Below are 55,844 nucleotides of genomic sequence, written 5' to 3'. Positions count from 1 at the left end.
CGGCGCTTACCGTCTCCGCCGAACAGGTAACCGATGAAATCGCCGATTCGGCGGAGAACACTGCGATCCTGGCCGGAGTCGGAGGTCTTGCCCTGGCTCTGCCAGCGGTACTGGCCGCGTTGGGCCTCATCGCTCTCACACTTGCGGCGGTCGACGAGCCGGTGGGTGCCGTCAGCCTGACGTGAGCTCGTGTCCACGCACTGAGCGGTCGACCTGTTGTCGCCACTGGCTACGGGCTTCTTCCAAAAGGTGATTCCCACCAGGGCGATCAGGACAACGATCACGACTGTGACGAGTATCGCGGGGATCCGGCGGCAGCCTTGTGGCTCCTCACGCGGTGGCTCCTCACGCGGTGGCTCCTCTGCGGGGTCGGAAAGCCTTCTGGGCACATACGACTCGTGCTCCGACGCGGTCATGTCTCTTCCTGTCACGCGGACGCGGAATCGAGGACCATACGGCCCACGACAGGCCTACCGGCCCCTGTGACATCCAGCCTGGCGACGGCTGCTTGCAATTCGCTTGGACATCGGTGCAGAAGCTGGGCGGACGCTCGACAACCGGTCGTCGACGGTGGACCATGAGCCGTACTCCTCGGGCAGGTCCCGCCACGGGCTGCCGGTGCGAGACCGCCCGTCACCCCGTCGAACCGCCGCCGCGGATGACGTAGGCGCGCAGCTCCGCGGTCAGGCCCGGCCGAACCGCCGCCGCGGATGACGTAGGTGCGCAGCTCCGCGGTCAGGCCCGGCCGAAGGCTCAGGAACAAAAGTCCGCGACGGTGTCGGTGAGGATCTCGGCCACTCGGTGCAGGGAGGCGATGTCGGCCCACTCAGTGGCCGCGTGGGCACCCCCGCCGTCGACGCCAAAGAGCAGACAGGGAATGCCGGCCCGATCCAGCAGCGCGCAGTCGGTCCAGAACGGCTCGGCTCGCACCACCGGCGAATGGCCGAGGACCCTTGTCGCGTGGCGCGTGAGGGTGCATACGACCGCGGCCTGCGGGTCGGCCTCGAAGGGCCGGCGATACAGACCTCGGGACAGCCGGTAGCGGAAGTCCGGAACCACGGCGGCCAGGCGGTCGAGGACCGCGGTCAGCTCCCGTTCCACGGTGTCGGCGTTCTCACCGGGTACGGTGCGACGCTCCAGCGTGACGCGGCAGCGCGCCGGGTAGGTGGACGGCTCCTCCCCACCCTGGATAACGGAGGCGTGTACCGTCCCCGTCCCCAGAAGCGGGTGCGCCGGCCCCTGGGCGAGGCGCTGCCCCAACTCCTCCAGCGCGACGAGGAAGTGACCGGCCTTGACGATGGCGTCGATGCCCAGCTCGGGACGGGACCCGTGAGCCGCCCGCCCCTCGATCTCCACGTCGAACCAGGCGAAGCCCTTGTGCGCGAGGGTCACCTCGAGATGACTCGGCTCGGTGACGATCGCCGCGTCGGCGCTGAAGGACTTGAGTACCTCTTCGGTGCCCAGGCTGCCGTGTTCCTCGTCGGCGACGCAGGCGAGGATGACATCTCCCCGGAGGTGCCCCTGTGCCGTGGCGCGCGCGGCGGCGATCATCATGGCCGCGATACCGCTCTTCATGTCGAAGGCACCGCGGCCGAACATCTTTCCGTCACGGATCCGCGGTTCGAGCGGGTCGCCCTCGTAGCCGGCCAGGCCGACGGTATCGAGATGGCCATTGAGCATCAGTGACCGTCCGCCGCCGGTGCCACGAGCGATCGCGACCAGCGAGGGGCGACCGGCGCGCTTCTCCAGGCGGTGCACCTCGAAGCCACGGGTGGCCAACCATTCACCGCAGAAATCGGCGATGACCGTCTCGCCCACACCGCCGGGCACCAGCTCGGGGTTGACGGAGTCGATGGCGATGAGCCTGGCGAGGAGGGCACCCGGGTCTGATGTGTCGGGAACCGCGGAACTCGCGGGAGTTTCAGAGAGCATGCGGACCTTCCGAAAGCACTGTCGCCTCCCTGGCACGGGAATGGGCGAAACGGCGCGGCCTTGGCCATGCGCCAGATGGTGACGCTGAGTTCAGACATCCGGAGAGGCATGCGGATTGGCCGCGCTCCCCTCGGTGCACAGCAACACCACCGTCGAGGCAAGGCCAAGACCCAGTGTGGTACGGCGCTCGCCGGCGCCGTCACCGGTGAGCACGGCGCGGACGCCGGCGAGCGAGGCCGCACCGCAGGGACCACAGGAAACACCGAGAGCGGCGAGGTCACCGGCCGCGCGGGCGCTGTCGGCATCGGCGATGGCCACGGCGGCATCCAGCCCACCGCGCAGGTAAGGCCAGGCGATACTGGAGGGTGTGCCGCAGTTCAGGCCGACCATGATGGTCTCACCGGTGGTAACGCTGACCGGTTCGCCACGCACGAGGCTCTCGATGACACAGGGGGCGGCCGTAGGTTCCACCGACAACAGCGCCGGAGCCGGCCCGGCCGGACGGCTGCGGTAGTGGGTGACGACGGCCTGGGCCAGCGAGCCCACGCCCACCGGGATGGCGACGAGATCGGGCATCCCAGCTCCAGCGGCCATCAACTGCTCGTCGATTTCGGCACAGAGGGTGGAATAGCCCTCGACGATCCAACCGGGGATCTGCTCATAGCCCGGCCAGGCGGTGTCCTGAACCAGAACCGTATCCAGCGCGACGGCCGCCTCGGCCGCCCGGCGCACCGCCTCGTCGTACGAGCCCTCGACCTGAACCACCTCGGCCTGCTCGGCGGCGATGTCCGCCACAGCCCTCGGATGAACACCCCACGGAATGAAGACGCGGGCGCGCCGGCCGAGCAGACGTGCCATATGAGCCACAGCGCGGCCGTGGTTGCCGTCGGTGGCGGTCACCAACGTGACCGGATCCACCCGCTCGGCGAGGGCGCGGTGCACCGCCCAGGATGCGCCCAGCACCTTGAAAGCGGGCAGGCCCAGACGAGACGACTCGTCCTTGACGAAGACCCGCCCAACCCCCAACTCGACGGCAAGCCAGGGAAGTTCGATCAGTGAAGTAGGGGCGTACCCGGGCAGGGAGGAATGGAACCCCCGCACCTCAGCGGGGGCGGGCGCACAGGTCCAGAACCTGGCGGCGGGCCGCGCGAACCACGGCAGCGTACGGACGGAAGCAGCGATCTCAGACATCACAGTCAGCGTGCGACATACACCTCTAATCGGTCCAGCGAATGTTTCCAACTTATATTCATCAGAAAAACCAACTAATCAAAACTCTCCGCGACGACGAAGAGAACGGTCCGCCGATGTTCGACCTGCACCGACTACGCCTGCTGCGCGAACTCAAACACCGCGGCACCCTCGCGGCCGTCGCCGACGCCCTCTCCTACAGCCCTTCCTCCGTCTCCCAGCAGCTCTCCCAACTGGAGGCAGAGGTCGGCGTCCGACTGCTGGAGCCGATCGGGCGACGCGTGCGGCTGACCGAGCAGGCGGAGATCCTCGTCGCCCATACCGAAGCGGTGTTGAAGCGTCTGGAGCGCGCCGAGGCGGACATCGCCGCCTCCCTGACCGATCTGACCGGGACCCTGCGCATCGCCTCGTTCCAGACCGCCACCCTTGCCCTGATACCCAGGGCACTGAGCATCCTGCGCGATCTCCACCCCGGCCTTCGGCCGCACGTCACACAGATGCCGCCGGAAACGGCCCTGCTCGCACTTCAGGCCCGCGACTTCGACCTGGTCATCGCCGAGGAGTACCCGGGCAACCCCAACCCCCGGCCCGCCGAACTGGAACAAGAAGACCTGCTCGACGACTCCCTCCACCTCGCGCTGCCCGAACCAGCCGATGACGCGGACGGCGCCACGGCGTCGCTGCGCTCACTCGCCGACCGTCCCTGGGCCATGGAACCCGAGGGTACGGCCGCCCGCCACTGGGCCATGACCCTGTGCCGGAACGCCGGTTTCGAACCCGACGTACGGTTCGAGACCACCGACCTCCTGATCCACCTTCGCCTCGTCGAACAAGGCCACGCCGTCGCCCTGCTCCCTGACCTCGTATGGATCGGACAGTCCCCGACCGTCGCACTGCGGCAGCTCCCCCGCGGCCAGCGGACACGCCGCATCTTCACCGCGGTACGCCGAGGCCGCAGCCGACACCCCGCCATCAGGGCATGCCGCCACGCGCTCCGGCAGGCGGTCACAGAGGCGACGGCCCCGATCGATACCTGAAAGGGACGGTACGCAATCGCGACTCTTGTTTGTGGGGCGGGTCTTCAATGAGGTGGCCGTCCTCGCGGGTGCCCGCCGCGACCAGCCATATCCAGATCTCGGTGTCGGCCTCTGCCGCACGCCAGGCCGCCGCACTCCTCCACCGAGGCGTAGAGGTCGGAGGCGTTTCGAGGCTTCGCCGACGGCGCTGTCCAGCCTCCCCTCCGATGCTCCCATCGACGTCGCTTCACCTCAGAATTGCGCTGGGGAGCGCAGCTCACCCCCTGAACCCGCGGATTAAAAGTGGAGGGCTTCCTATGTAACGTTTGGTGTCATGGCCTGCAGCTTCGCGTCTTACCAGGTATGGCAGGCCGAGATCGTTCCGCGCATGTTCCGGATCTTCATGAGCCAAGGGTGTCAGCGGTAGGGGTAGATATGGTCGGTGGATCCGATCAGAGCCGGACTGGCGAAACGGGCGGAAGACAGGTGGACGCCCGTGGCGCGTTCGGCAAGGGCCAGAGCGCTGGAGACGGAATCGTCGGGAAAGCCGAGCTGGTCGCCGTCGATGTCCATGCCGAGGTCCTCGACATCCGCCTGGAGTCGGTCGGGGTCGGCCCCCTCCCGAAGAGAATAGGCGTACAGGCTGAACGTGGTGATCCGCCGGCCGTCGACGCAGTAGGTGAAGCCGTCGTTCTTGATGTTCATGAACACCGAGGCCGCGGCTGTGCCTGCGGACAGTAGATAGGCCTTGTCGTAGATGGTTATCGCCCAGCCGTATTCAATCAGGACGGTTCCGCCGTTGGCCGCGTAGGCCGCGATGCCCTGTCCCGACTCGCTCAGAGGGCCCGGGGTGACGTGGACCCGCCGCAGAGCTTCCCGAGGAGACAGGTCCCGCACGAAGCCGACGCAGAGCCAGGTCTCGTCGGCGTCGTCGGTGAACTCCTCGCAGAGCCATTCATAGGTCACTGCCGTGGCGCCGCCCATTCATCTGCCTTCCATGGAAGTCGTATCGCGATGATCATGGCAGAGGGAGCCGACAACTCCACTCGTTGTCCATGCGCTGCCGGCTTGGGAACCGACTACTGATCTTGCAGTGCTGAGCTGCGAAAACCAGGGTGCAGGTCAGAGCGGACCGGTTGGCCGTGAGTCCTGTGAGTGATCCCGTGCTCGCCGCCACGATGCTGGGCAACGGGCGGCAGGTCAGCGCGCACGACACGGTGCCCTTCACCCTCTGGAGCGCCGCCCGCGAACGCCGGGACTTCGAAACGGCCATGTGGACCACCGCGGCAGCAGGTGGTGACATCGACACCACCTGTGCCATCGTCGGCGGCATTGTCGCGGCCTCAGGGAGCGCCCGTCCGCCTTCGGAGTGGAGAAGGCGATGCGAGCCGCTACCGGACTGGGCAGGCGCCCCGCCCCTTGACCGTGAACCGGACGCCCCAGACGGTTCTCAGACGTGGGCTGAACACTGGAGGAGTGATGATCGATTCTGATCCCGGGGGAGGACACTGGGAAGGATCAGCCGCAAACACCCGGTGTCAGCCGTAGACGGCCGGGCATGAAAAGCCCTCACATTGACAAGAACACCTCAAGATCCATCCCGCGTATATCCCGCGAACACCGGCCGAGAGCCGCTCACGGTGACCTACGGCTACACATCCCGGAAACGATCAACGGCGCCTCACCAGGATTGAATGCCTGGTCAAACGCCGTTTCCGGTGCTCAGCGGAGAGCGTGGGATTCGAACCCACGAGACCGGTCACCCGGCCTAGCGGTTTTCAAGACCGCCGCCATCGTCCACTAGGCGAGCTCTCCTGGTGACACGTCCCAAGAACGTGTCAGATTGCACACTAGTCTCTCATTGGCCCGGACGTGCCCGAGACCCGGCAGGCGCTGCACAACAAAGCGGAACATCAGCCTGCCGGGGGGTGGGTCAGGGTTGGGGACCGGCGAAACCGTCGCCGACCGAGGCGGCCAGGCGAAGGTAGGACTCGCGGGTGGCGGGCTGGAGCCTGTCCAGCTCGATCTCCGCGCCCTCCTCCAGGTGCGTGTCGTAGGGGACCCGGATGACGGCGCGGCAGCGGGCCGCGAAGTGGGCTTCCAGGCGGTCGATGTCGACGGTCGACTTCGACCTCGGCCGGACGCTGCACAGCACCACGGTGGCGGAGCGGACCAGCTCCTCGTAGTGGTGGGCCTCCAGCCAGTCGAGGGTCGCCGAGGCTGCGCGGGCGCCGTCCACGGAGGGGGAGCTGACCAGGACGAGCTGGTCGGCCAGCCCGAGCACGCCGGACATGGCCGAGTGGAGCAGGCCGGTGCCGCAGTCGGTGATGCAGATCGAGTAGAAGTTCTCCAGGACCTGCGAGACCGACTGGTAGTCGGACGCGCTGAATGCCTCGGACACCGACGGGTCACGGTCCGAGGCGAGGATCTCCAGGCGCGACGGGGCTTGGGAGGTGAAGGCCCTGATGTCGACGTACCTCTTGATCTGCTGGCGCTCGTTGAGCAGGTCTCGGACCGTCGCGGAGGTTTCGAGCTCGACCTTGTCCGACAGGGTTCCCCGGTCGGGGTTGGCGTCGACCGCGATGACCCGGTCTCCGCGTACCTGGGCGAGGGTGGCGCCGAGGCCGACCGTGGTGGTGGTCTTGCCGACACCGCCCTTGAGGCTGAGCACGGCGACGCGGTGGTGGCCGGTGGCCACCGGGGTACGCGCACGGCCGACCAGTTCACGGCGGCGACGTACCTCAGGGGACTCGCCCGGCTTGATCAGCCCCGCCGACGCCTTGTAGACCAGCTTCCGCCAGCCCCCTGCGGGCGCGTTGCGACGCCCACGGAGCAGCGACTCCGGGTCCAGGCTGTCGGCCGACTGCCGAGGGGCCGTGCCCGGGGGTTGCTGCCTGGCCGTCGTGCCGAAGGCGGCTGCCGAAGCCGTCTGGCGGCGGCGTGCCTGGTACGGCTCCCGCACCGGTTCGGCCGTGTCCCTGCCGGGCGCGAAGGGGTTCTCCCGCTCCATGCGCTCCTGGGCCGAGGCTGCCTCCCGCCCGGGGGCGGCAGGCGCGTCCTTGCCGGGCGTGAAGGGGTCCGTACGTTCCTGGGGTGAGCCGCTCTCCCGGCCGGGTGCGAAGAAGTCCTCCCGTTCCGTGTGCTCCCGGCCGGAGGAGGGGTCCGAGAAGGCCGAGAAAGTGGAAGGGGAGGACGCCGCGGAGCCGAAGGAACGTTCCGGTGACACGGCCGGCTCCGGCCTGTCGGTGCCGAAGGACTCGGGGGCCCGGAACGGCTCGACGTGCTCGGGATCGGGCGCGTGGGAGGACGGGGGAACGGGCGCCTGCCTGGGGGACTCCTTCGCCGCCGGTGTCACCGCGGATTCGCCACCGGTGGGGAACCGGTCGGTTTCCACCGAACCGAACGTGAAGCGGTCGCCGCCGTCCGCGGTGGCGGACGTGGACAGGTCACCGCCGACCTCGGCCGCAGGCCGGTCGGACCCGCTGCTCTCCACGGAGAAGTCTCCGCTTCCGAAGGAGAAGGCCGTACCTCCTGCGCGATCCTGGTCGCCACCGCCGAAGGAGAACCGGCCGGGGTCGGTGCCACCAAACTCGTTACTCCCGAAGGAGAACCGCTGGGTCTCCGAGGACGTCGAGGTGGCCGGCTCCGGGTCTGCGGACTCGGTAGGGGCAGGGGAAGGGGCGGGATCGGAGGACTCCGCCTGGCGCTGGGGTTGCTCGAACAGGCCGCGGGACGGCTCGTGCGCGGGCGCCGCGAACGGGGTGCGGATGTGCGGCTCGGTGAAGTCTCCCAGACCGCCGTCGTCGGACTCCTGGCGTGGCAGAGGCTTGAGCTGCGCGAGAAAGCCGTCGTTGTCCTGCTTACCGGATGCCGGGGCGGGCACGGTGAAGGAGCTCACCGTGTCGGATGCCTCCATCCACTCGGCCGCGTCGGCGTCCTCGGCCGGCGGTTCGGTCGCCGACGAAGTCACCGACGGAGTCACCGACGAGTTCGTGGCCGGGTGAGCCGAGTCGACGGCCGCGCGAAACAGCGGCGAGGACGCCGTGTCGGGCTCGGCCGGGACCAGACTCCAGGGATCCTTCGGGTACGGCGAGATGACGGTGTCGTCCACCGTGGTGGCCTTCACCGCCAGGGCCGGCGCCTCCTCCTGCTCCTTGATGGCGTCAAGCCATGCGAGCTGTTCCTCGAGAGATTCCTCACGATCGTGTCTTGCCACCGTGTTCCCCCTCGGGATGGGCATAAAAGGGCAGCAAACACATAGCAGGTTAACGCCCTGTGTTCTTGTCAACGCGAGCAACCACCAAGTTGGCTCGGCGGATACCTTTGCTCACATGCGCGCCATCGTGATCGATAAACCAGGTGGACCGGAAGTTCTGACGTGGCGGGAGGTTCCCGACCCGTTACCAGAGCGCGGCGAAATCATCATCGACGTGGTGGCCTCCGCGGTCAACAGGGCCGACGCGCTACAGCGGCAGGGTTTCTACAATCCGCCCGCCGGCGCCTCCCCGTACCCAGGGCTGGAGTGTTCCGGCGTGGTCAGTGAGGTGGGACCGGACGTCGAGGGATTCGCGCCGGGTGACCGGGTGTGCGCGCTGCTCAGTGGCGGCGGGTACGCGGAGAAGGTCGCCGTGCCCTGGCAGCAGGTCATGCGGGTGCCCGACGGCGTCGACCTCGTCGAGGCGGCCGGCCTGCCCGAGGTGGCCTGCACCGTCTGGTCCAACGTCTTCATGACCGCGCGTCTGCGGAAGGGCGAGACCCTCCTCGTGCACGGCGGCGCCAGCGGGATCGGCACGATGGCCGTCCAGCTGGCGAAGGCGTTCGGCTCGCGCGTGGTCGTCACCGCCGGGTCACCCGAGAAGATCACCCGCTGTCTGGAGCTGGGCGCCGACGAGGGGATCGACTACCGGCGGGAGGAATTCTCCGAGAAGGTCAGGGCCGATGTGATCCTCGACATCATCGGCGGCAGATACCTCCCGGGGAATATCAAGGTTCTCAAGACGGGCGGGCGGCTGGTCGTGATCGGCCTGCAGGGCGGCGCGAAGGGCGAGCTGGATCTGGGAGCCCTGCTGGCGAAGCGGGCCTCGGTGCACGGCACCACCCTGCGTGCCCGGCCCGTCGACGAGAAGGGCGTCATCGTGCGCGGAGTCGTGGACAACGTCTGGCCCCTGATCGATGCTGGGGCGATCCGGCCCGTGGTGCACGCCCAGGTGCCGATGAGCGACGCGGCCGAGGCCCACCGGATCCTGGACTCCGGGGAACACACCGGGAAAATCCTGCTAGTAGGTTGAGGCTATGAACACTGAGGAGAGCACTCCGCACATCGTGGTCGTGGGTCCCCAGGGCTCTCAGGAAGATGAGAACTCCGAGGGTCGGTCGATAGCCGACCTGGTCGAGCAGCCCGCCAAGGTGATGCGCATCGGCAGCATGATCCGTCAGCTCTTGGAGGAGGTCCGGGCGGCTCCGCTGGACGAGGCCAGCCGTAAACGGCTCAAGGAGATCCACCAGAGTTCCATCAAGGAGCTCGAGGACGGTCTGGCGCCGGAGTTGGTCGAAGAGCTGGAACGGCTGTCACTGCCGTTCACCGAGAACGTCAACGGCACCCCGCCGAGCGACGCGGAGCTCCGGATCGCCCATGCGCAGCTGGTCGGCTGGCTTGAAGGGCTGTTCCACGGCATACAGACCACGCTCTTCGCCCAGCAGATGGCGGCCCGCGCCCAGTTGGAGAACATGCGCAGGGCCCTGCCCGGTGGAGTCTCCCTCCAACAGCAGCAGGAGGGCCACCCGGGCGGCAACCCCGGCCCCTACCTGTAGGGGATCGCGGAAGCTTTCGAACGCCGTGTCAGGGGCCCGGGTGGACATCCCCGGGCCCGCGGAGCCCCGTCACGATCCGTAGAGCCTCTCAAGGACTCCGGCGACCCCGTCGTCGTTGTTGGCCGCGGTCACGTGATCGACCGCGGCCAGCACCTCCGGGTGGGCGTTGGCGACGGCGTACGAGGTGCCGGCCCACCGGAGCATCGGAAGATCGTTGGGCATGTCACCGAAGGCGATCACTTCGTGCGGCTCGATGTCGCGCGTCATGGCGAGATGGGCCAGCGCGGAGGCCTTCGTGACGCCGTGCGCGCTCATCTCGATCAGTGCCCGGCCGCTGGAGTGGGTGGGAGTGACCAGGTCACCGACCAGCCCGCGGACCGCCGCGTGGAGAATGTCGGGATCCATCGCGGGGTGAAGTGCCAGGAGTTTGGCGCAGGGCCGCGAGGTGAGCGTGGCCGTTCCCACGCGGAGTCCGCCGACCGCCCTGTTGTCCCACCCTCCGAGACGAAAGTCCGATTCGTGGGCGAATCCGCCTTCGTATTCCACTGAGAAGGCAAGGTCGGGAACCTTTTCCCTGAGTCGTCTCACCACCTCTTCAAGCACGTCCGGATGGATGAGATGGGATTTGACGATCTGCTCGGTGTGCAGGTCGTAGACGAGGGCTCCGTTGGCGCATATGGCCAGCCCACGATGGCGCACGGCGCCCGCGACAGTGTGCATCCAGCGGGGTGGCCTGCCGGTCACGAAGACCAGCGCGGCTCCGGCGTTCTCCACAAGCGCAAAAGCGGCGGCTGTACGGGGGGAGACGGTGCCGTCCGAGCGCAGAGCAGTGCCGTCGAGGTCGGTGGCGACCAGCCTGGGGCTTCGCATAACAAGTCCCAGTCTGCACTGTGATGGCCGAGGTGTCGGCCCCCAGGATCCTGTCCTAGGAATCTTCCTGATGGCGGGAACACGCATGCGCCGGATAGTGTTAGATGTGATGGCGTTGTATTAGCTGAATCCCGTTGTGAAAACCAGTTTGACTGAGCCACCCCGGGGCCCGCTGTACGACACATGGGGTTCATGAGGTGTGAATCCCAAAGTTTCAAATCCTGAGGGAGAGCTTTAATGGCTCAGGGAACCGTCAAGTGGTTCAATGCTGAAAAGGGCTTCGGCTTCATCGCACCGGATGGCGGTGCACCGGACGTGTTCGTGCACTTCTCCGAAATCCAGGGCAACGGCTACCGTAGCCTCGAAGACGGCCAGCGGGTCGAGTTCGAGATCACCCAGGGCCAGAAAGGCCCGCAGGCCTCGCAGGTCCGCGCCGTCTGACGCATAGACCTCTTGGTTGAACCTGTTTGACCGGAAGGCGGGGTTCGCTCTTCGCGAACCCCGCCTTCCGCATTTCCAGGGCACCTCGGAACGCCCGGCCGATCGACCATTCGGCCTTCCGTGTGGCCGTCCGTGTGGCCTTCCGTTGGTCCCGTCGCCCTCGCCTGCTGACACCGTTCCACCGGCAGACACCGCCCTCACCGGCGGACTCCCCCGGCGGTCCCGCCTCAGACTCGGCGGTGTGGCGGCCCAGATCCGCCTGCCCGCCGCTGAGAGCGATCGTGAGGGCCTGGGCCGGGGCGTGGCGTTCCCGGATTCCGGCGTTCATTCCCTGCCCTCCTGCGGAACTGTGGAGGTGTGCGGCGTCACCACCTTCGTGTTGCTTCACGGGACGGTGGAACCAACCGGAACACCGTGTCGGAGCCAGAGCGTCCTGGTCGGCTGGGCGGGCACGAGGGAAGTGGTGGAACGTCCGGCGTGAACGCGACAGGGCCCCGCCTGGCGGCGGGGCCCTGTCGCGAACGGGCCTACTTGACGGGTTCGAGCACGTCGAGGCCGACGTACGGGCGCAGAGCCTTGGGGAGCACGACGGAACCGTCGGCCTGCTGGTGGTTCTCCAGGATCGCGACGATCCAGCGGGTGGTGGCCAGCGTGCCGTTCAGGGTGGCCACGTGCTGGGGCTTGCCACCGGATTCACGGAAACGCACCCCGAGGCGGCGGGCCTGGAAGTCGGTGCAGTTGGAGGTCGAGGTGAGTTCGCGGTAGCGACCCTGACTCGGCACCCACGCCTCGCAGTCGAACTTCCGGGCGGCCGAGGTGCCCAGGTCTCCGGCCGCGGTGTCGATCACCCGATAGGGCAGCTCGACCTTGGCCAGCATCTCCTTCTCCCAGTCGAGCAGGCGCAGGTGCTCGGCGTGCGCATCCTCTGGCCGGACATAGGAGAACATCTCCACCTTGTCGAACTGGTGAACCCGGATGATGCCTCGGGTGTCCTTGCCGTACGAGCCGGCCTCGCGGCGAAAACACGAGGACCATCCCGCGTAGCGGTACGGGAGCGCGGAGCCGTCGAGGATCTCGCCGCCGTGGTAGGCCGCCATCGGCACCTCGCTCGTGCCGACCAGGAACAGGTCGTCGTCAGGCAGGTGGTAGATCTCGCCGGCGTGGGCGCCGAGGAAGCCGGTGCCCTTCATCGACTCCGGCTTGACCAGCACGGGCGTGATCATCGGGACGAAGCCCGCCTCGATCGCCTGCTGCATGGCCATGTTGAGCAGCCCGAGCTGGAGCCGCGCACCGACGCCCCTCAGGAAGAAGAACCGCGAGCCCGACACCTTCGCGCCGCGCTCCATGTCGATGGCGCCGAGCAGCTCGCCGAGCTCCAGGTGGTCCTTGGGCTTGAAGTCGAAGGACGGCTTCCCACCGATCTCCTCCAGGACGACGTAGTCGTCCTCGCCGCCCTCGGGAGCCCCCTCCTCCACCAGGTTGGGCACCGTGTAGATCAGCTCATCGAGCTCGGCGGCGAGCTTCTCCGCCTCGGCCTCGGCCGACTTGACCTGTGAGGAGAGGTCCTTCGCCCGCTCCAGCAGGGTCGCCTTCTCCTCTCCCGAGGCGCGGGAGACCGACTTGCCGACGGTCTTCTGCTCGGCACGGAGCGTCTCGAAGCGGCTCAGCGCACCACGCCGGCGCTCATCGAGGTCGAGCAGCGTTTCGACGACAGAGTCGTCCTCACCGCGGGCACGCTGCGACGCCCGTAGCCGGTCGGGATCCTCACGAAGGGTACGCAGGTCAATCACAGTCACAGGCTACCGATGTACGGCTCGCGCCCGCGCCCGGATTAACCCGCCCGGCCCGATAACGGTCGGTGATCAGCCCTGGCCGGTACGGATCCTGCCGAGCCAGGCGGCGGCCTCGGCGAAGTCGTCGTCGTTTGTACCGGGCTTGATCTGCGGGACGAGAGCGTCGGCGCGCGGGTAACTGCCCAGGAAGCGCACCTTGGCGGAGATCCGGTGGAGACCGGAGATCGCCTCGCCGACCCGGGCGTCGGCGACGTGGCCCTCGAAGTCGAAGTGGAAGAAGTAACGGCCGATGCCGTCGCCGGTGGGCCGCGACTCGATGCGGGACAGGTTGACGCCGCGGACGGAGAACTCGGTCAGCATCTCCAGCAGCGCGCCCGGATGGTCGTCGGCCAGGAAAACGACCAGCGAGGTGCGATCGGCACCGGTCGGCTCGGGCAGCGGTCCTGGACGTGACACCCGGACGAACCGGGTCACGGTGTCGGTGCGGTCACCGATCCCGGTCGCGAGCGGGACGAGGCCGTAGTGCTCACCGGCGATGCGCGCGGCGATGGCGGCGTCGTACGGCGAGCCGGGGGTCGCGACCTCCTGCGCCGCCGCCGCTGTCGACGGGGCGGCGACCACCACGGCGTCGGGCAGCTCACGGGCCGTGAAGTTGCGGCACTGGGTGATGGCCGCCGGGTGGGTGAAGACCCTCTTGATGTGCCCCATCTCGGTGCCTGGGCGCACCAGGAGCGAGAACTCGACGGGGAGCAGCAGCTCCGCGGTGATGAGCAGCGGCTCGCCTTGGGCGAGCTCGTCAAGTGTCGTGGTGATGGCGCCTTCGAGCGAGTTCTCCAGCGGGACGACTGCCCCCTCCGCCTCGCCACGCCGGACCGATTCGAGGGCCGCGGTGATGTTCGGGCTCGGCAGACGCTCGGCCTCCGGCGCCAGGATGCGCAGGGCTTCCTCGGTGAAGGTTCCCTCCGGTCCCAGGTAAGCGAGTTTCGGCATGACCTCAGGCTATCCGGCGACTGTCGGAAAATGTGCCCAGGATCGCACGCTCGGGCCGTCCGCCCTCCCCGCGACCGCCCGGGTCGCTCCGCATTGGGTCATTTCACGCCATAGATCACATCAAATCTGGTTATTTCACACCGCAGGTCGCTTCACCACCGGCCGCTTGACGCCACAATTCACCTCACGTCAGCGGAGTGCCCGAAATGTCGCTCTCCGTCTGGGCAGCCACACCCCCAGCAGCCAGACCAGGGCCAGCGCGCCCAGCCCGAACCCGTTCTGCACGATCTTGCCCAGCACGGGACTGAGCACCGGGATCTCCGCCGCCTTGATCGTCACCCCCCACCAGGGGATCGGCAGCACGTAGTAGAGCCAGACCCCGGCGGCCACCCGGACCCTGACCGGGTCGCGCCCGTCACCGACCAGCGCCCCGAGCACCACGACCACCCAGGCCAGGTGGTGGATCCAGGCGACCGGAGAGAGCAGCACCGCCATCAGCCCGACCAGGGCGACCCCGGCCACGAGGTGCCCGTCGAGCAGCGCCCTGCGGGCGTGACGGAAGCCGTACCAGGCGACCACGGCGACCAGCGCCACCCAGAGCACGCTCGTCAGCACGTCGGGCAGGTAGAGCCGGATGAGCATGCCGCGCATCGACTGGTTGGTGGTCGCGGCGTTGGCACCGAGCCGCTCGGGGTCGAGCAGCGCGCGGAACCAGAAGTCGGCGGCGTCCGCCGGGATCACCAGGAACGGCAGCAGGGTCAGCAGCGCGGCGGTGAGCGCGGCCATGAGGAAGGTGTCGCGCTGCTCCCGCCTCGCCCCGGGGCCGAAACCGGTGATGAGGAGGTAGATCAGGAAGACACCGGGAGTGAGCTTGACCGCCGTGGCCAGGCCGATCAGCATGCCGCGCGGCCACACCGGACGCCTGGCCACACAGTCGGCCAGGCAGAGCGCGACGAGCAGGATGTCCACCTGGCCGAAGCGGACCTGGTCCCTGACCGGCATCAGGTAGGTGCACGCGATCATCAGGACGGCGAACAGCAGCGGCGCCCACAGCCGGTCCATCCCGCGCAGCCTCTCCAGGCCGCCCATCCCGCGTGACCGGGTACGCGCGCCCTCCGGTGGCACGCCCGCCCGTGCCGGGTCTCCGGCAGGCGTACCGGGAACGGCCCCCGGCGAGGCGGACACCGCGCCCTGCGTGCCCGTCGTGGCCGGTACGGTGCCCGGAACCGGGGTGTCCGTCCCCCCGAGCACGGCACGGAAGGAGAACCCGACGGTGACCGCCAGCGTCAGGAAGATCAGAGCTGTCCAGGCCCACTGCGCCGCCGGCCACGACACCGCCGCCAGCGGCGTGGCCAGCAGCGCCGCCACCGGCGGGTAGGTGAAGGGCAGCAGCTGCGGCGCGGCCGTGACGAATCCGTAGACGGACCTGCCCTCCAGGACCGCTTCTCCGCCGGTACGGTACACATCCAGGTCGACCAGGCGCTGGTCGTCCACGTTGCCCAGCCAGTAGAGCACCAGCGGGGCCACCGCCGCGGCGACGAGCAGCAGCGCGGGCAGCCACGGCAACCACCTCGACCACGTCGGCCACGTCGGCCACGTCGGCCACGTCCACGTGCGCCGTTCGGTCGTGGTCACCTCGCCAGTCCTCACGACCAGGCAGGCTACCGTGGGGCCGGGGAAACGGCTGCCCGACGGATACGGACAGGGGAACGGATGGCTTCGACACCGCGCGGTCGCGGGCCCGCGCTCCCGGCCGCCACCGGAACGCCCGGCGCCGCGACACGGCCAACGGGGTTCTCCAGGACCGTTCTGATCACCATGTCCCTGCTACTGGCCGCGGTCTGCGGGCTGCTCGGCGCCTCGGGGGCCCTCGGCGTCCTCGGTGCCGGTACGGCGAGCGCCTCGGTGGCGAGGGCGCTCCCCGAGAGGGTCGTGCTCGTCGGGGTACCGGGGCTGGAGTGGAGCGACCTGGACCGGGAACGGACCCCGAACCTGTGGAGGCTCGCGGGCGAGGGCGGGTCCGCGTCCATGTCCACCCGGGCGGTTCCGCCGCCGGACCGGGGGATCACCTGCCCGGTGGCGGGCTGGTTGACGATCTCCGCAGGCCAGCGGGCGGGCGCCCCCGGCACGGGCTGCGAGTTGCCGCGCACGCCGGAGGCGACCTCCGACGGCGGGGCGAGCGTGCCCGGCTGGGCTGAGCTGTCCGCTTTCAACGCCACCACCTCCTACCGGCCGGTTCTCGGGCAGCTGGGCCGGCTCGCGGCCGAAGCGGGCCTGAAGGTGGCCGCCGTCGGGCCGGGGGCCGCACTCGCCGCCGCCGACGAATCAGGAAAAATCGCGAAATACGCGGCGAACATCGAGGAACTCGGCGAGCTGTCCCCGTACCGGCTGATCGTTGTGGAGGCCGACGACCTCGCCAGGGCCTGGATCGGCGGCGGCCTCGCCCCGGACGGCGTCCCGGTCTCGATGACCGGCCAGGCCAGGCGGGAGGCAGTGGCCAGGGCCGACCGCGCGGTGGGCACGGTCCTCGATCGCCTGCCCCCCGCACGCCCGGCCGCCACGGACCCGGCGGCCCCCCCGCTCCCCGCGCAGACCCCGGAAACCACGCAGACACCCGAAGCCGGACAGGCTCCGCCCGCCGCGACGGCCGGCGGGGCCGGGACCACGGTCCTGCTCAGCGGCCTGGCCGACACCTCGATCGCGCCGCACCTGCACGTGGCGATCGCCCGGGGCCCGGCCCCCGGCGGTGAGCCGTACCCGCGTGGCTACCTCACCGCCACCTCCACCCGCCAGGACGGCCTGGTCACCAACACCGACCTGACCGCCACCGCGATCGACCTGCTGGGCCTGCGATCCCCGAACGGAGTCGTGGGGCGCGCCTGGCAGGGCGAGGGACCGAGCGGGGAGCCGGTCGCGGCGACCGTGGAGAGGCTGGCGGACGACGACCTGGCGAGCCAGGTGCTGCGCGAGGTGAGAGGGCCGTTCTTCGCGGTGTTCGTGGCGGTACAGATCCTGTTTTACCTGCTGGCCGCCGTCGCGATCCGGCGCGGCTGGGGCGGCTCGCGAGCCCTGACCGCCGTCCAGGCGGTCGCCGTGGTCAGCGGAGCGATCGCGGTCTCCACCTTCCTGGCGCAACTCGTTCCCTGGTGGAGCCTGCCCGCCCCGATGGTCTCGGTGATCGTGACGATCCTCGGGTTCGCCTGCGTGATCGCGGGAGTGGCGTTCGCCGGGCCGTGGCGGGCGCACCCGCTGGGCCCGCTGACCGTGGTCGCCGCCATCACCTCGATGACGCTGCTGGCCGACGTGATGACCGGCTCGGTGCTCCAGGTGAACGCGGTCACCGGCTACGAGCCGGTCACCGGCGGGCGCTTCTACGGTTTCAGCAACATCGCCTTCGCCGTCTACTCCGCCGGTACGATCCTGGCCCTGGCCGGGACGGCCCAGTGGCTGATCTCACACGGCCGGCGCGGGCTCGCGCTCGCGGTGTGCGCGGCGTACGGAGGGCCGGCGGTGTTCGCCGACGGCTGGCCCGCGTGGGGCGCCGACTTCGGCGGGGTCCCGGCGTTCCTGGTGGGGGTCGCCGTCTTTGTGATCCTGCTGTCCGGTGGGCGGGTCTCACCGGTCAAGCTGGGTCTGGCCGCCTTGGCGGGTGGCCTGCTGATCGGCACCATCGCGGTGGTCGACTGGCGCAGAGCCGCCGACCAGCGCACCCACCTGGGTGCCTTCGTCCAGCAGGTGCTGGACGGGGAGGCGTGGACCGTGGTCGGCCGCAAGTTCGGCGCGATGATCGGGGTCACGGTCGGCAACTGGTCGCTGTCCCTGCTCACGCTGGTCGCACTGGCGTTCCTGTTCCTGGTGCTCGACCGCCCGTCGCGATGGGGGGCCTCGGCCCTGGGCCGGGCCTACGCGCTCGCGCCCGCGCTGCGCGCCGGGCTGATCGGCGCGCTGGCCTGCGCGCTGATCGGCTTCCTGATGAACGACTCGGGCATCGCGATCCCGGCGATGGCGCTCACGGTCGCGGTTCCGCTGACGCTGGCCGCCTCCGTGCGCGCCCTGGCGCTCTCGCCGCCCACCACGCCAGGGCGATCGTCAACGCCAGCAGCGTCCACGGCACCACCCGCTCCCTGAGCAGGGTCTTCATCCAGAGCAGGTCCTCGGGCCGCAGCGCCTCCCTGGCCGGAAGGTAGCCCAGCGACAGCACGACGACCCTGGCCACCATGAAGCCTTCCAGCGCGGGCCAGGACGCCATGGCCAGCAGCGCGAAGGCCAGCCCGTCGTACCAGGGCAGCGCGTACGGCGCGGCGAACAGCCAGGCGACCACCATCACGGCGGCGACCGCGGGCGCGCTGTCGGCAGGCAGTGCCCGCAGCACCAGCCAGGCCAGACAGACCATCAGCAGCAGGGAGCCGATCTGGATCCAGGCCGAGTACGCGCCCGGCCCGAAGAGCGACTGGAGCCCCACCTTGACGAGCTGCCAGGGCGTGGCGAGCGAGACCTTCCTGCTGGCGGCGCTCACCTGGTCGAGCACGTGCGGCCCGGCGACGGCGTAGATCGCCACCACGGTGGCCGTCGCGGTCCCCGCCACCACGGCGAGCCTGCCCGGCGAGCGGCGCAGCTCCCATGCCGGGCCGAGGGCGACGAGCCCCGTGTTGAGCTTGACCCCGATGCCCACCCCGAGCAGCAGCCCGGAGGCGGCCCCGCGAACCGTGAGCGCGGCGACCATGCAGGCGATGGCGAGGGTGTCGATGTGCATCCCCGCGGCCAGGTGATAGATCATCAGCGGGTTGGCCGCCCAGAGCAGCGCCGCCCGCCGCTGCAGGCCCGCGTCGCCCCTGGCGAAACGGTGCAGCAGCAGCGCCGTACCGATGAACGCCGCGGCGTTGACCGCGGCCATCACGAAGATCGTCAGCCTGACCGAGTCGCCGCCCACGAGACTCGCCAGCGCCTGCACGGCGGTGGCGACCGGGCCGTAGACGCTGGTCACCCCGGCCCACTCCTCCACCGCGCCGGTGACCGGATCGTGGGGCAGGAGGGCCGGGGTGATCGCGTAGGGGTCCTGGCCGAGCGTGACCAGGCGGCCGTACGCGGCGTAGTTGAGATGGTCGGCCGAACCCGAGGGCGGCAGGAAGGCGAGCAGGCCCGCGGCGGTGCAGCCCGCCATGAGCAGCCATCGCGGTTCCGGCCTCCACCGGGACCTGAGCGCGGCGGCGAGACCGAGCCCGCCCAGGACGATCGCGGCGGCGCCCATGGCGATGACCAGATGGGCGCTCACGTGGGCGTCCAGCGAGTACGGTGGCTGCCAGGACGGCCCGGGCAGCCTGGGGACCATGGCAGAGGGCCCCAGCAGCCCGATCAGGACCGTGACCGCCACCGAGAGCCCCATGGCCCCGAACGCGGCGATGTCGAGCCTCCGCGGCATGCCGCCGGCGGGGCCCCGCCTCCTGTCGCCGACCGGCGCCTCCAAGCTCACCCGCAGATTCCAGCACATCCCACAGGTGCCCGGTGCGGCGGCGGACCGGGCGGTGCCGCGAGGAACGGCGGGCGACCTGCCCTCCCGGCGGACCGGGCTATCCCCGCATTCCGCACATGACCTCGATCGGCCCGCGCTGACGCCCCGCACCGCCGACCCTCGCATGGCGCCTGACCTGCAAGGGCGTCGCACATGCGGAGACCGCGAATCCTCGCCGGACCCGCGACGACCACTCCGGCCAAGCCCGTGGCCGGAGGTCGAGGATCACTCAACCGAGTGAACGTTCCCGTGCCCGGCGTCGGACCAGGAGGGCGCGGGCGACATCGCGGAACTGCCTGGCCCGATGGAGCTGGGCCCTCCAGTCGGTGCCGGTGGCCCGGTGGGTCATCTCCACCGGGACCTCGCGCACGCGAAAGCCCTTTCTGAGCAGATCGATCGTGAGACCGGTCTCCACACCGAAGCCGTGTGCCAGTGGCCGGGCGGCTTCGAAGGCCGCCCGGGTCAGGCAACGCTGGCCGTTGAGCGGCTGGACGGGCGTCCATCCGGTGGCACGCTCGACGCCCTCGCGGGCGAGCTTCACGACGAACCCGTGCCCGCCGAGCTTCACGCGGGTGACGAAGGCGGCGATCGTCATGTCGACCTCGCCCGCCGCGACCGGCTCGATAAGCGGCGCGGCCGCGCGTGCGGTCTCGCCCAGGTCGGCGTCGAGGAACAGCAGGTGCCGAGACTCCTCGCCGTCGAACAGGCGCACTGCCTCGGCACCGCTCTCCATGGCGGCGGCCTTGCCCCGGTTGCGGCTGTGCCGCACGACGTGGGCCCCGGCAGTCCTGGCCACCCGCCCCGTCTGGTCGGTCGAGCCGTCATCGACGACCACGACGAGATCGACGCCGGGCAGCGCCAGGGCCGCGGCCACGGTGGCCCCGATCCGATCGTCCTCGTTCTTGGCGGGAATGATCGCCGCCGTGCCGGTCATCGAACACCTCCAACGTGGAAACCCCAGGCCTCAGCCATGGGGAGAGGGTCATCCCTGGGATTCGGAGGTCAGCAGCTTCTCCGGCAGGGTCTCGTGCACGACAAAGACCGAGTCTAGGCCCGTAACCTGAAGGATCTTGCGTACGGCAGGCCGGGGCGCCGCCACCTCCAGCGTGCCGCCGCGCTCGCGCAGCCGCTTGAGCGCGGAGAGCAGCACGTTCATGCCGGTGGAATCGCAGAACTCCACGGCGGACATGTCGAGGACTACGAGCATGGTCTGGCTCTGCCCGAGCAACCGGGTGAACTCGGCCTGCAGGCGAGGCGCGGTGTATAGGTCGATTTCACCAACGATGGTCACGACGGTGTGCCCGGCATGAGATCGAGTTGAGACTTTTAGCTCCACAGCGGGCACACTAGCGGCGCGGGGGCCGCCGGTCACGTTCTCTTGAACAACCCGAGTCGTCCGCCCTTTGTCCCCCGTTTCGGCCTCACGGAAACCCTGAGTGCGGGAAGCTTGACACTGCGCAACACCGGCTTGGCCGAAAAAGGGAGAAGACCCGACACCTCCCGATCGTCGCCGCGCTACGGCAGTGACAGCCGTTGAGTTACAGGAAACGGGCTCGAACGCACTCATGAACACCGACCTACCCGAGGATCTCCAGCGGCAGCGGCTCCGGGAGCACCTGGAGTCCATGATCACTCGCACCGACAAGGCCACCTCGTGGCGCGACGCGGCGAGTTCGCTGCGGAAACTGGTGAACCACGAGGGACACGTCCCGATCAGAACCAGCCTGTCGATCGAGGACCTCGACTTCCTCGAAGGGGCACGCGAGGAGCTCCTCGACTTCGCCACGTTCGGCGTCAGGCTGCTCGACCTGCACCAGCCGCGTGACGCGGGTGGCATCACCAGCGACGCCGCGCACCCGATCCTGCGCTGTCGCAGCTGCATGTGGCGCTGGCCGTGCCCGACGTTCCGGGCGATGGTGGAGTCCCTCGGCACCACCAGGAGGCTGACCTCCTGCCAGCATGTCGAAACCGACACCGGGGACGACGAGTGCGCGCAGATGACCCTCATGGTCTCCGTGAAACCCGAAAGCGACGCCACGACCGCGCCGACCTCCAACGGCACCGGCCCGAACTGACGGCTCGCCGGATCCGGACCGGAAGAACCCGGACTGCCCTGCGCCGGATCGAGCGGATTCAGACCGGTGCTGCCGCCCAGGCGGCGATGAGCACCGTACGCGCCTGTACGTCGCGGACGTCGCACACGTCGCGGACGTCGCACACGTCGCGGACGTCGAAAACCGGCGCCGGGCCGGTGCTGCCGACCAGGCGGCGCCCCCGCGACGACGGCCGGGCGGTGCCGTTCATGCGGAGAGCGGCAGACGGATCTCGAAGCGGCAGCCCGGACCGGAGTTGACGACGCCGATCGCTCCCTCGTGGGCCTCGACGATGCCGCGCGCGATCGCCAGGCCGAGGCCCGCGCCGGCGCCGGCGCCGTCGGCGTTGGGGGTACGGGCCGCCTCGCCACGGAAGGCGACGTCGAAGACGCGGGGCAGGTCGTCCGCCGGGATGCCGCCGCAGCAGTCGGCCACGGACAGGCAGGCGATCCGACCCTCGACCGAGGCACGGACCAGGACGGTGCCGTCGCCGGGAGTGTGCCTGATCGCGTTGACCACCAGGTTGCGCAGCGCCCGGGAGAGTTCGGCCGCGTCGGCCTGGACGGGGATCACCGGGTCGACCTCGCCGGCCAGCAGCACCCCCTTGGCCCTGGCAAGTTGCTCCACCCCGGCCAGCGCGTCGGCGACCAGATCGCTGAGGCCGATCCTGCTGCGTGACAGGCGCAGCGTCCCCGCGTGGATCCTGGACAGCTCGAACAGGTCGTCGACCATTCCCGACAGCCGGTCCACCTCCAGGCGGATCTGCCGGTGGTAACGGCCTACGGTCTCCGGGTCGGCGACCACCCCGTCCTCCAGGGCCTCCGCCATGGCCCGCATACCCGCCAGCGGGGTGCGCAGGTCATGGCTGACCCAGGCGACGAGCTCGCGGCGCGCGCTCTCCAGGGCGCGCTCGCGCTCGTGGCCCAGGCGCAGTCGCCGGTAGGCCTGATCCAGGCTCCCGGCGATCGTGCCGAGCTCGGCGGGAAGACCTCCGGGCGGTGTGAACTCCCCCGAGGCGGGCACCGCGTGCACGGCGTCGACGAGCCTGCGGCTGGCCGCCACGACCCGGCGGGCGAGCACCGTCGCGACGCCCAGCCCGACCAGACCGCCCACCGCGACCACGCTGATCACGATGTCCCTCGACGTACCCTCAATGATCATTTTCAGGGTGATGGCGACCACGCCGCCCACCGTCGCCACCACGGTCACCACGACGACCACCGCGAGCATCGCGCCGATCGACCGCTCGCGCAGCAACCACATCGCCCCCAGCCCGGCGACTGCGACCAGCAGGCCGAGGCCGGCGGTGACCACGACGATCAGCAGTATCTCGGGGGTCACGGCTCCACCAGCGGCTCGTAGCGGTAGCCGACGCCCCACACCGTGACGATGCGCCTGGGAACGGTCGGATCGGGCTCGATCTTCTCGCGGAGGCGGCGGACGTGGACGGTCACCGTGGAGGAGTCGCCGAAGGACCAGCCCCAGACCTGGTTAAGCAGTGCGGAGCGGCTGAAGGCCTGGCGGGGGTTGCGCATCAGGTGGGCCAGAAGATCGAACTCGCGGGCGGTCAGCATGATCTCGTCATCTCGGAACCGCACCTCGTGGGCACCGACGTCGACGGTCAGATCACCGTCCCTGAGCACCCCGGTGCCGGTCGGCAGTGCGGCGCCCCGCGCGCGCCGCAGCACCGACTGCACGCGCAGAGCCAGCTCCCGGGGGCTGAAGGGCTTGGTGACGTAGTCGTCGGCACCGGTCTCCAGGCCGACGACCCTGTCCATCTCCTCGCCCAGCGCGGTCAGCATGATCACCGGAACCGGCCACCGCTCCCTGAGCTTCCTGCACACCTGGAGCCCGTCCATCTTGGGGAGCATCAGGTCGAGCACCATCAGGTCCGGCGGATTGGACAGCGCGCGCCTGAGCGCCTCGGCGCCGTCTCCGACGCACTCGACCACGTGACCGTCGCGTTCCAGGTAGCGGGCCACGACCTCGGCCACCATCGGATCGTCGTCGACCACCAGAATCCGCGCGCTCATGGTCACAACGGTAGGCCCGAGAGGGAGTGATCCCTAGCCGTGTCACCGGTCCGTAAGCACTCGATCGTTACGATCAAGGCGCCCACCCCCTTCTCTGCCAGCGTACGGTGGAGTACATGAGTCGTATCGTGCTGGCGGTCCTGGGCGCCCTGCTCGCGCTCTACGTGGTGTTCGGGCTCGTGCTGCCCGCCCTCTTCGGGCTGCTGAAGTTCGTGATCGTGCTGGCGGTCGTGGCCTTCGTGGTCGTCGCCCTGGTCACCGTGGTGTCCAAGTCCAAGAGGTGAACCTGCTCCTCGCCGTCCAGACACTGGCGGTCTGGATGTTCGACGGCGGTGGCGTCCTGACGGCGACCGCCGTGGTCGGGCTGGGTGTGCTCCTGCTCGCCTGGGCACTGCGCCCGGCGCCCATCACCTCCGGTGCACGGGCGCGGTCGCCGCTGTCGCGGCGTGATCGGGCCAGGCGGACGATGTTCGTCCGGCAACGCGACCCCGACGCGGCCGGGAGGTCCCGGCCCAGAGCACCCTCCGCGGGCCCGGCGCCCGCGTAACCCCCCGCGACCACCGTGTGCCGCGTGCACGCGCCATGAAAAACCTCCGCGATGCGCGGGCGTCCTCTGAGCCGTCTCCACTCCGGTCAGAAGGGCCCCAACCATGTTCGACCCCGTCATCGGGTTCACCGCCGACCTCATCACCGCGCTCGCGGAGCCGCTGGGCTCCACCGCGCTCGCGATCGTCGTGTTCACCGTTCTCGTCCGGCTCCTGCTGCTTCCGCTCAGCGTCATGCGGGCCAGGGGCGAGCGGGCCAGGATCCGCCTCGCGCCGGAGGTCCAGAAACTCAGGAAACGCCACGGTCGCCATCCTGAGCGGCTCCAGCGGGAGCTGGCAGCCCTCTACGCCAGGGAGAGGACCTCACCGCTGGCCGGTTGCCTGCCGTCCGTGGCACAGATGCCGTTCCTCATGGTGACGTACCAGGCGTTCGTCTCCTCGACGATCGCCGGGCAGGCCAACGCGCTGCTGACCCACGGGCTCCTCGGAGTGCCGCTCGGCCAGCAGTTCGCGGGCACGGTGGCCGGGTTCGGGCTGCTCAGCGGTCCGACCCTGGTCTTCGCCGGGCTTTTCCTGCTGCTCGTCGCCGTGGCGTGGGTCATGTCCCGCCAGGCGCGGAGCACGATGAGCGAGGATGTCCAGCCCGCGGCGCTGCGCCGGGTGCTGCCCCTGCTGCCGTATCTGACCGTTCTGGTCGCGGCGGTGCTGCCGCTCGCGGCCGGGATCTACCTGCTCGTCACGACGGCCTGGAGCGCCGGGGAGCGGGCGGTGCTGTATCGGCCCGCGTTCGCCGGAGGCTGACGGCGTTCCGGGCGGCGACGGAGGAGGTGCCGTCCCGCTTCATGACAGACGAAGCGGGACGGCACCCGACGGAAGAACTATCCGCATTCCCTGAGGGCAGGCTCGGGGGTGGAAACATGGCCGTTACCTACCGTGTTGACCGCCGTTACCACCGCCCAGACCGTGGTGATGTCTCCCTCGTGTCTGACTCCCCATGTTGAGGCCAGATATTCGACGATTCCGAGGCCTCGCCCTCCCAAGGAGGAGAGCGTCGGGCGCCCTGCCCTTGGTTCGGTGGCCGCGCCACCGTCACTCACTGCAACCTCGACCTGCTCTTCGGTCCAGTGCCATGACACCCTGATCTGCCCCGACGGCAACGGATGCGCGTGACGCAACGCATTACTCAGCAACTCGCTGACCACGAGCACCGCGTCATCTATGGCGGTCTCGTACACACCCCGTTCCTGCAGGTCAGAGCAGAGGCGTTGGCGTGCGACAGCGACGCTGGACGGTGCATACGGCAACAACACGACGCTCGACGCACTCACCTCCCCGTATGCCTTTCCCCCCTGAGGAACTCACCCCAGTACGACCGAAATGCCCCGTTAGATAGCCTCGGAAACCGGGCAGCAATTACAGCTTGTGCACATTCGACAATAGATCAGCGGATCCGTTACCGACTCGTTACCGGCCTGGCGTGTCGATCAGGTAAGAGCGCCCGGCGTGTCGGCGATACGGAGAGCCAGCCTCATCCGGGTGCCGCCCGCGGGGCGTGGATGCGCCGACACCTCTCCTCCCTGGGCCCGCGCCAGGCTCCGCACGATGTAGAGGCCAAGGCCGACTCCGCCGAACCTGCGGCGGTCACCACTGTCCGCCTGGACGAAGCGGTCGAAGACGCGCTCCCTGCTGGCGTGGTCGATTCCCACACCCTCGTCGTCCACGACCAGCACCACCCGGTCACCATCCACCCATGCCTCTACCCTGATCAGACCACCGTCCGGCGAATATTTGAAAGCGTTCTCCAGCAGCTGGGCCAGCAGGATATCGGTGGCCAGCGCGTCGCCGGAGACCAGGGGCAGGTCATCGGGGACGTCGACCTCGACCCGGTGCAGATCCGACAGGATCGGCAGGCCCAACGTGGCGCCCCGCACCAGCTCGGCCAGGTCGAAGCCCTCGATCCTGAGCGTGAGCTCGCCGGCCCCCGCACGCGCCCCCAGCAGCAGGTGGTCCATGAGCTGGCCGAGGGAACGGGCCCGCTCGGCGATGATGCGCACCGCGGCGCGGCGCTCGGCGTCGGTCATGCTGTCCCAGCGGGCGTCGAGGGTACCGGCGAAGCCGCGGACCACAGTGATCGGGGTGCGGAGCTCATGGCTGGTGGTGGCCAGGAAGAGATCCTTGGCCTCCTCCAGTTCCTTGGCGCCGGTGACGTCGCGAAAGTCGACCACGATCTCGCCCGTCTCCACGATCTCCGCGCAGAGCACGTCCAGCCAGGTGCCCGACGGCAACTGGATGGTGAGCTTTTCCCCGGGCCCTGGAAGTTGGAACGGGGGCGGCCCGCCGATCACCTCGGCGGCGTGGAAGCCGGTCAGCTCGCCGGCGGCCGGGTTCCACTGGACGACCTGGCCCAGCTCGTCGAGAACCGCTATGCCGTCGGCGCTGGCGTCGATTACCGCCCGCTCGTGGGCGCGCTGCCTCAACGCCTCCTGGTAGGCCATCGCGTTGCCCACGGCGATGCCCGCGTGACCCGCGAGGAGCTCCAGCAGCTCCAGCTCCAGATGCCCCACCTTGCGCTTGGCGAAAAGCGCGTACAGCGCGCCGTACGGCCGCCCGCCCATGGCCGCGAGACCGAGCGCGATGGTGTGCAGGCCGGGCAGCTGCGACCAGATCAGCTTGTCCAGCCGCCCCTGGTCGCCGGTCTCCAGCAGGACGGTTCTACCTTCACGCAGCAGCTTGCCGACCAGGCTGCTGCGGAGGTCCGCCGTGGAGTTGCGCATCGAGCCGGGAAGGTTGTGGCGGGCCACGAGACGGAGCCGGTCACCCTCGATGAGCACGAAGCCGCCCGCGTCGGCCCCGGTCAGGTCGGCGAGACTGGCCGCGATCCGGTCGAGCACCGCGGGCAGCTCCAGCTCGGCGTTGATATCGGCGACCACGTCGGTGAGCCGGCGGACGAGCTGTGCCCGGCGGGCGTTGCGGTCGTTGGCGCTCTCGTCGTCCCGGGCCAGGTGGTAGACGCTGACGTAACCGATGAGGGTGCCGTCCCGCGAGCAGAGGGCGCCGGTGTCGACCCGCAGGTCGAGCAGGCTGCCGTCCCGGTGGAACCGCTTGGTCCGCAGCGACACCTGGCCGCCGGTGCGGACCTTCTCCAGGACCGCGTTGTGCTCGGCTGTCAGCTCCTCGGGAACCACCGGAACCCGCCTGCCGATCGTCTCGGCGTCCGACCAGCCGAAGAGGCGCTCGGCGGCGGGATTCCAGGCGATGACCGTCTGTTCGCGATCGACGGCGACGATCGCGTTGGGCGCGTCGGCGACGACCGCTCGGCCGATGCCCTTGTCATTGTCGGCCGTGTAGTCCACCACACACCCATAGTGCCGTCTCAACCGGTCTGATCTTGGCACTTTCGTCCCGCACGTGTTGCCACTGGCCGGGCGATCCGTCCGATACTCTGCGGTCACCACACACCTGGATACGAAAGGGTGGGGCCATGTCATCCGGCGACATCGATGCATTGCTACGGGTGACCTCGCCCGACTATGTCGGCACGAGCCATCCCGACATCGCGTTCGGCACGCTCGACGGACCGCTGGGGCGTCTCACCCTCGCCGTTACGGGCCGGGGTGTGGTGGCCTGCAGTTACGAGGACGAGAACGTCGTCTTCGAGCGGATCAGCAGGGAGGTCGGCACCTTCATCGGGCCGGACCCCCGGCGGCTCGACCCGGTCCGCCGGGAGCTGGACGCCTACTTCTCCGCCCGGCTCCGCGCCTTCACCACCACGGTCGACCTGCGCCTGGCCACCCAGTTCTCCAGGACCGTGCTGCAGATGATGCTCTCGGTGCCGTACGGGACGGTGACGACCTACCGTGAGATCGCCGAGCGGATCGGCAGGCCGCGGGCGCTGCGGGCGGTCGGCAACGCGCTGGGCAGCAACCCGGTGTGCGTCATCGTGCCGTGCCACCGGGTCGTCGAGAGCGAGGCGGTCCTCGGCGGGTACGCCGGGGGGGCGGCCGCCAAGGAACGCCTGCTGCGCATCGAGTCCCGCGCGTAGCGCGCTTCCACCAGGTCAGGGGCGGCGCCGGAGCGCACCAATGCCCAGGGTGAGGAGACCCGCGGCGAGGAACGCGCCGACGGCCGCGCTCATCCACGGCTGCGGGACGAAGCCGAGCAGGTCGCGGGCACCGGTCCAGAACGAGGTCCACCAGGCCAGCTCCGGAGCGACCGGCAGCACGGCGAGCATCCACCAGGCCGCGAAGCCCAGCACCCACGGGATCACCATGAGCCAGCGCGAGGGCGCGCTCTCGGAGGTGTCCCAGCGCCTGGAGGCGCCGAGCAGGAAGTAGTCCACGGCGAGCACCGCGAACATCGGCACGAAGACCGCTCCGATCAGGCTCAGGAACGCGGTGTAGGTGTCGACCTTGACGAAGATCGCGAGCAGGGTGACCAGCACCCCGATGACCACGGAGATGACCCGGCGGTCCAGCCTGGGCATCAGGTTCTGCAGCGACATGGTGGTGGAGTAGACGTTCACGAACGACTGGTCGGTCTCGCGCAGTACCAGGATGCCGAAGAACAGCGGGCCGAGCGCCGCGGCCACGAAGGGGTCCCAGACCCGTTCGGTGTCATTGCCGACCAGGGCGAGGGCCGCGATTCCCAGGACCAGGCAGGCGACCTGGGCGATCGTGTAACCGCCGACGACGCCGGTGAACGTGGCCCTGCCGGACCTGGAGAACCGGGCGAAGTCCGCCGCGACCGGCACCCACGAGACCGACAGCGCGATCACGTAGTCGACCGAGGGCGCGAACGCCTCCCACGATCCACCACCGATGGACGGCTCCCTGCTGAACAGGGCGACCGTGAACCAGATCATCGAGACGACCACGCCGGCGGTGACATACCGGCGGAGCAGCCGGACCGCTCCCAGCGGCCGGATGGTCAGCGCGGTGGTGATCACTCCTCCGATGACCACCCAGACCGCATACGGCACCTCGACTCCGAAGGATCCGGCGATGGCCTGGGCCCCCTGGGCGATGACCCAGAGCTCGAACGCGCCCCAGCCGAGCATCTGGATGATGTTCAGCACGGTCGGCAGGTACGAGAGCCTGGCACCGAACAGCCCGCGGAGCAGGACCATCGCCGGAGCACCGGTTCGCTGTCCGGGAATGGCGGCCAGGCCGACCATCGCGGTGCCGATGACGCTGCCCACGACGGCGGCCAGGATCGCGGCCACGAAGCTCAGCGGCCGGTCGCCGAGCGGATTGATCAGCGCGATCGCACCGGAGAATCCAAGCAGGCTGACGCCCAGGTTGGCCCAGAGCGCGCCCTGGTCGAGCACGCCGAGTTCCTTGGGCGGAGCCTCGTCGAGGGTGAGGGGGGCCTCGGCTGACTTGGAGTCAACGACGGCAGACGACATCACACGCTCCCTACGCCGGCATTACCCGGACAGGTTCATGCGGTCGGCGGCGCGTCAGAGGGTCTGTGAGACCCTCTGCGTGGTTCCGCCCTCTCAGCCCGGTCACGCCCGAGCTCCCGCGGTAGATAATTCGCCCTGATTATGCCATTTTTTCCTCTCCTGGCAAGGACCGTCCCTGGCAAGGACCTCTCCTGGCAAGGACCACCCTCTCGACGGGCGCCCGCTCAGACCGCGCTCAGGTCATCCGAGCCGATCGGGATCCGTCCAGGCCACCGCGGTCGCCGAACCACTGAAGCCACTCAGGCCACTCAGGCCACTCAGGCCACGAACGGGTCCCGACCGCTCTCGGCGACCATCGAACGCCCCGCGATCTCCCAGGACTGCATACCGCCGCCGACGTTGATCGCGTCCCAGCCCACGTGGTTGAGCCAGGCGGTGGCGTTCGCGGAACGGCCGCCGACCCGGCAGACCACGTAGACGGGCGCACCCTTGGGCACCTCGTCGACCCGGGACTGCAGCTCACCCAGCGGGATGTGGACGGCCCCCGGCGCGTGCCCGGCACGCCACTCGTCGTTCTCGCGTACGTCGAGCAGGAACGCGTCATCCGGCACGGCCTGTGCCTCGACCTCAGGAACACTCATGCGTCCATTGTCCCAACTCCCGCATCTGCTGGGGCGCAAAGCCCATCGGACGCCCTCATCCGGACTCTCAATTTCCCCTGATAGTGAGCCAATTCACCACAACTGACCGGCTGGGCCGCCCGAGCCGCAGCGTCCCCGGCCGGGGGCCGGCCAGACCGGTGACGGGGAGAACGGGACCGAAGGCCCGGGAGACCGAGAGCCCGGGAAAGGCGAAAGGCGGCGGGCACGGGGAGACGGGTTCAGGGCACGTCCCAGAAGGCGAGTTCGTGGGCCATTCCCTCGGTGAACAGCTTCTCCGCCCTGCCGGGGTCGGGTGCCGCCTCGTCGATCATCACGGCGATGCGCTCGGTCAGCTCGGCGAAGGCCGGGTGGGCGTAGGTGTCGACCCAGGCGCGGTAACGCGGCTCGTCGGGCGGGTTCTCGGCCAGGACCCGACCGAGCGTGGAGTAACCCCACATGCAGGGGTAGAGCGCGGCCAGGCCATCGGCGTAGACGGCCGCGGAGTCGAGCAGGAAAGAGGTGTAGGCCACACAGGCCGGCCCCTTTCTCACCCCGCCGAGGTCGGCACCGAACTCCGCGGACAGTGAACGGTGCAGGTTCAGCTCCTCGTGGAAGGTGGCATGAGCCAGGTCCACCAGGTCGCCCAGGTGCCCGTCCGGGGCCTGCCACGCGAGTCGCGAGAAAACGCGGACGTAGTCGAGCAGGAACAGGTAGTCCTGCTCCAGCCAGGACCGGAACACCGGCTCGGGCAGGTCTCCTCGCGCGATGCCCGCCACCGTCGGGTGTGCGAGTTGCACCTCGACGAGCGGGCGGCCAATGGCATGCAGTTCCTCAGAAACCCTCATAGCTCGGGCATTGTGTCAGGTGAGGGCGGCGGCACCGAAGGAGACACCGAAGCGCTTGCACCAGATGGTGACGGTCTTCAGGCCGTCGAGATCGGCCCCCGCGGGGATGGCGTAGTTGGCGTTACCCCGGTTGCCCTTCAGCTCGCCGAGTTCGAGGTGCTTGCCGTCGTCCAGGTTGAACCATCCGGCCCTGCCCTCCTTGACGGGCTGGTCGCTCAGCCGGACCCGCAGGTCCGGGCCATCAGAGGTGTTCAGGTCCTCGATCCGGAGGACCCGGCTCCCATCCGGGAGCTCCAGCACCCGCACCTCGCCCCTGGTCTCGTGCTCGTGGGAGATGAACGTGCCCTTGGCCAGGCTCTTCGGCTCCCGAGGTGCTTTGGCGGGCTCGCTCGCCGTGTCTCCCACCGAGGTCGGCTCCGGCCCGGAGGTCACGACCACGGTCGGCAACGCCTCGTTCACCTCGACCGTGGTGAACAGGCGCCAGGGCTGGAACAGATAGAGGGCGACGCCGAACGCGACGGCACCGAGCGCCAGAACGCCCCACGTGACGGGGTGTCGGAGCAGTCTCTTGATTCTCATCGAATACCTCCGGTGTGGGGCCCCGGTGTCGGTCCCGGAGAGGGGGCCTAGATCTCCCTCCGGCTTCGGAGCCGACGCTACCCCCGCCGCGGTCGCGCGCCGCTTACGGAGTGCTTACGACCGCGGAACGCTCACGGCGTGGTGGGCGCCTACTTGGCGAGGACGTCCTTGGGGACGGGCTTGTCCTGGGCCAGCGCCTCGAACATGCGCAGCGCCTTGGCCCGATCCCACTTGACGACCGCCTGACCGTTGATGGTGGGCAGGGAGCCGACGGGGACAACGGTGGTGACCGGGTTGTCGCCCATGGCGAGACCAAGGGAGAGCAGGTCGAAGGCGCCGGTCTCCTCACCCACGGACACCGAGTCGGCGGCGCTCAGCGCGAGCGGAATGGAGGTGAAGGGGTTGATCAGAACCCCGGGGCTGGCCGCCTTCTTCACCACCGCGGAGAAGAACTGACGCTGGCGCTGGGTCCGGTCGAGGTCCGGAATGGCACCGGTGGCGCGGGTGCGGACGTAGCCGAGGGCCGTCCCCCCGTCCATGAGCTGGAGGCCCTTCTTCAGGTTGATCCCGGCCTTGGGATCCTTGATGGCCTGCTTGACATTGATCTCAACCCCGCCGATGGCGTCGACGATGCCCACGAAGCCGCCGAAGCCGATCTCCATGTAGTTGTCGAGCCGCAGCCCGGTCACCTTCTCCACGGTCTTGGCCAGCAGCTTGGGGCCGCCGTCCTGGAAGGCGTAGGCGGCGTTGAGCTTGTCGCTGCCGTGGCCGTCGATCGGCACGTAGGAGTCGCGCGGCAGGCTGACCAGGGTCGGACGGCCGTCCCCGTCGGGGATGTGCAGCAGCATCATCGTGTCGGTCCTGCGGCCCACGGCCTTACCCGTGGCGAGCTTCTTGCGCTGGGCCGCGGTCAGGCCCGCCCGGCTGTCGGAGCCGACCAGCAGCCAGTTGGTGCCGGGGGTGTCGGCGGGGCGGCCCTCGTAGTCGGTGAGCGCCTCGATCCGGACCAGTCGCGAGTTAATCATGAAATATCCGCCGATGGCCACGACCAGCAGCACGACGAGCAGCCCGGCGAGGATCCGCACGACCAGCCTGCCGGGGCGTTTCGGGCGCCAGCCCCGCATGCGCGGCCCGCCGCCGCCCGGACCGCCGGAACCCGCGCGCGAGGCGTCGGGGGAGGCACCCCGGGGCTGCGCGGAGGAGGCGCTCAACGGCCTGACCGGGCTGGAGCCCGACCTGGCCTTGCCGTACACCCGCGAGCTTCCCCGAGGACTCGGCACCTCCCGCTGCGCGTTCTCCTGGACGCGTGTCTCCTCTTCGGCGGATGCCCCCCGCCGTCCTGACGCGGCCGACCCTCCCGGCGAGGGATGGGCGGGCTGCCCGGCCGCTCGCTGCGGCACGGACCCGGGCGTGGGCGACCGCAGCGCGCGAGTGCGATCGTCATCTTCGGGCCAGTCAGCCACGTCGTGTCCCGCCACTTCTTGATCTCATGGTGAAAACGTCATTATCGACGCTACGTCGCGGTTCACGTGCATGCCGCAGAGTCCCCAAGGTTTCCCTATGTAAAAGTACTCAGACAGGTTGTTAGCGACCAACAATGCGATCGTCGGCTGATCCGGAAACATCAACCCCTACCCGGATCGTTACGGTAGAGAACTACCTCTGCTCGAAAGGATGATCGTGTCCACTCCGGACTCGTGGAGTACCTGCCCGTGCAAACGCACGGGAACCGCTGAACCGACCGGGAGAGCTACCCGGTGAACACGGCTCTGGGCCTGTTGTCCATACTCCTGCTCACCCTCGCCACCGGCTATTTCGTCGCCCAGGAGTTCGCCTTCGTCGCGGCGGACCGCGGTGTGCTGCGTGAGCAGGCCGACTCGGGCGACGTGGCCGCCGAACAGGCGCTGAAGGTGACGGGACGTCTGTCGTTCATGCTGTCGGGCGCGCAACTCGGCATCACCGTCACCGCGCTGCTCGTCGGCTTCATCTCGGAACCCGCCATCGCCACGGTCGTCCGCCCCTGGCTGGAGGCAGCAGGAGTCCCTTCGGCGGCCGTACCCGGCATCGCCGTGGCACTGGCCATCGTGGTCGCCACCGTCATCCAGATGGTTCTGGGCGAGCTCGCCCCTAAAAACCTTGGCATCGCCCGTCCCGAGCCGGTGGCGAAGTTCCTCGCCCGCTCGACGCTGATCTACCTGCGGATCGCCGGGCCGGTCATCCGGCTGTTCGACTCGGCCGCCACCGGCCTGCTGCGCCGGGTCGGCGTCGAACCGGTGGAGGAGATCGAGCACGGCGCCAGCCCCGAGGAGCTGTCCCGGATCATCTCCGAGTCCGCCACCACCGGCGACCTGCCGCCACGGCTGTCGGAGCTGCTTGAGCGCGCACTGGAGTTCGGCGACCGTACCGCCGAGGACGTCATGGTGCCGCGCCCCCGCGTGGTGCTGCTCAGGGAGGAACGCCCGATCTCCGACCTGCTTGACGCCGTCCGCAGGAGTGGTCACTCCCGCTATCCGGTGCTCTGCGACCGGAACGGCGACGACGTGGTCGGCGTCACCGGCGTGCGCGAGCTGCTCAAGTCGGGGCTGACCGACGGGACGCTGGAGAAGATCACCCGTCCCGCGCTCCTGGTGCCCACCTCCCTGCCACTGCCCGCCGTGCTGGAGCGCATGCGCGCCGCCCGCGACGACATGGCGTGCGTCATCGACGAGTACGGGGGCCTGGCCGGCGTGGTCACCGTCGAGGACCTCGCCGAGGAGCTCGTCGGCGAGCTCATCGACGAGAACGACCCGGAACCCGCGGGGGTCGTCGCGGGTGAGGATGGCACCTGGGACCTGCCGGGCACGCTCCGGCTGGACGAGATCGAGCGGGCCACCGGGCTGCAGCTTCCGGAGAGCGACGACTACGACACCGTCGCGGGTCTCGTGCTCGCCACCCTCGGCCGGATGGCCGAGCCCGGCGACCAGGTGACCGTCACGCTGACCCTGCGGAACGACCCCCTGGAGAACGACGGCGCCGACGAGAAGGACGCGATGCTCACCGTGCTGTCGGTGAACCGCAGGGTCCCCGAGTGGGTGCGGCTGTCGCTCGCCGTACCTCGGGAGGCCGGTCCGGCGGAGGACGAGACGCCGAGAACGGCGGGGAGAGAGAATGATCCGGCGATGCCCCCGCCGCAGATGATCGAGCGCGCCCCGGAGACTCCCATGATCGAGCGGAGCGAGGTGAGGCGACGATGAGCACCACCGCCGCCCTGCTGATCGGCGTGGCCCTGCTGATCGGCAACGCCTTCTTCGTCGCTGCCGAGTTCGCGGTGATCTCAGCTCGCAAGCACCGCCTGGAGGAGCTCGCGGGCAAGGGAGGCCGGTTGACCCGGATCGCCGCCCGCGCCGCCGTACGCGGTGGCAGGGAGCTCTCCCTGATGCTGGCCGGCGCGCAGCTGGGCATCACGCTCTGCTCGCTCGGTCTGGGCATGGTGACCGAGCCGGCCGTCGAGCATCTGCTGGAACCGGTCTTCGGCGCGGTCGGTGTGCCCGAGTCGCTGCGGGTCCCCATCTCGCTGATGATCGCGCTGGCGATCATCACCTTCCTGCACATGGTGGTGGGCGAGATGGCTCCCAAGTCGTGGGCGCTGACCCACCCCGAGAGCGCCGCGATGGGTCTGGCCCTGCCGTTCCGCGGCTTCACCTGGGTCGTCAGGCCGGTGCTCGCCTCGCTCAACGGTCTGACCAACGGGATCCTGAAACTGTTCGGCGTGCATCCCAAGGACGAGTTGGCCACCACCAGGACCCCTGTCCAGCTGGCGATGCTGGTCGGTGAGTCGGGCCGGATGGGGCTGCTCGACCGTGACGAGCACGACCTGCTCACCCGGGCTCTGCGAGTCCACCAGCAGCCGGTCGAGCGGTTGATGCTGCCGCTGGCGAAGGCCACCTCGGTGCCCGGCGACGCGACGGGCACGCACATACGCGAGGTGGCCGCGCGCGACGGGCACCTGCGCCTGCTGGTCACCTCCGGCAAGCCGGGCGACGTCCTGGGTGTGGTGCACGTCAGGGACATCCTCATCCGGCCGGAGGCCAGCCCCGCGGAGCTCGCCCGGCCGGTGCCCCGCCTGGACAAGGCCACCACGATCCCCGACGCCGTCTCCGCTCTCCAGGACGCCCACGCGCACCTGGGCCTCGTCACGGACGGCGGAGGCGAGGTGATCGGCATGGTGAGCCTCACGGACCTGCTCGGCGAGATCCTGGGCGTCCGGGTGCTCGCGACCCGTTAACCCGGTATTTCGGCGGGCCTGCGAGCGCCACGGGCCGGGGGAGATCCCTCCCCCGGCCCGTTTTCTCTGTCAGCGTAATCAGTCAGCCGGTAAACCGGTGCAAGTCATCCGAATTTTGGGCTCGCCTTGGCCGGCCCCCGGGTGTGTCGTCACGTGCGTTCGGGGTGGCGGGGTTTCGGGCGGCGTCCCGGTGGCTGCCGGGGCTCGGGGCGGGGCGGCAGAGGTGGTGTGGGGTGTTGTTGCGGATGCCGGCCGTTGAGCGTGACCGGCCGCTGGTAGTGCCGGATCGTCAGATCGGCTCCGTTGAGCAGGCGGTAGGTGGTGCAGGTGCAGGGCGGTCTCCCGCAGACTCCACGGCTCGACCGCGTACGAGGGATGGCTGATCATCACTCCTCCCGAAGCAGCTCGGCCAGGTCCCTCACCACGACGTCCGCGCCGTGCGCGCGCAGCGCGTCCGCCTGATCGGCCCGGTCGACCCCGACGACGTAGCCGAATCCGCCCGCCCGGCCGGCCTCCATTCCGGCCGGCGCGTCCTCGAAGACCGCCGCGCCGGCAGGTGGGACGCCCAGGTCGCGCGCCGCCGCGAGGAAGGTGTCGGGGTGCGGTTTGCCCGCGAGCCCCCGTTCGGCCGCGACCACGCCGTCGATCCGGGTGTCGAAGAGCCGCTCGATGCCGGCCGCGGCCAGGACGGCCTGGCAGTTGGCGCTGGAGGACACGACCGCGGTCGCGAGCCGCGCACCGCGGGCCGCCACCACCAGACGTACCGACCCCGGATACGCCTGCACCCCGCCCTTGCGAATCTTCTCCAGTACCAGGAGGTTCTTGCGGTTGCCCAGGCCGTGCACGGTGTCACGCTCGGGCGGATCGCCCGGCTCCCCCTCGGGCAGCACGATGCCGCGCGCGGCGAGGAAGGTACGTACCCCGTCGAAACGCGGACGCCCGTCGACGTAGGCGTCGTAGTCGTCCACCGCGTCGAACGGGCGGAACCTCTCGCCGTCTCGCCGTCTGAGGAAGTCGTCGAACATCTGCTTCCAGGCTGCCGCGTGCACCACCGCCGTCTTGGTCAGCACGCCGTCGAGATCGAACAGGCAGGCACGGATCTCGTCGGGGATCCCCAACCTCATCATGAACCACACCTCCCCGGTATATGGCCACGAATACCTTCGAGGGCCGAGTCCGTCCAACCGGCGGTCCAACCAGTGACGGTGACGACTGCGGTGGCCCGTGCCGCCGTCGTCGACGGGATCGGGAGAATGGTTAAGCCCGTTGAGCGCACCCACCTGCGGCCCCACCGGCAAGGGCAACCCCTGGCTACGCGGCGCCCTCGGCGAGGCGGCCATCTCCGCCGCACGCACCGACACCTTCCTCGGCGCGCGCTACCGACGCATCGTCAAACGCCGCGGCCATATGAAGGCCCTGGTCGCGGTCGCCCGCTCCATCCTGGTGTCCATCTGGCACCTGATGGCCAACCCGACCGACTCTCATCGCCTCCCGCCGCCCTGTGAAGTGCTACATCGTGCTGTGGATCGTCGATGACCCCGAGGCGTGGGCGGCCAGGATCGAGGCCGACGCGGACGCGCTGGTGGCCAGGTATGCGCCGCCCCTCTCGCGCCGGCCAGGAAGAAGTACTGACATGAGTCCCTGGTCAGAAGGGGATTAGGACTCTGGGCGGGACAGCAATCGCGACGGAGGCTCGGATCGTCTTCCAATGCCCGGGCGGGCCGTCTGAGCAGAACCATCAGGGGAGAACCATGGCTCGGTTGCACGATTTCCTCGGCCGGTTCCGCCCGGCTGGGGCACCTGGGGCGGCGGCGCCGGCGGGGGTGCCGGCCGACCCCGAGGCGGAACGTGCCGCCGAAGCGGCGCCGATCTTCGCCGCCCTGGCGGATGTCCACACCCGATGCCGGGAGATTCAGGTGCGGGCGGAGCGGGACGCCGAGGAGATGCTCGCCCAGGCCCGTGAGCAGGCGACGGCCATCGTGGCGACCGCGCGAGGCGGAGCGGGGGCGAAGCGCGCAGAGGCCGCTGCCCGCGCCCGTGTCGCGTTGGACGTGGAAGGCACCGAAGTGCTCGACGCGGCCCGCCGTGAGGCGGAGGCGATCCGCGAGCGAGCGGCGCGACGTATGCCGGGCGAGATCGATCGGGTGATGGGAATGATCCGATCGCTGGCGGGCGGTCGATGAGCGCGGCATGGGTGGCCGGGACGACGCGAGCACGGGCGCTGGCTCGGCGGCGCCTGGGGAAGGCCGGGGCACGGCGGGTGGCACTGGCCGGCTCGGCCCAGGAGGTGGTGTCCGCGCTCGCCTCCACCCCGTACGGACACGACGTGCGCGCCGGGCAGAGCCTGGCCGAGGCTCAGCAGTCCGTCCTGGCCTGCCTGCTGTGGCACCTGCGGATCCTGGCCGGATGGCTGCCCTCGGAGGGCACCGTCATGATCCGACTGCTGGCGCGGTGGTTCGAGATCGCCAACGTCGACGAGATCCTCGCGGGGGGCGGCCGGCGGTTCAGCCTCGGAGCGCTGGCGACGGCCTGGCCCCGGGTGCGGGCCCTCACCGCGCCGGCCGACATCCGTGCCGCGCTCGCCGCCTCCCCCTGGGGCGACCCGGGTGGCGCGCGTCCCCGGCAGATCCAGATCGGCATGCGGCTGTCGTGGGCCTGTCAGGTCAGCGACCGTATCGGTTCCGCCTCGGCGTGGGCGGCGGGGGCGGCCGCCCTGCTGGTCGCTCGCGAGCACTTCCTCGAAGGGCGAGGTGTCGAGCCGCCGATCAGAGGCAAGGCCGAATCCCTGCTGGGCCGGCGCGCTCTGGACGCCACCTCGTTGCCCGGCATGACCGCCTGCCTGCCTTTCCCCGCCCGCTGGGCACTCACAGGGCTGGAGCGGCCCGAGGATCTGTGGCGGGGTGAGCCGCGCTGGTGGGAGCGCGTCGAGCGGGACGGTACGGCGATGTTGTTCGGCTCGAGTTTCGGGCCTTCGCCGGTTCTGGGCACGGTCGCGGTGCTCGCAGCCGACGCCTGGCGGGTGCAGCGGGCCGGTGAGACGGCCGTACACCAGGGGGATCCAGATGAGCTGGCGTGAGGCGCTGGCGCCGGTCCGCATGCGGCGGATCGCGGTGGCGGCCCCCCAGGACGCGCTCGGTGACGTGCTCGCCTTGGTGGCCGATGCAGGATGCGTGGATCTTGACGGCGCGGCCGGCATCGAGGAGTGCGCGGACCACGCGGTTATCCGGGACGGGGTGGCGGTCGTCGCGGGATGGACTCCGGCACAGGCGGTCGACGCCCTGTCGCTGACGCTCGCCACTGCCGGAGGCGCGGTGGTGCCGCTCCCCCACCCTCCTGGCGCGGAGGCGCCGTCCCTGCTCCGCGGCCAGGGGCTCAGAGGTTCGGTCAACCCGCTGGTGGAGACGTACGGAACGGTGCCGTACGCCGACGTCGACCCGGCCCCGCCGGCGGCACTCGCCTACGTGCTGATGTTCGGGATGATGTTCGGCGACGCGGGTCACGGGTTGATGCTGCTGGCCGTGGCGGCGATGCTCCACGCCGGGTGGCCGGCCCGCCTGACGCGGTTCCGCGGGGCGTGGCCGTTCGTGGCCGGTGCGGGTCTGGCGAGTATCCTGTTCGGCCTGCTGTACGGGGAGTTCTTCGGCCCGACGGGGTTGGTTCCAGTGCTCTGGCTGGACCCGATGTCACATCCCGCCTCGCTGTTGCTCCTCGCCCTCAGCGTGGGGGCCCTGCTTCTCGGCGGCGCCTACCTGCTCGGCGGTGTCAACAGGTGGCGGGAAGGAGGGTTGCCGCTCGCCTTGTATTCGCCCGCCGGGATCGCCGGAGGTGCGACGTTCATCGGCATGGGTGTGGCGGCCGGTGGGTGGTACCTCGCCGAGACATGGCTGACGGCGGCAGGGCTGGTGACGGCCGTCACCGGTCTCGGATTGATTCTCACGGGGTTCCTCGCCGAAGGCGGCGGCCTCACACAAGCGGTGATCCGGTCGGCCGACGTGGTCATCCGTATCGGCGCGAACGTCGCGTCCTTCGCCAGGCTCGCGGCCTTCGGCCTCACTCACGCCGCGATCGGCTGGATCGTGTGGAAGGCCACCCTCGGCCTGTGGCCGACGGCTCCCGCCTTCGCGGCGCTCGTCTTCACTGCGGGCACCCTGCTGGCCTTCGCTCTGGAGGCGCTGGTGGCGGCGGTCCAGGCCCTGCGCCTGGAGTACTACGAGTTGTTCTCCCGGATCTTCCAGGCGGAGGGGCGTCCCTTCCGGCCTTTGCGCATCCCGCTCCCCGCTAAGGAGGCACCGCGATGTCCATTTCGGCACGGCGAGGGATCATCGCCTTCAGCGCGCTTGTTCTCTTGACTGCTCTCGGCGTCCTCATCGTGGCCGCGCTCGGCGGGCCGGCAGGGGCGAACGGCGGCCCAGTGGACGCTCACGCCACCGCGGGGCAGGCGAACTGGGCGGCGCTGATCGGCGCGGCGATCGCGGTGGCGGCCTCCTCGATCGGCGCGGGCGTGGCCGTCGCCTACACTGGCGCCGCCGCACTTGCGGCGATGAGCGAACGCCCGGAACTGTTCGGCCGCGCGATCGTCATCGTCGGCCTGGCGGAAGGGATCGCGATCTACGGGCTTGTCGTCGCCGTCATCCTCATCGGGCGGGCGTGACCATGGGCGGCGTCGTGGCCATCGGCGAGCCTTCCCGGCTGGCGGGCCTCGCCCTGGCGGGCGCCATCGTGCTGTCGGCCGAGGATTCCGCGGGCATCCGTCGGGCCTGGAGGTCCTTGCCGGAGGGCGTCGATGTGGTGATCCTCACCGCGTGGGCGGCCGAGATCCTCGGTCCCGTCGACGATCGGCTCACAGTGGTCATGCCCGGCGCACTGTCCGCCCGGCGGGCGGTGCGCGAGCCGTGACCGGGACCGCGGTCGAGCAGGCTCTCGCCCCATTGGAGGCGGAGCTGCTGCGCCGGGCCGGGGAGCAGGCGGCACGGACGACCGCGCGGGCAAGGGACGAGGCGGCGTCCGTCATGGCAGCGGCCCGGCGGGAGGCGGAGGCCGTACTGGCCGAGGCGGGCGCGCAGGGATTGGCGGAGCACGCCGCCTACGCCGCCACGGTGCGGGCGGACGTCGGGCGACGGCGACGGCGGGTCGTCCTCGCCGCGCAGTGCGAGATGCTGGAGGAGTTTCGCCGCCGGGCGCGTGAAGAGGCCAAGGATCTCCGCCACGCCCCTTGCTACCCGGCCCTGTTGCGCCACCTGTCGGAGACGGTCAGACGGCGCGGCGGGGATGACCTGGTGATCGACGAGCATCCGGACGGCGGCGTGGTGGCGCACGGTCCGGGACGGCGCCTGGACGCCACGCTGCCCGCTCTCGCAGACCGGATGATCGACACCCTCGCCGGGGAGGTGCAGTGCCTGTGGCTGTCGTGACCCGCGTCAATGGCCCGCTCGTCGAGGTGAGCGATCTGAGGGGCGTCGCCATGTTCGATCAGGTGACCGTGAAAGGACTTCCCGGCGAAGTCGTGTCCCTGCGCGGCGAGCGGGCGACCGTCCAGATGTACGAGTACACGGGCGGCCTGATGCCGGGACTCCCGGTCGAGGCGACGGGGATCCCGCTGTCGGCGCCTCTCGGGCCTCACCTGCTCGGCGGGGTGTTCGACGGGCTGCTCCGGCCGCTGGAGCAGGCGTCCATGTGGCTGGATCCCCGATCCCGTGAGGGCGCGGAAACCCGTTCCTGGCGGTTCACCCCGCTCGTCGCCGAGGGGCGGGCTGTGGAACCAGGCGCCCCGGTCGGTGCCGTCACCATGGCCGGCGGGCTGTCCTACCTGGTCCTCGCCTCCGGCGGCACCGTCGGCTCGATCCGGCCTGCCGGAGAGTACCCTGCCGAGGCCCCGATCGCCACCGTCGGAGGCCACGAGATGACGATGGTCAGGCGGTGGCCGATCCGCCGGGCCCTGCCCTACCGGGAGCGTCTCGCAGAGCCGGTACCGCTCATCACGGGGCAGCGGGTACTCGACCTGCTGTTGCCCGTCCAGCGAGGCGGAACGACCGCGGTGCCCGGGGGATTCGGCACCGGCAAGACCGTACTGCTCCAGCAGATCGCCAAATGGTGCGACGCCGACGTCGTCGTCTACGTCGGCTGCGGCGAGCGCGGCAACGAGATGGCCGACGTGATCTCGGAACTGGGGCAGCTCGGCGACCCGCGGACGGGCGGGCGGCTGGCCGACCGTACCGTAATGATCGCCAACACCTCCAACATGCCCATGATGGCCCGTGAGGCGAGCATCTACACCGGGGTCACCGTGGCCGAGCACTTCCGTGACATGGGGTATGACGCGGTGCTGATCACCGACTCAACGTCCCGGTGGGCCGAGGCCAGGCGCGAGTTCGCCTCCCGCAGCGGGGCGCTGCCCGCCGAGGAGGGCTACCCCGCCGATCTCGCCTCCGCGATCGCCGCCTTCTACGAGCGAGCGGGACGGGTGACGACGCTCGGCGGGCGGACCGGGTCGGTGACGATCCTGGGGGCGGTCTCCCCGCCGGGCGGGGATATGACCGAGCCCGTCACCACCCACACCCAGCGGTTCGTACGCACGCTCTGGAGCCTGGACCGCGACTTGGCCTACGCACGCCACTACCCGGCGGTGTCTTGGGAGGCGTCCTTCTCCCGCGACGATGAGTCCCTGGCCCAATGGCACGACAGGACCGGCCGGGAAGGCTGGGCGGCGACCCGCGCGCGCATCAGCGCGCTGCTCGCCGAGGCGGACCACCTGTCCGGGATCGCCGAACTGGTCGGCACGGCGGCGTTGCACGCGCGCGAGCGCGTCGTCCTGCTCGGGGGGCGCCTGCTGCGCGAGGGCCTGTTGCAGCAGAGCGCGCTCAGCCCCACGGACGCCTACTGCACACCTGAGCGCACCATCGCGCTCGCGGGCACGGTGCTCGCCGCGATCGACGACTGCCTGGCCCTGGTCTCCGGTGGCGTGCCGGCCGACGAGATCGAGAGCCGGGATTTCTCCGCCGTCCTGCGTGCCAAGGAATCCGGGTGAGGCCGAGCCATGATCGAGTTGGAGTACACCGACGTGGCCGAGCTGCGAGGCCCACTCATCGTCGTGCGGGGTGTCGGCGGCGTGGGGTGGGACGAGTTCGCGTCGATCCACCTGCCCGGCGGCGACGTACGGCACGGGCTGGTCCTGGAGGTCGACGGGGATCTCGCGCTGGTCCAGGTCCTCGAAGGGACCTCAGGCATGACGCCCGGAAGGATCGGCGTGGCGTTCTCGGGGACCCCCTTCCGAGTGCCCGTCGGCCCCGGCTGGCTGGGGCGGGTCTGCGACGGCCTCGGCAGCCCGCTGGACGGCGGACCGCCGATCTTCGGTTCGACGACCATGCCCGTCAGCGGACTTCCGCTGAACCCGGCGTGGCGGGTCCCGCCCGCCGAGCCGATCCTCACCGGTGTGTCGGTGATCGACGCCCTGACCACGCTCGTGCGCGGTCAGAAGATCGCGGTGTTCTCCTCGCCCGGTTTGCCGCACCTCGATCTCGCCGCCCAGATCGCGGCACAGGCTCACGCCTCCGGAGGACCGTTCAGCGTGATCTTCGCCGCCATGGGGCTCACGCACGCGGACGCACTCGGAGTACGCGACGCGCTGGAGGCGCGAACCGCGGCCGCAGAGCTGGTGCTCCTGCTCAACCTGGCCGACGATCCGGTGATCGAGCGGATCTTGACTCCGCGGATCGCGCTCACCGTCGCCGAACACCTCGCCTTCCATCTCGGCCGGCACGTTTTGGTCGTCCTGGCCGACATGACCAGCTACTGCGAGGCACTGCGGGAGGTGTCGTCCGTAAGGGGGGAGATCCCCGCCCGCAGGGCGTATCCCGGCTACCTGTACAGCGACCTCGCCTCGATCTACGAGCGCTGCGGGAAGGTACGGGGCCTGCCGGGCTCGGTGACGCTGCTGCCCGTGCTGACCATGCCGGCCGGGGACATCACCCACCCCGTACCGGACCTCACCGGATACATCACCGAAGGGCAGATCGTGCTTTCTCGCGATGTTCCCGGCTATCCGCCGGTCGACTCGCTGGCGTCGATCTCGCGGCTGATGCGACATGGGGTGGGGGCCGGCCGTACCCGGCGGGAGCACGTCGACCTGGCGGCACAGCTCCTCGCAGCCCTGACGCGGGCCAGGCAGGCGAGGGAACTGGCCGAGTTCGTGGGTACCGACGCGCTCAGCTCGCTGGACCGGCGGTATCTCGACCTGGCCCGCGCCTTCGACGAGCGGCTGGTCGCCCAGGGCCGGGAGGAGTCTCACGGCCTGGAAGAGACCTTCGACCGGGCATGGCAGGTGCTCTCCACGCTGCCACGCACGGAACTGACCATGCTCGACGCCGCCGCCGTGGACGCCAACTACCGGGAGGCGCGATGAGGATCTCCGTGCCGCCCGGCCGCGCGGGCCGCCTCTGGCTGCGGCGCCGGCTGGCCACCGCTGAACACGGCCTCGACCTCCTCGACCGCAAGCTGCGCCTGCTCCGCCAGGAACAGGACCGTCTCGCCGCGGTCGCCGCCCAGACCGGGGAGCGCTGGGCGGAAACGATGGCCGAGGCGGAAATCTGGACCTTCCGCGTGGCGACCCTCGGCGGGGAGCGGGCGCTGCGGCTCGGCGCCTCCGCCGGGCAGATTCACGTCGAGATCGACTACGCCGACGTGATGGGCACGACCTATCCCTGCAGCGTAGCTTGCCACTTCCCCGCCGCCCCGGAACAGCCGGCGCTCACGGCCGCCCTCACCCCGGCCAGATCGGCCTGCCAGAGGGCCCTGGAAGCAGGAACACGACACGCCGTAGCACTCAGGGCCGTCCGCATCGTGGAGGCAGAGGTCCTCTGGACGCGGCGCCGGATCCGTGCCCTGCGCGAGCGCTGGATACCCGGCTTGGAATCGGCGCTCGCCGAACGCGAGCTGGCCCTGGAGGAACAGGAGCGCGCCGACTGTGCCCGGGTACGGCGTGCGACCAGGGACGGAAGCCTCCATTACCGGTGACCTTTGGCCATGTTCAGAAGAGTCGCTTTTGGAAAGGGATGAGAGGGGATATAACTCCCGCCGTCTGAAGCGTGAGGGGGAACGCCGATGGACGCCCTTGTGACACCGTCGCTGGAGCCGCTGATCGAGGCCCTGCGATCGGTCGGCTATACCGTCGTCGGCCCCACCGTCAAGGACGGAGCCGTGCGGATGGCCGAGATATGGTCGGCCGAAGAGCTACCCGCGGGTGTGGGAGACGCACAGGAGCCCGGCGGCTACCGGCTGACCGAGCGCGACGACGACATGGTGTTCGGCTTCGCGGCCGGCCCGGACTCGGCCAAGCGCTACACCCAGCCGCCCCGCCAGACGCTGTTTCGAATGCGTGACCAGGAGATCGAGGAGGTCGAACCCGAGGCGCCCCGCGTCGCGCTGCTCGGGGTACGCGCCTGCGATCTGGCCGCGATAGCCGTCCAGGACAGGGTCTTCCTCGGCAGACATCCCGACAGCGCCTACCGCCGCCGACGCGAGGCGCTGTTCCTGGTGGCCGTGAACTGCGCGGTTCCCGGCGGCACCTGCTTCTGCGCCTCCATGGGGACCGGACCGAAGGCCACCGCCGGCTTCGACCTCGCGATCACCGAGCTGGCCGCACCGCACCGGTTCCTGATCGAACCGGGCAGCGAACGCGGCGCGCAGATCCTCACGGCGATCCCGCACCGCGCGGCCGAGGAGGACGACCTGGCCGCCGCGCAGGAGGTGTCCCGCACGGCCGCGACCCGGATGGGGCGGCAGGTGGACACCACCGGCATCCAGGACTGGCTGCCGGCGGCACACGACCACCCCCGGTGGACCGACGTGGCCTCCCGCTGCCTGAGCTGCACCAACTGCACCATGGCCTGCCCCACCTGCTTCTGCAGCACCGTCGAGGACATCACCGATCTCTCCGGCGACGTCGCCGAACGGTCCGAACGGTGGGACTCCTGCTTCACGCTGGACTTCACCGAACTCGGCGGCACACCGGTGCGCGGCTCGGCCCTGGCCCGCTACCGCCAGTGGCTGACCCACAAGTTCGCCACCTGGTACGACCAGTTCGGCGTGTCGGGCTGCGTGGGCTGCGGCCGGTGCATCACCTGGTGCCCCACCGGCATCGACGTGACCGAGGAACTGTCGTGCATCCGATGACGCCCGCTCCGTACCGGGTGCGTTCCCGCCGTCCGGACCGCGCCGACACCGTCACCTTGACCCTGGAGCCGGTGCGGGGCCGGTGCCCGGCCTTCCTACCAGGCCAGTTCAACATGATCTACGCCCGGGGAGTCGGCGAGATACCGATCTCCCTCAGCGGCCGGGCCAGGTCAGGGGCGCTCATGCACACGATCCGAGCGGTGGGCGCGGTCAGCCACGTCTTGTGCGATGCCAGGCCCGGCGACGTCGTGGGGCTCCGCGGCCCGTACGGCACCGCCTGGGACGTGCCTGCCGCGGCCGGGCTGGACGTCGTCGTGGCGGCCGGCGGCCTGGGACTCGCGCCGCTGCGCACCGTCCTTCGTGAGCTGGCCGCGCACCGTTCCCGATACGGCCGGATCAGCCTGATCGTCGGCACCCGTACCCCGATGACCCTGCTCTACCCGCGAGAGCTGGCCCGGTGGCGAAAGTCGCACGACGTCGACGTCCAGGTCATCGTCGACCATCCGGACCACGCCTGGCAGGGCCCGGTCGGACCGGTCACCAGGCTGATCGACCGGATCGTCTTCCAGCCGCGCCGTACCGCCGCCTTCGTGTGCGGACCCGAGGTCATGATGCGCGCCGTCGCCGACAACCTCGTACGGCGCGGCGTCCCGGCCGCACGGGTGGCGCTGTCGCTGGAGCGCAACATGAAATGCGGCGTCGGCCGCTGTGGGCACTGCCAGCTCGGCCCGCTGCTCCTTTGCTTGGACGGCCCGGTGGTGGACTACCAGCGGGCGGCCAGGCTCCTCGCGGTGCGGGAGCTGTGATGGGCGCCCCCAAACCCGCCTCCCGGCCGCGGCTCGCGGTCTGGAAGTTCGCCTCATGCGACGGCTGCCAGCTCACCCTGCTCGACTGCGAGGACGAGCTGCTGTCCCTGGCGGCCAAGGTGGAGATCGCCTACTTCCTGGAGGCGTCGAGCGCCCCTGGTCCCGGCCCGTACGACCTGTCGCTGGTCGAGGGGTCCGTCACCACCCCAGAGGACGCCGAGCGCATCCGGCACGTACGCCGGGTCTCCAAGCACCTGGTGACGATCGGGGCCTGCGCCACCGCAGGCGGGATCCAGGCCCTGCGCGACTTCGCCGACGTACGCGAGTTCGCCTCCGTCGTCTACGCGCGGCCCGAATACATCGCCACCCTGGAGCGGTCGACGGCGATCTCCGCCAACGTGCCGGTGGACTTCGAGCTGCGCGGCTGCCCGATCGACAAGCGCCAGCTTTTGGAGGTCATCACGGCGTTCCTGACCGGTCGGCGCCCTGTCGTCCCAGGGCACAGCGTGTGCGTGGAGTGCAAGGCCCGGGGCAACGTCTGCGTCTTGGTGGCGCACGGCACGCCCTGCCTGGGCCCGGTCACCCAGGCCGGTTGCGGGGCGCTCTGCCCGGCGTTCAACCGGGGCTGCTACGGCTGCTTCGGCCCGTCCGAGACCACCAACTCGGCCGCCCTTAACGGCCGGCTGCGCGAACTCGGGATGAGCGACCCGGAGCTGGTGCGAATCTACCGGACCTTCAACGCCACCGAGGAGCCCTTCCGGCGAGCGTCGGAGGAGGCCGAGGGTGACGCATAAGACCATCCGCATCGGCGGCCTGTCCCGGGTCGAAGGCGAGGGAGCACTGCTGGTGCGCGCCCGCGACGGCCGGATCGTCGACCTTCAGCTGAGGATCTACGAGCCGCCCCGGTTCTTCGAGGCGCTGCTGCGCGGCCGCTCGTACACCGAACCTCCCGACATCACCGCCCGCATCTGCGGCATCTGCCCTGTCGCGTACCAGATGAGCGCCTGCCAGGCCATCGAGGCGGCCTGTGGGGTGGAGGTGACCGGACCGCTGCGGGACCTGCGGCTGCTCCTCTACTACGGCGAATGGATCGAGTCACACGCCTTGCACATCTTTCTGCTGCACGCGCCGGATTTCCTGGGCTACGACAGCGGTATCGCCATGGCCGCCGACCATCGCGTCCACCTGGAGCGCGGCCTGGCGTTGAAGAAGGCGGGAAACGAGCTGGTGGCCGACCTGAGCGGCCGGGCGATCCACCCGGTCAACGTCCGGGTAGGCGGCTTCTACCGGATCCCGCGCCGCCAGGAACTCGCCGGTGCGGCCGAGCGGCTGCGCCTGGCACGGGAGCACGCCCTGGCCACCGTGACCTGGGTCGCCGGATTCGACTTCCCCGACGTGGAACACGACTACCGGTTCCTCGCGCTGCGGCACCCGGACGAGTACGCCATCCTCTCCGGTTCCGTCGCCGTCAGCGACGGAACCGGGTTTCCGGTCTCGCACTGGCCCGAACACGTTGTCGAGGAGCAAGTGCCCGGCTCCACGGCGTTGCACGCCCGGCTCGACGGAACCGGCGGCTACCTGGTGGGCGCCATGGCCCGATACGCCCTCAATTCCGGGCTGCTCTCCCCGCTGGCCCGCTCGGCGGCGCGCGACGCCGGGCTCGGCGAGGTGTGTCGCAACCCCTTTCGCAGCATCGTGGTCCGGGCGGTGGAAATCGTGCACGCCTGCGACGAAGCCCTGCGGATCATCGACTCTTACGCCGAGCCCGACGCGCCCGCCGTCCCCGTCGAGCCGCGGCCCGGCGTCGGCCACGGGGCGTCGGAGGCCCCGCGCGGCACGCTCTACCACCGCTACCGCATCGACGATGACGCGCTGATCGTCGAGGCGGACATCGTGCCGCCGACCTCTCAGAACCAGGCCCGCATCGAGAAGGATCTGTGGGATCTGGTCGAGCCACGGCTCGCCCTGCCGCAGGAGGAGCTGGCATCGCTGTGCGAGCGGGCGGTACGCAACCACGACCCGTGCATCTCCTGCTCCACCCATTTCCTGGATCTTCGTCTCGATGCGCGCTGACCGAGTCGTGATCGGGGTGGGCGGCGACTCCCGCGGTGACGACGCGGCGGGCCTGGAGGTGGTACGGCTACTCCGCGGCACGCTCCCGCCCTCGGTGGTCCTCACCGAGAGCTCCGGGGATCCGATGCATCTGGTCACGGCCTGGAGCGGCGCGCGGCTGGCGATCGTGATAGACGCGGTGTCCTCAGGCGCGGCACCGGGGACCATCCACACGGCTGTCCGGCCAGGCCCCGCGCCCGCCTGGCGGGCGAGCTCTCATGCCCTTGGCCTGCCCGACGCGATGGCGCTCGGTGAGGCGCTCGGCCTGCTCCCGGACGAACTGGTCGTCTTCGGCGTCGAGGGCGGCGACTTCGGCCTCGACACCCCGGTCACCCCACCGGTGCGCGCGGCGATCCGCGAGACGGCTGAGGCTGTCCGGCAGCGGCTGGATGATCTCCGTCAGCAGGAACAGTGACAACAGGCCCTGACTTCGAGGGGATTAGGCCCCTGGGTCGAGCATCATCGGTGACGCACGCTCGGGTCATGCTCCGCTACGTGGACGACGAGTGCGACGTGCTGCTGCGTGACGGCGGAATCGCGCATGTCCGGCCGTTGCGCGTTTCCGACCGGGACGCCATGCACGCCCTGGTCGACCGGTCATCCGAACGCTCGGTGTACCTGCGGTTCTTCACCGGCGGAACCGACACGGCCCACGCTTACGTGGACCGCCTGACCAGCCCTGGGTACCAAGGTCATGCACTGGTGGCACTCGCCGCCGGCCGGGTGGTCGGCGTCGCGGAGTACATCCCCGACGCTCAGCGCCCCGAGGCCGACATCGGGATCCTGCTGGATGACCGGATACATGGCTGTGGACTCGGCACCCTGCTGCTGGAGCACATCGCTCTCGACGCCGCCCAAAGGGGGATCGAGCAGTTGACGGCCACCGTCCTCGCGGGCAACCGGCAGATGCTGCAGGTACTCGGCGATCTGGGCCTGCCGGTCGAACGGCGGTGCCGGCAGGGCGAGATCGAATCGCGTATCGCCCTGCGCCCCACGGCTCATCTGCTGGAGCAGATCGAGAAGCGGGCGCACGAGGCCGAACGCAACTCCCTGGCCCACATGTTCTCCCCTGGTTCGGTCGCCGTCGTAGGGGCTGGCCGGAACCCGGCAAGTGTCGGACACCGCATACTGCGCAACCTGATCACCGGCGGTTTTCCCGGGCCTGTGTATCCCGTGAATCCCAACGCCACGCAACTGTGCGGCCTCCCCGCCTACCCCACCGTGGCTGCCATACCGGGACCGGTGGAACTCGCCGTGATCGCCACCCCGGCCGACACAGTGCCAAAGGTCGCCAAGGACTGCGCGCGACACGGTGTCCGAGGGTTGGTGGTGGTGAGCGCCGGATTCGCCGAAGCCGGGAAAAAGGAGCTGGAAGCCCGGCTACTCAAGATCTGCCGGGAATCAGGAATACGCCTGGTAGGTCCCAACTGCCTGGGTATCGCGAACACCGCCGCTTCACTGAACGCCGGCTTCATGCCCAGCCTGCCCAGTGAAGGCAGGCTCGGGCTGATGTCGCAGTCGGGGGCCGTGGCGGTCGCCCTGATCGAACGAGCCGGCGAACTGGGGCTCGGCGTCTCCTCGTTCGCGTCAGTCGGCAACAAAGCCGACGTCAGCGGCAACGACCTGCTCGAATACTGGGAGGACGATCAGGCCACCGCAGTCATCGCCATGTACCTGGAGTCCTTCGGCAACCCGCGCCGCTTCGGCCGCATCGCCTGCAGGGTCAGCACGCGCAAACCGATCATCGTCGTCAAGAGCGGGCGCAGCGTCTCCGGCGGCCGTGCCGTCCGCTCACACACCGCCGCCGCCGCGACGCCCGACAGGGCGGTGGACGCGCTGCTGCGGGCATCAGGCGTGATCCGCGAGGACAGCGTCCAGGACATGCTCGATACCGCCAGGCTGCTCGCCTCCCAGCCCCTACCCACCGGCCGGCGGGTCGCGGTCGTGGGCAACTCCGGCGGCCCGGAGGCCATCATGGCCGACGCCTGCGAGCAGCGAGGGCTCAGTGTCCCGGAACTATCCACCGTCACACAGAACGCCCTGCGAACCCGTCTTCGCGCGGCAGCCGCCGTCCCCAACCCAATCGACCTCACCGCCGACGGCGACGCCAGGGAATTCGCCGCGGCGATCGAGATCGTCCTGGCCGATCCGGGGATCGACGCCCTGTTCGCCGTATACACGCCCCCGTTCGGCTCGGGCATGGAAGCGACGCGAGATGCCATCGCGGCCGCCACCGTGGGGTCGGCCAAGACAGTGCTCGCCTGCGTCATGGGACAAGACGGGATCATCGACGGCCGAATCCCCTGCTATGCATTTCCCGAGCAGGCGGTCCACGCCTTCGGCCGCGCCGCCGACTACGCCGCTTGGCGAAAACGGCCCCTGGAGCCGCCGGAGGAAACCAACGGAGCGGACGTCAAAAGGGCTCGGGCGATCGTCGAACGGGACCTCGCGGCGCACCCCCAAGGACGCTGGCTGGACATCTCTCTCGCGACCGCTCTGTTGTCCTGCTACGGCATCTCGGTGGCCGAGTCCGTGACAGTCGATGGCCCTGAGAGCGCCGCCGAGGCCGCCGCCCGGGTCGGCTTCCCGGCGGTCGTGAAGGCCACCGGCCCGCAGATCGTCCACAAGACCGACCTTGGGGGCGTCCGGCTCGGCCTGCGCACGCCGAAGGAGGTCCGGCAGGCCTACCGGGACTTGACCGAGCGGGTCGGCCCTGCCATGTCCGGTGCGATCGTGCAGCACGTGATGACCGGAGGCATCGAGATGATCGTCGGTGGCGTCGCGCACGAAGCGTTCGGGCCCCTCATCATGGTCGGTCTCGGCGGCACCATCACCGAGCTTCTCTCCGACCGCGTCTTTCGGGTGCCGCCGATCAGCCACGCCGAGGCCGCACGAATGATCGGAGAACTTCGATGCGCGCCGCTGCTTTCCGGCTATCGGGGAAGCCCTCCCACAGACGTGAAGGGACTGGAGAATCAGATCGTGCGGCTCGGTCATCTCATGGACGACCTGCCGGAGATCGCCGAGATCGACCTCAACCCCGTCATCGTCACACCGACCGGTGCCACAGCCGTAGACGCACGCGTCCAGCTAGCGCCCGCCACCGCCCGGCCGTCTCTGCTCCGCCGCAGACTACGCTGAGCCGCGACCGCACCCATGCATCGGCTGGGAGATCACCCCAAACCGCTTCCGATGGCCCTGCACGGATGATCACTTCCGGTGAGGTTCCCCCAAGGCCAGGTAGTTAGCGTTTTCGGGTGCCTGTCAAGGGTGTCAACGGACACGCCGTAGTCTTGGTGGGCGGTCGGTAGTTCTCCGGGCTGACGGTCAGCGGAATTCCAGGCCGATGGCCAGTTGATCTATGGTGGGTGGTCAGGTCAGCGGGACGACACCGCGACCGGAGAGGGCCTCGGCGAGGCGGTGGCTGTCACCGTTGGTCTGGACGAGGTGGGCATGGTGCAGGAGCCGGTCGACCGTCGCGGTGGCGAGATGCGAGAGATCGCTTTGACGTTCACTTACCCACGGGTTAACGGATCGCTCTCAGGGGGAGCGCGAGAAAGGTGTTTCGCAAAGCCGGAATCGAGTCCAAGGTGGCCGATAATTAGAGACAGCAAAAGGCTGACATGGATTCCACGACGGGAAGTCGGCTGCTAATCGCTGCACGTCGGGATCGGCGCAGGCAGGAGTGGAATTCGCTTCGACACGCTGCTTTATCTTCCGGGTGCTGCCTCACTGCGAATGCAGTGCCGTCTCATGCGGGATCAGTACGGCATCCAGGAGGCCGCTCCTGTTTTTCTGCACGCACTCCATCATGCACGCGGCTGCTGGGAGAGGGCTCATCATGCGCTAGCCAAACTTGAACGTGATATTGACCGGGCGCGCGAGGAGATCACCAAACCGGAGACCACCATGCATGCTCTGGAGCACTGGGAAAGCGCGGCGGCCTCTCACACACCGCTCCCGGAAACCTCCCAAGGTCAGAGCGCTGCCCAGCCCAAAGCAGCCGACACGGCGACACCGCGCAGAAGAGGCAGGCCCGCCAGCCCACGAATGATCAAAGTCCTGGACCTACTGAACATGAAAGCTCGACGTGACACGCGATCATGCCTCTGACCTGCAGTGACAGGCACGTTCCGGGTAACGTCGACCTTTGATCATCAGTACTCAAGCAGGACCCAGCCAGTCGGTGGAAAAACCGTCAGATCGCCGATGCCATCGGCGAAGACCCACGGCTCCTGCGAATGACACTCAGCTACCTGGTTGACGACGGGCGTCTTCTCAAGAATACAAACGCCTGCTATCGATACAGCGGCGAAAATCAGAAAGCCGAGCAGCACTGAGCAGACAACCGCCATGTGAACACGATTTCCCCGCATGTGCGAGGAGAAAGAAGGGCCGCCGTCGAGAAGCAGCTCGACGGCGACCACAACGACAATCCCAGATACCCATCTGACACGGCCCCGGCATCTTGGAGCTTTGACCGGGTTTGATTCCTTGTGTGTGGCTGGTAACGGCGTTCACTTCAGGGGACGGCCAGGCCACCTATCTGTTTCGACCCGGCCATCACGCCCGCGGCAAGAACACCGTCACCGGCTTCCTGTCTCGCACCCACGACGCGCCCGGCACCCCCGTGCTGAAGATGGGACGGCTGCGGTCCGGCCGGCTGGTGGAATTGATGGAGAGCGGCGTTCCACTGACCACCATCGTGGCCGCCGCCGGTGTCGACTCCCTGCACGCCCTGTCACGGGTGCTGCCCTTCGTCCGCGGCGTCAGCGTCGACCAGGCGGTGTTGCCCAGACCGCCGCGATCACCGACCTTTACCGGCGCCAGATCGCCGCCAGGACCGCTTATGAGCTCGCGCCGAAAGGCAGACCCGACAGCGAAGGTCACGAGCGCCTCACCTGCCCTGCGGCGGCCGGGAAGGTCCGGTGTCCGATCAAGCGCACCGGCATCGGCACCAACCCGCGTCTGCCGCTTGTCCATCCAGCACCCAGCCCGGTCGGCCCACCGAAGATCTGCCGCCAGCACAGCATCACCATCGCCCCCGAGCACGGCGCCAAGCACACCCAGGCACTGGCCTATGAAACCACCGACCAGCAACGGGTCTACCACCGGCTGCGTAACAGCACCGAAGGCTTCAACGGCTATGCCAAGGACGACGCCCACGAGGCCATCGAGCGCTCCCAGGGGCGCCGCATCCGCGGCATCGCCGCCCAGAGTCTGCTGCCGGCCTTCCAGCTCGCCCACGCCAATTTTAGAAAAATTTTTAGCCGGCTTGACTCGCTGCCCCGTGCCAACGGCCGGCCCCGCAGGCGCATCCGACGCAGAGCCACCAAGCCTCTGGCCGATTGGAAGCCCTGAACGATCACCATCGCAGGTGAGAGCCGTACAGCACCGCTAGACCGGTGCCAGTAGGCCTGGCGGCCGTCTCAGCCGTGGGCGTAATGCACGCAAGCCAGACGAAAGTGATCTGCAAGCCGGTCGGGATAGACATCTCCGCGTGTCCAAACGCCGCGCGGAACCCCGTACAAGCAAAAAAGCCCCGGCTCTTGCGGAGCGGGGCTCTCTTTCGTCACTGTGGAGCCACCGATTTCATCGGTAGCCCCTTGTGGGCGAGGAGGGATTTGAACCCTCACGTCCTTTCGGACACACGGACCTGAACCGTGCGCGTCTGCCGTTCCGCCACCCGCCCTTGTTGGGTGCGGTCGAAACATTAGCACGTATCAGCCGGTACCCACGAACCCGGATACGATCCTCCTAGATGCGAAAGCGGAGCAGCTGGGTGCGAGAGAGCGAGGACCGAGCCAACGAGCCCCCAAGCGGCCGCGACCACATAGACGGAGGAGGGGAGGTACCCGGTGGGAGTCCTTCAGCGTTTCGAGCGGAGGCTCGAAGGCTTGGTTGAAGGGGCCTTTGCGCGGGCGTTCAAATCTGACCTTCAGCCGGTAGAGGTCGCCAGTGCGGTCCAACGGGAGATGGACGAGCGGGCGGCGATCGTCGCCCAAGGGCGCACTCTCGTGCCCAACGACTTCGTGGTCGAGCTGTCCACGACCGACAGCGAGCGGCTGGAGGTCTACGCGGACAGCATCGGCCACGAGCTGGCCAACCTTGCCAGGGAGTACGCCAAGGAACAGGGCTACTCCTTCGTGGGGCCGGTCAGGGTCCGCTTCGAGACGGCCGACGACCTCGCGGTCGGCCTGTTCCGCATCCGCTCGGGCGTGATCCGCGGCGCGACGGTCGAGCAGGACGAGATCCGCCAGCCGGTGAGCGACGTGCCCACCGCGAAACCACACGCGTTCGGAGGTCGCCCCCGCCTGCTGGTGTCCACCCAGGACGACCCGCAGGGCCAGCGGTCCTTCGATCTGACAACACCGGTGACCCTGCTCGGCAGGGGCACCGACTGCGATCTACGGCTGGTCGACCCGGGTGTGTCCCGGCACCACGCCGAGCTGCGGGTGGAGGGCCCCCAGGTCGCGCTCGTCGACCTCGGCTCCACGAACGGCACCTTCGTCAACGGCCAGCCGGTTCGCCGGGTCGAGCTCCAGAACGGCACTCGCGTGACGCTGGGGCGAACGACTCTGGTTTTCCGGCGCGATTAAAGGTAAATAGACGGTCCATGTCCGAGCTCACGCTGCTGCTGATCCGGCTCGCTTTCCTCGCGGTGCTGTGGTTCTTCGTGATTGCCGCGGTCGGCGTGATCCGGACGGACTTGTTCGGATCACGCACGGCCGCCACCGTCCCCGCGCGCAAGGTTCCCAAACCGGCGAAGCCCGCGGCCAAATCCAAGAAGGGGGAACCACGG

Annotated in this window: 57 protein-coding genes, 2 tRNA genes, 2 pseudogenes and 1 riboswitch (2 of these 62 only partly in view); of the genes and pseudogenes, 31 read left to right on the top strand and 30 right to left on the bottom strand. The window is 69.5% G+C overall.

From position 1 onward, the window contains the following. The 4 genes and pseudogenes from OG884_RS17060 to OG884_RS17050 all read right to left on the bottom strand — a co-directional run. Positions 1-416 carry the 5' portion of a hypothetical protein gene (locus OG884_RS17060; protein WP_326646336.1) on the bottom strand. It extends 4 nt beyond the left edge of the window, so 416 of the gene's 420 nt are visible here — the first part of the coding sequence; its start codon is at positions 414-416; the stop codon falls past the left edge of the window. Positions 417-566: 150 nt separating this feature from the next. Beyond that, positions 567-650, bottom strand: a pseudogene (locus tag OG884_RS37530) (IS5/IS1182 family transposase); the annotation flags it as partial. Between the two features lie 103 nt (positions 651-753). Further along, positions 754-1,932 (bottom strand): ArgE/DapE family deacylase, encoded by a 1,179-nt coding sequence (locus OG884_RS17055; protein ID WP_326646335.1) that lies wholly within the window; start codon positions 1,930-1,932, stop codon positions 754-756. A gap of 90 nt (positions 1,933-2,022) precedes the next feature. Beyond that, entirely contained in the window at positions 2,023-3,123 is a 1,101-nt protein-coding gene (locus OG884_RS17050) for a pyridoxal-phosphate dependent enzyme (RefSeq protein WP_326646334.1), read from the bottom strand. Between the two features lie 116 nt (positions 3,124-3,239). On the opposite strand from OG884_RS17050, the gene OG884_RS17045 reads away from it, so the two are divergent. Next, positions 3,240-4,160, top strand: coding sequence for a LysR family transcriptional regulator (locus OG884_RS17045; RefSeq protein WP_326646333.1), 921 nt, complete (start codon positions 3,240-3,242; stop codon positions 4,158-4,160). A 396-nt stretch (positions 4,161-4,556) separates the two neighbouring features. Here the strand turns inward: OG884_RS17045 and OG884_RS17040 are convergent, their stop codons facing one another. After that, positions 4,557-5,123, bottom strand: coding sequence for a DUF6461 domain-containing protein (locus OG884_RS17040; protein ID WP_326646332.1), 567 nt, complete (start codon positions 5,121-5,123; stop codon positions 4,557-4,559). A 194-nt stretch (positions 5,124-5,317) separates the two neighbouring features. Between OG884_RS17040 and OG884_RS17035 the strand changes: the two genes are divergently transcribed. Then, positions 5,318-5,632 carry an ADP-ribosylglycohydrolase family protein gene (locus OG884_RS17035; protein WP_326646940.1) on the top strand — a complete coding sequence of 105 codons (315 nt, stop codon included), beginning with the start codon at positions 5,318-5,320 and terminating at the stop codon, positions 5,630-5,632. A 233-nt stretch (positions 5,633-5,865) separates the two neighbouring features. Here the strand turns inward: OG884_RS17035 and OG884_RS17030 are convergent. Then, positions 5,866-5,954 (bottom strand) — tRNA-Ser (locus tag OG884_RS17030). Positions 5,955-6,072: 118 nt separating this feature from the next. Continuing rightward, positions 6,073-8,355 (bottom strand): nucleotide-binding protein, encoded by a 2,283-nt coding sequence (locus OG884_RS17025; RefSeq protein WP_326646331.1) that lies wholly within the window; start codon positions 8,353-8,355, stop codon positions 6,073-6,075. 115 nt (positions 8,356-8,470) lie between these two features. Here OG884_RS17025 and OG884_RS17020 point away from each other — a divergent pair, with 115 nt between their 5' ends. Both OG884_RS17020 and OG884_RS17015 read left to right on the top strand, forming a co-directional pair. After that, complete coding sequence (locus tag OG884_RS17020; RefSeq protein WP_326646330.1) at positions 8,471-9,427, top strand: NAD(P)H-quinone oxidoreductase; 957 nt, start codon at positions 8,471-8,473, stop codon at positions 9,425-9,427. A 4-nt stretch (positions 9,428-9,431) separates the two neighbouring features. Then, positions 9,432-9,950: a bacterial proteasome activator family protein gene (locus OG884_RS17015; RefSeq protein ID WP_326646329.1), complete on the top strand. Its 519-nt coding sequence runs from the start codon at positions 9,432-9,434 to the stop codon at positions 9,948-9,950. A gap of 69 nt (positions 9,951-10,019) precedes the next feature. On the opposite strand, the gene OG884_RS17010 is transcribed toward OG884_RS17015, so the two are convergent. Continuing rightward, positions 10,020-10,820 carry an HAD family hydrolase gene (locus tag OG884_RS17010; protein WP_326646328.1) on the bottom strand — a complete coding sequence of 267 codons (801 nt, stop codon included), beginning with the start codon at positions 10,818-10,820 and terminating at the stop codon, positions 10,020-10,022. Between the two features lie 237 nt (positions 10,821-11,057). Between OG884_RS17010 and OG884_RS17005 the strand changes: the two genes are divergently transcribed. Then, positions 11,058-11,261, top strand: a complete 204-nt coding sequence (locus OG884_RS17005; protein ID WP_012886943.1) for a cold-shock protein — start codon at positions 11,058-11,060, stop codon at positions 11,259-11,261. On the opposite strand, the gene OG884_RS37525 is transcribed toward OG884_RS17005, so the two are convergent. From OG884_RS37525 to OG884_RS16990, 4 genes are all read right to left on the bottom strand, one after another. Next, positions 11,212-11,649 (bottom strand): FAD-dependent monooxygenase, encoded by a 438-nt coding sequence (locus tag OG884_RS37525; RefSeq protein ID WP_442811697.1) that lies wholly within the window; start codon positions 11,647-11,649, stop codon positions 11,212-11,214. The genes OG884_RS17005 and OG884_RS37525 overlap by 50 nt on opposite strands. Before the next feature lie 139 nt (positions 11,650-11,788). After that, entirely contained in the window at positions 11,789-13,051 is a 1,263-nt protein-coding gene (gene serS, locus OG884_RS17000; RefSeq protein ID WP_326646327.1) for a serine--tRNA ligase, read from the bottom strand. 72 nt (positions 13,052-13,123) lie between these two features. Next, a complete protein-coding gene (gene pheA, locus OG884_RS16995) occupies positions 13,124-14,044 on the bottom strand; it encodes a prephenate dehydratase (protein ID WP_326646326.1) in 921 nt (306 codons plus the stop codon). Positions 14,045-14,233: 189 nt separating this feature from the next. Continuing rightward, positions 14,234-15,679, bottom strand: a complete 1,446-nt coding sequence (locus tag OG884_RS16990; RefSeq protein WP_326646325.1) for a glycosyltransferase 87 family protein — start codon at positions 15,677-15,679, stop codon at positions 14,234-14,236. Between the two features lie 78 nt (positions 15,680-15,757). On the opposite strand from OG884_RS16990, the gene OG884_RS16985 reads away from it, so the two are divergent. Next, positions 15,758-18,172 (top strand): hypothetical protein, encoded by a 2,415-nt coding sequence (locus OG884_RS16985; RefSeq protein ID WP_326646324.1) that lies wholly within the window; start codon positions 15,758-15,760, stop codon positions 18,170-18,172. Here OG884_RS16985 and mptB read toward each other — a convergent pair. From mptB to OG884_RS16970, 3 genes are all read right to left on the bottom strand, one after another. Further along, positions 18,054-19,514, bottom strand: a complete 1,461-nt coding sequence (gene mptB / locus OG884_RS16980; RefSeq protein WP_326646323.1) for a polyprenol phosphomannose-dependent alpha 1,6 mannosyltransferase MptB — start codon at positions 19,512-19,514, stop codon at positions 18,054-18,056. The genes OG884_RS16985 and mptB overlap by 119 nt on opposite strands. Positions 19,515-19,782: 268 nt before the next feature. Next, positions 19,783-20,487, bottom strand: coding sequence for a glycosyltransferase family 2 protein (locus tag OG884_RS16975; RefSeq protein WP_326646322.1), 705 nt, complete (start codon positions 20,485-20,487; stop codon positions 19,783-19,785). Positions 20,488-20,535: 48 nt separating this feature from the next. Then, positions 20,536-20,889, bottom strand: a complete 354-nt coding sequence (locus OG884_RS16970) for an STAS domain-containing protein (RefSeq protein WP_326646321.1) — start codon at positions 20,887-20,889, stop codon at positions 20,536-20,538. A gap of 229 nt (positions 20,890-21,118) precedes the next feature. Between OG884_RS16970 and OG884_RS16965 the strand changes: the two genes are divergently transcribed. Then, entirely contained in the window at positions 21,119-21,628 is a 510-nt protein-coding gene (locus OG884_RS16965; protein ID WP_326646320.1) for a hypothetical protein, read from the top strand. A 58-nt stretch (positions 21,629-21,686) separates the two neighbouring features. On the opposite strand, the gene OG884_RS16960 is transcribed toward OG884_RS16965, so the two are convergent. From OG884_RS16960 to OG884_RS16950, 3 genes are read right to left on the bottom strand one after another with little or no spacing between them, the layout of a single operon-like run. Next, a complete protein-coding gene (locus OG884_RS16960; protein ID WP_326646319.1) occupies positions 21,687-21,857 on the bottom strand; it encodes a hypothetical protein in 171 nt (56 codons plus the stop codon). Beyond that, positions 21,854-22,987, bottom strand: a complete 1,134-nt coding sequence (locus tag OG884_RS16955; protein WP_326646318.1) for a sensor histidine kinase — start codon at positions 22,985-22,987, stop codon at positions 21,854-21,856. Before OG884_RS16955 ends, OG884_RS16960 begins: the two co-directional genes overlap by 4 nt. After that, a complete protein-coding gene (locus tag OG884_RS16950; RefSeq protein ID WP_326646317.1) occupies positions 22,984-23,679 on the bottom strand; it encodes a response regulator transcription factor in 696 nt (231 codons plus the stop codon). The genes OG884_RS16955 and OG884_RS16950 overlap by 4 nt, the downstream gene beginning before the upstream one ends. 116 nt (positions 23,680-23,795) lie before the next feature. Here OG884_RS16950 and OG884_RS16945 point away from each other — a divergent pair, with 116 nt between their 5' ends. The 3 genes from OG884_RS16945 (at position 23,796) to OG884_RS16935 (ending at position 25,025) form a co-directional block, all read left to right on the top strand. Beyond that, positions 23,796-23,963 carry a hypothetical protein gene (locus OG884_RS16945; RefSeq protein ID WP_326646316.1) on the top strand — a complete coding sequence of 56 codons (168 nt, stop codon included), beginning with the start codon at positions 23,796-23,798 and terminating at the stop codon, positions 23,961-23,963. After that, complete coding sequence (locus OG884_RS16940) at positions 23,960-24,226, top strand: DUF6412 domain-containing protein (RefSeq protein WP_326646315.1); 267 nt, start codon at positions 23,960-23,962, stop codon at positions 24,224-24,226. The genes OG884_RS16945 and OG884_RS16940 overlap by 4 nt, the downstream gene beginning before the upstream one ends. A 103-nt stretch (positions 24,227-24,329) precedes the next feature. Then, the gene (locus tag OG884_RS16935; protein ID WP_326646314.1) at positions 24,330-25,025 is read left to right on the top strand and encodes a YidC/Oxa1 family membrane protein insertase; all 696 of its coding nucleotides are present in this window, start codon (positions 24,330-24,332) and stop codon (positions 25,023-25,025) included. Positions 25,026-25,102: 77 nt separating this feature from the next. Here OG884_RS16935 and OG884_RS16930 read toward each other — a convergent pair whose 3' ends face one another. Further along, positions 25,103-25,534 (bottom strand): ATP-binding protein, encoded by a 432-nt coding sequence (locus OG884_RS16930; RefSeq protein WP_245651822.1) that lies wholly within the window; start codon positions 25,532-25,534, stop codon positions 25,103-25,105. 174 nt (positions 25,535-25,708) lie between these two features. Continuing rightward, positions 25,709-27,580 carry a sensor histidine kinase gene (locus tag OG884_RS16925; protein ID WP_326646313.1) on the bottom strand — a complete coding sequence of 624 codons (1,872 nt, stop codon included), beginning with the start codon at positions 27,578-27,580 and terminating at the stop codon, positions 25,709-25,711. Positions 27,581-27,705: 125 nt separating this feature from the next. Between OG884_RS16925 and OG884_RS16920 the strand changes: the two genes are divergently transcribed. Continuing rightward, the gene (locus OG884_RS16920; protein ID WP_326646312.1) at positions 27,706-28,266 is read left to right on the top strand and encodes a methylated-DNA--[protein]-cysteine S-methyltransferase; all 561 of its coding nucleotides are present in this window, start codon (positions 27,706-27,708) and stop codon (positions 28,264-28,266) included. Positions 28,267-28,281: 15 nt separating this feature from the next. Here OG884_RS16920 and OG884_RS16915 read toward each other — a convergent pair whose 3' ends face one another. The 5 genes from OG884_RS16915 to OG884_RS16895 all read right to left on the bottom strand — a co-directional run bounded on the left by OG884_RS16915 (position 28,282) and on the right by OG884_RS16895 (position 33,093). Continuing rightward, positions 28,282-29,628, bottom strand: coding sequence for a purine-cytosine permease family protein (locus OG884_RS16915; RefSeq protein ID WP_326646311.1), 1,347 nt, complete (start codon positions 29,626-29,628; stop codon positions 28,282-28,284). After that, a riboswitch (TPP riboswitch) is annotated at positions 29,619-29,758 on the bottom strand. Its footprint overlaps the gene before it by 10 nt. Positions 29,759-29,945: 187 nt before the next feature. Then, a complete protein-coding gene (locus tag OG884_RS16910; RefSeq protein ID WP_326646310.1) occupies positions 29,946-30,269 on the bottom strand; it encodes a rhodanese-like domain-containing protein in 324 nt (107 codons plus the stop codon). Positions 30,270-30,508: 239 nt separating this feature from the next. Beyond that, positions 30,509-31,114, bottom strand: a complete 606-nt coding sequence (locus OG884_RS16905; RefSeq protein WP_326646309.1) for a TenA family protein — start codon at positions 31,112-31,114, stop codon at positions 30,509-30,511. Between the two features lie 15 nt (positions 31,115-31,129). After that, positions 31,130-31,693 carry a DM13 domain-containing protein gene (locus OG884_RS16900; RefSeq protein ID WP_326646308.1) on the bottom strand — a complete coding sequence of 188 codons (564 nt, stop codon included), beginning with the start codon at positions 31,691-31,693 and terminating at the stop codon, positions 31,130-31,132. 149 nt (positions 31,694-31,842) lie between these two features. Then, entirely contained in the window at positions 31,843-33,093 is a 1,251-nt protein-coding gene (locus tag OG884_RS16895) for an LCP family protein (protein WP_326646307.1), read from the bottom strand. A gap of 357 nt (positions 33,094-33,450) precedes the next feature. Here OG884_RS16895 and OG884_RS16890 point away from each other — a divergent pair, with 357 nt between their 5' ends. Together OG884_RS16890 and OG884_RS16885 are read left to right on the top strand one after the other, a co-directional pair. Further along, positions 33,451-34,926 (top strand): hemolysin family protein, encoded by a 1,476-nt coding sequence (locus tag OG884_RS16890; RefSeq protein WP_326646306.1) that lies wholly within the window; start codon positions 33,451-33,453, stop codon positions 34,924-34,926. Further along, on the top strand, positions 34,923-35,957 hold the full coding sequence (locus OG884_RS16885) for a hemolysin family protein (protein ID WP_326646305.1): 1,035 nt from the start codon (positions 34,923-34,925) through the stop codon (positions 35,955-35,957). The genes OG884_RS16890 and OG884_RS16885 overlap by 4 nt, the downstream gene beginning before the upstream one ends. 386 nt (positions 35,958-36,343) lie before the next feature. On the opposite strand, the gene OG884_RS16880 is transcribed toward OG884_RS16885, so the two are convergent. Continuing rightward, positions 36,344-37,084 (bottom strand): HAD family hydrolase, encoded by a 741-nt coding sequence (locus OG884_RS16880; protein WP_326646304.1) that lies wholly within the window; start codon positions 37,082-37,084, stop codon positions 36,344-36,346. 139 nt (positions 37,085-37,223) lie between these two features. On the opposite strand from OG884_RS16880, the gene OG884_RS37520 reads away from it, so the two are divergent. The 16 genes from OG884_RS37520 (at position 37,224) to OG884_RS16800 (ending at position 52,183) form a co-directional block, all read left to right on the top strand. Next, the gene (locus OG884_RS37520) at positions 37,224-37,493 is read left to right on the top strand and encodes a hypothetical protein (RefSeq protein ID WP_442811696.1); all 270 of its coding nucleotides are present in this window, start codon (positions 37,224-37,226) and stop codon (positions 37,491-37,493) included. Between the two features lie 215 nt (positions 37,494-37,708). Further along, positions 37,709-38,140, top strand: coding sequence for a hypothetical protein (locus OG884_RS16870; RefSeq protein WP_326646303.1), 432 nt, complete (start codon positions 37,709-37,711; stop codon positions 38,138-38,140). Then, complete coding sequence (locus OG884_RS16865) at positions 38,137-39,033, top strand: hypothetical protein (protein ID WP_326646302.1); 897 nt, start codon at positions 38,137-38,139, stop codon at positions 39,031-39,033. The genes OG884_RS16870 and OG884_RS16865 overlap by 4 nt, the downstream gene beginning before the upstream one ends. After that, complete coding sequence (locus OG884_RS16860; RefSeq protein ID WP_326646301.1) at positions 39,020-40,306, top strand: V-type ATPase 116kDa subunit family protein; 1,287 nt, start codon at positions 39,020-39,022, stop codon at positions 40,304-40,306. Before OG884_RS16865 ends, OG884_RS16860 begins: the two co-directional genes overlap by 14 nt. After that, on the top strand, positions 40,303-40,608 hold the full coding sequence (locus OG884_RS16855; RefSeq protein WP_326646300.1) for an ATP synthase subunit C: 306 nt from the start codon (positions 40,303-40,305) through the stop codon (positions 40,606-40,608). Before OG884_RS16860 ends, OG884_RS16855 begins: the two co-directional genes overlap by 4 nt. Continuing rightward, positions 40,605-40,853: a hypothetical protein gene (locus tag OG884_RS16850; RefSeq protein WP_326646299.1), complete on the top strand. Its 249-nt coding sequence runs from the start codon at positions 40,605-40,607 to the stop codon at positions 40,851-40,853. Before OG884_RS16855 ends, OG884_RS16850 begins: the two co-directional genes overlap by 4 nt. Then, positions 40,850-41,368: a hypothetical protein gene (locus OG884_RS16845; protein WP_326646298.1), complete on the top strand. Its 519-nt coding sequence runs from the start codon at positions 40,850-40,852 to the stop codon at positions 41,366-41,368. The genes OG884_RS16850 and OG884_RS16845 overlap by 4 nt, the downstream gene beginning before the upstream one ends. After that, positions 41,350-42,981: a V-type ATP synthase subunit A gene (locus OG884_RS16840; protein WP_326646297.1), complete on the top strand. Its 1,632-nt coding sequence runs from the start codon at positions 41,350-41,352 to the stop codon at positions 42,979-42,981. The genes OG884_RS16845 and OG884_RS16840 overlap by 19 nt, the downstream gene beginning before the upstream one ends. A gap of 9 nt (positions 42,982-42,990) precedes the next feature. Beyond that, the gene (locus tag OG884_RS16835; RefSeq protein ID WP_326646296.1) at positions 42,991-44,355 is read left to right on the top strand and encodes a V-type ATP synthase subunit B; all 1,365 of its coding nucleotides are present in this window, start codon (positions 42,991-42,993) and stop codon (positions 44,353-44,355) included. Beyond that, positions 44,352-44,966 (top strand): V-type ATP synthase subunit D, encoded by a 615-nt coding sequence (locus OG884_RS16830; RefSeq protein WP_326646295.1) that lies wholly within the window; start codon positions 44,352-44,354, stop codon positions 44,964-44,966. Before OG884_RS16835 ends, OG884_RS16830 begins: the two co-directional genes overlap by 4 nt. Before the next feature lie 87 nt (positions 44,967-45,053). Next, on the top strand, positions 45,054-46,124 hold the full coding sequence (locus tag OG884_RS16825; protein WP_326646294.1) for a 4Fe-4S dicluster domain-containing protein: 1,071 nt from the start codon (positions 45,054-45,056) through the stop codon (positions 46,122-46,124). Continuing rightward, positions 46,121-46,930 carry an FAD/NAD(P)-binding protein gene (locus OG884_RS16820; RefSeq protein WP_326646293.1) on the top strand — a complete coding sequence of 270 codons (810 nt, stop codon included), beginning with the start codon at positions 46,121-46,123 and terminating at the stop codon, positions 46,928-46,930. Before OG884_RS16825 ends, OG884_RS16820 begins: the two co-directional genes overlap by 4 nt. Then, the gene (locus OG884_RS16815) at positions 46,930-47,724 is read left to right on the top strand and encodes an oxidoreductase (RefSeq protein ID WP_326646292.1); all 795 of its coding nucleotides are present in this window, start codon (positions 46,930-46,932) and stop codon (positions 47,722-47,724) included. Before OG884_RS16820 ends, OG884_RS16815 begins: the two co-directional genes overlap by 1 nt. After that, positions 47,714-49,003, top strand: a complete 1,290-nt coding sequence (locus OG884_RS16810) for a Ni/Fe hydrogenase subunit alpha (RefSeq protein ID WP_326646291.1) — start codon at positions 47,714-47,716, stop codon at positions 49,001-49,003. Before OG884_RS16815 ends, OG884_RS16810 begins: the two co-directional genes overlap by 11 nt. Continuing rightward, positions 48,993-49,457 carry a hydrogenase maturation protease gene (locus OG884_RS16805; protein ID WP_326646290.1) on the top strand — a complete coding sequence of 155 codons (465 nt, stop codon included), beginning with the start codon at positions 48,993-48,995 and terminating at the stop codon, positions 49,455-49,457. The genes OG884_RS16810 and OG884_RS16805 overlap by 11 nt, the downstream gene beginning before the upstream one ends. Before the next feature lie 68 nt (positions 49,458-49,525). Beyond that, positions 49,526-52,183 (top strand): bifunctional acetate--CoA ligase family protein/GNAT family N-acetyltransferase, encoded by a 2,658-nt coding sequence (locus OG884_RS16800; protein ID WP_326646289.1) that lies wholly within the window; start codon positions 49,526-49,528, stop codon positions 52,181-52,183. 231 nt (positions 52,184-52,414) lie between these two features. On the opposite strand, the pseudogene OG884_RS16795 reads toward OG884_RS16800, so the two are convergent. The 4 genes and pseudogenes from OG884_RS16795 to OG884_RS16780 all read right to left on the bottom strand — a co-directional run. After that, positions 52,415-52,525 (bottom strand): annotated as a pseudogene (locus OG884_RS16795) (ATP-binding protein); the annotation flags it as partial. A gap of 674 nt (positions 52,526-53,199) precedes the next feature. Further along, positions 53,200-53,469: a hypothetical protein gene (locus OG884_RS16790; RefSeq protein ID WP_326646288.1), complete on the bottom strand. Its 270-nt coding sequence runs from the start codon at positions 53,467-53,469 to the stop codon at positions 53,200-53,202. 136 nt (positions 53,470-53,605) lie between these two features. Continuing rightward, positions 53,606-54,289 (bottom strand): hypothetical protein, encoded by a 684-nt coding sequence (locus OG884_RS16785; protein ID WP_326646287.1) that lies wholly within the window; start codon positions 54,287-54,289, stop codon positions 53,606-53,608. A gap of 362 nt (positions 54,290-54,651) precedes the next feature. Next, positions 54,652-54,734 (bottom strand) — tRNA-Leu (locus OG884_RS16780). 166 nt (positions 54,735-54,900) lie between these two features. Between OG884_RS16780 and OG884_RS16775 the strand changes: the two genes are divergently transcribed. Together OG884_RS16775 and OG884_RS16770 are read left to right on the top strand one after the other, a co-directional pair. Then, positions 54,901-55,641 carry a DUF3662 and FHA domain-containing protein gene (locus OG884_RS16775; protein ID WP_326646286.1) on the top strand — a complete coding sequence of 247 codons (741 nt, stop codon included), beginning with the start codon at positions 54,901-54,903 and terminating at the stop codon, positions 55,639-55,641. A gap of 17 nt (positions 55,642-55,658) precedes the next feature. After that, on the top strand, positions 55,659-55,844 hold the beginning of the coding sequence (locus tag OG884_RS16770; RefSeq protein WP_326646285.1) for an FHA domain-containing protein FhaB/FipA. The gene runs 282 nt beyond the window's last position; only the first 186 of its 468 coding nucleotides appear in the window; it begins with the start codon at positions 55,659-55,661; its stop codon lies beyond the right edge, outside the window.

It is taken from the genome of Streptosporangium sp. NBC_01755 (genome assembly GCF_035917995.1).
Taxonomy (GTDB): domain Bacteria; phylum Actinomycetota; class Actinomycetes; order Streptosporangiales; family Streptosporangiaceae; genus Streptosporangium.
This window is presented reverse-complemented; position numbering and strand designations above follow the sequence as displayed.

Excerpts from the sequence above, each read along its gene's own strand:
- OG884_RS17035 (WP_326646940.1), top strand. The coding sequence starts at position 5,318 with ATGCTGGGCAACGGGCGGCAGGTCAGCGCGCACGACACGGTGCCCTTC.
- OG884_RS16800 (WP_326646289.1), top strand. The coding sequence starts at position 49,526 with ATGCTCCGCTACGTGGACGACGAGTGCGACGTGCTGCTGCGTGACGGC.
- OG884_RS17050 (WP_326646334.1), bottom strand. The coding sequence starts at position 3,123 with ATGTCTGAGATCGCTGCTTCCGTCCGTACGCTGCCGTGGTTCGCGCGG.
- OG884_RS17015 (WP_326646329.1), top strand. The coding sequence starts at position 9,432 with ATGAACACTGAGGAGAGCACTCCGCACATCGTGGTCGTGGGTCCCCAG.
- OG884_RS16935 (WP_326646314.1), top strand. The coding sequence starts at position 24,330 with ATGTTCGACCCCGTCATCGGGTTCACCGCCGACCTCATCACCGCGCTC.
- OG884_RS16900 (WP_326646308.1), bottom strand. The coding sequence starts at position 31,693 with ATGAGAATCAAGAGACTGCTCCGACACCCCGTCACGTGGGGCGTTCTG.
- OG884_RS16830 (WP_326646295.1), top strand. The coding sequence starts at position 44,352 with ATGAGGATCTCCGTGCCGCCCGGCCGCGCGGGCCGCCTCTGGCTGCGG.
- pheA (WP_326646326.1), bottom strand. The coding sequence starts at position 14,044 with ATGCCGAAACTCGCTTACCTGGGACCGGAGGGAACCTTCACCGAGGAA.
- OG884_RS17040 (WP_326646332.1), bottom strand. The coding sequence starts at position 5,123 with ATGGGCGGCGCCACGGCAGTGACCTATGAATGGCTCTGCGAGGAGTTC.
- OG884_RS16910 (WP_326646310.1), bottom strand. The coding sequence starts at position 30,269 with ATGAGTGTTCCTGAGGTCGAGGCACAGGCCGTGCCGGATGACGCGTTC.
- OG884_RS16865 (WP_326646302.1), top strand. The coding sequence starts at position 38,137 with ATGAGCGCGGCATGGGTGGCCGGGACGACGCGAGCACGGGCGCTGGCT.
- OG884_RS16975 (WP_326646322.1), bottom strand. The coding sequence starts at position 20,487 with ATGACCGGCACGGCGGCGATCATTCCCGCCAAGAACGAGGACGATCGG.
- OG884_RS16905 (WP_326646309.1), bottom strand. The coding sequence starts at position 31,114 with ATGAGGGTTTCTGAGGAACTGCATGCCATTGGCCGCCCGCTCGTCGAG.
- OG884_RS17055 (WP_326646335.1), bottom strand. The coding sequence starts at position 1,932 with ATGCTCTCTGAAACTCCCGCGAGTTCCGCGGTTCCCGACACATCAGAC.
- OG884_RS17005 (WP_012886943.1), top strand. The coding sequence starts at position 11,058 with ATGGCTCAGGGAACCGTCAAGTGGTTCAATGCTGAAAAGGGCTTCGGC.
- OG884_RS16835 (WP_326646296.1), top strand. The coding sequence starts at position 42,991 with ATGATCGAGTTGGAGTACACCGACGTGGCCGAGCTGCGAGGCCCACTC.
- OG884_RS16985 (WP_326646324.1), top strand. The coding sequence starts at position 15,758 with ATGGCTTCGACACCGCGCGGTCGCGGGCCCGCGCTCCCGGCCGCCACC.
- OG884_RS17020 (WP_326646330.1), top strand. The coding sequence starts at position 8,471 with ATGCGCGCCATCGTGATCGATAAACCAGGTGGACCGGAAGTTCTGACG.
- OG884_RS16825 (WP_326646294.1), top strand. The coding sequence starts at position 45,054 with ATGGACGCCCTTGTGACACCGTCGCTGGAGCCGCTGATCGAGGCCCTG.
- OG884_RS16950 (WP_326646317.1), bottom strand. The coding sequence starts at position 23,679 with ATGAGCGCGCGGATTCTGGTGGTCGACGACGATCCGATGGTGGCCGAG.
- OG884_RS16820 (WP_326646293.1), top strand. The coding sequence starts at position 46,121 with ATGACGCCCGCTCCGTACCGGGTGCGTTCCCGCCGTCCGGACCGCGCC.
- OG884_RS16960 (WP_326646319.1), bottom strand. The coding sequence starts at position 21,857 with ATGAACGGCACCGCCCGGCCGTCGTCGCGGGGGCGCCGCCTGGTCGGC.
- OG884_RS16945 (WP_326646316.1), top strand. The coding sequence starts at position 23,796 with ATGAGTCGTATCGTGCTGGCGGTCCTGGGCGCCCTGCTCGCGCTCTAC.
- OG884_RS17045 (WP_326646333.1), top strand. The coding sequence starts at position 3,240 with ATGTTCGACCTGCACCGACTACGCCTGCTGCGCGAACTCAAACACCGC.
- OG884_RS16860 (WP_326646301.1), top strand. The coding sequence starts at position 39,020 with ATGAGCTGGCGTGAGGCGCTGGCGCCGGTCCGCATGCGGCGGATCGCG.
- OG884_RS16870 (WP_326646303.1), top strand. The coding sequence starts at position 37,709 with ATGGCTCGGTTGCACGATTTCCTCGGCCGGTTCCGCCCGGCTGGGGCA.
- OG884_RS16885 (WP_326646305.1), top strand. The coding sequence starts at position 34,923 with ATGAGCACCACCGCCGCCCTGCTGATCGGCGTGGCCCTGCTGATCGGC.
- OG884_RS16880 (WP_326646304.1), bottom strand. The coding sequence starts at position 37,084 with ATGATGAGGTTGGGGATCCCCGACGAGATCCGTGCCTGCCTGTTCGAT.
- OG884_RS16915 (WP_326646311.1), bottom strand. The coding sequence starts at position 29,628 with ATGTCGTCTGCCGTCGTTGACTCCAAGTCAGCCGAGGCCCCCCTCACC.
- OG884_RS16920 (WP_326646312.1), top strand. The coding sequence starts at position 27,706 with ATGTCATCCGGCGACATCGATGCATTGCTACGGGTGACCTCGCCCGAC.
- OG884_RS16815 (WP_326646292.1), top strand. The coding sequence starts at position 46,930 with ATGGGCGCCCCCAAACCCGCCTCCCGGCCGCGGCTCGCGGTCTGGAAG.
- OG884_RS17010 (WP_326646328.1), bottom strand. The coding sequence starts at position 10,820 with ATGCGAAGCCCCAGGCTGGTCGCCACCGACCTCGACGGCACTGCTCTG.
- OG884_RS16965 (WP_326646320.1), top strand. The coding sequence starts at position 21,119 with ATGAACACCGACCTACCCGAGGATCTCCAGCGGCAGCGGCTCCGGGAG.
- OG884_RS16805 (WP_326646290.1), top strand. The coding sequence starts at position 48,993 with ATGCGCGCTGACCGAGTCGTGATCGGGGTGGGCGGCGACTCCCGCGGT.